Below are 56,589 nucleotides of genomic sequence, written 5' to 3' on the forward strand. Positions count from 1 at the left end.
TGTGGTCGATGAGGAACACGACGGCTCGTTCAAGCAAGACAACGAATTGCGCTACCACGCCCGCGATTTAGCGGTGTGGCGGGCGAAGCAGAGCGGCTGCCCCGTCGTCTTGGGTAGCGCCACGCCCAGCTTGGAGAGTTGGCACAAGGCGCAAAGCGGCGCGTACCGCCTGCTACAACTGACCGAGCGCGCCCATGCTACCGCGCAACTGCCGCAAGTAGAAATACTCAACGTAGGCCGTCTGAAACTTGACAACGGCTTCTCGCCGCAAGCCTTGCAGCTTTTGAAACAGAATTTTGAAGCAGGCGGCATGTCGCTGGTGTACCTCAACCGGCGCGGCTTTGCGCCCGCATTATTTTGCGGCGACTGCGGCCATACCTTCGGCTGCCCGAACTGCTCCGCCAAAATGGTGTTGCACCAACGCGCCCGCCAACTGCGCTGCCACCACTGCGACCACCGAGAACCCATCCCGTTCAAATGCCCCGACTGCGGCAATCAAGACCTGACCGCCGTCGGACACGGCACGCAGCGCGTCGAAGAAACCTTGCGTGCCTTCTTGCCCAAGGCAGCCGTCGTCCGCGTCGACAGGGACAGCACGGCGCACAAAAACGATTGGGCGGATTTGTACCGCCGTATCGCCGACAACGAAATTGACATTCTGGTCGGCACGCAGATGCTCGCCAAAGGTCATGATTTCGCGCGGCTCAACCTCGTTATTGTATTGAACGCCGACGGCAGCCTGTATAGCGCGGACTTTCGTGCGCCGGAAAGGCTGTTCGCCGAGCTGATGCAGGTATCCGGCAGGGCGGGGCGCGCCGACAAACCCGGCAAGGTGTTGATACAGACACAACTGCCCGAACATCCTGTCTTCGCTGCCGTCAAAGCGCAAGACTACGCCGTATTTGCCGAAAACGAATTGAACGAGCGGCAAATGTTCGCCATGCCGCCTTTCGGTTTTCAGACCGCCGTCCGCGCCGACGCGCCGCTCGTGGCCGATGCGATGGAATTTCTCAACACCGCCAAAGAAACCCTCGCCCCACTTTTGCCCGAAAGTGTCTCCCAGTTCGGCGCCGCCCCCATGCTGATGGTGCGCCTCGCCGAACGCGAACGCGCGCAAGTTTTCCTCGAATCGACATCGCGACAAGATTTACACCGCGCCGTGAGTTTGTGGGTGCAGGTGTTACAGCAAAACCGCGACGGTAAAATCAGATGGTCTGTAGATGTTGATGTGCAAGAGGCTTGATTGAAATGATTCAATCAATAAGGAAATAAAAGGCCGTCTGAAAATCTGTTTTCAGACGGCCTTAAGTTTTTGAATCAGTTTAGAAGAATTTTGCGGCTATATAGCCGAGTGCAAGCAGGCTTAAAACGGCGAACACGATAGCCATTGTAAGCAGAAACTGTGTTTTCTTCCTCGCTGCAAGTGCAGCCAGCTCAGGATTTTGGCCTAATTCTTCGCGTAGTTGAGATTCCAATTCGGCACGGATTTTTTTGCGCAGCTTTTTCTCTTCCTGCTCACGTTCATATTTGAGCTTGTGGGCAATTTCGGTTTGTTTTTTATGCTCGAAAGAGATTTTTTCCTGCCATTCAATGCGCTTGCGCTGGATAGCCAGCTCATTTTTCTCTGTCAAATCAAAGTGGCAGGTTTTACATTCCTGTGCGTCTAATTCATCAATAATCGTCATGCAGACAGGGCATTGGATAGGGTCGGGAGCGTTGACTGCCAACACGGGTTCTTCTTCAACCGCTTCCAACTCCATAGCCTGACGGACGATTACGTCCAAACCCAAATAGCTGAAGTAATGCTGCGCATTTTCGCGCTCGTCTTGGGTGCATTTCTCGGCCACAATAGCTTGCGGACGTTCGGCCAAGGCTTGAATCAGGCTCTCAACTTCGTTTTCAGGCAGGTTGTCATACAGGCAGGCATGGATACGCTCCCTATCCGTGTTCGGCGGATAGGAAACGTATACGTCGAAAAATTTTTCTTGTTTGCTCATTGATATCCCATGAGTATTTCGACTGCGTCAACCAAATGGGTTTAGCCTAAGGTTTTGTTATTGTGTTTGAGCTGTTTTGGCTTGCGATGCAGGCAAAAACAGAGGCCGCAGTCTTAGGCAGACCGGATAGGGGGTGCCTTTGTGTCGTTAATCGGCTGGACAATGATTTTTATTTATATGGCAATATGCATGTCCAATGTTATGTCTATTGTAGAGTAAATATTCACGCCCGATATTATTATTATAAGATAAATCCAATATTGTTTAAAATAAATTCACACAAAAGGCCATCTGAAGATACAGATGGCCTGTTTTTCATGAAGAAACGGATTGTTTATACGGAGAAGGACGAGCCGCAACCGCAAGTCGTTTCGGCATTCGGATTGCGGATGACGAATTGAGAACCTTGCAGGCTTTCGGTGTAGTCGATTTCCGCACCAACCAGATATTGGTAGCTCATCGGGTCAACCAAGAACGTCAGGCCGTTTTTCTGGATTTCAAAATCGTCGTCGTTTTTGATTTCATCAAAGGTAAAACCATATTGGAAGCCGGAGCAACCGCCGCCGTTGACGAATACGCGCAATTTCAAATCGGGATTGTTCTCTTCGGCAATCAGGTCGGCAACTTTGGTGCAGCAGCTGTCAGTAAAGATAATAGGGCTTTCGTCTGACATGATGTGATTCCTTTTATATGAATATTTTTACTATTGTCGCGCAAACCGTTAGCCAAGGCAAGTTTGTGCAGACAGGGTCTGCCAGCTTACATGGAGGGCATGGCAGAAATTTCAAGCACCAGTATGTCAGATTTAGATGCTTCTGCCAAACCATTCTACACGGCCGATGATGGCGACGTCGTCGGTCGGGTTTTTCAAGTCGATTTCAAAAGTAGGGTAGGCCTCGTTGGCAGAAATGACGTTGACGATGCCGCCGGGTATCAGTTGCAGGCGTTTAACCAAAAGGTTTTCATTGAGGCGTAAAACATAGAGGCCGTCGCGCGGCGTGGTTTGGCCGTGGTTGATGAGGATGGTGTCGCCATCATTCAGCACGCCTTCCATCGAGTCGCCTTTGACTGAGATAACGGAAAGGTTTTTGATGTCGCGCGTTACATAATTTTCAATCCAATAGCGTCGGAACGCCATGGCGAACATTGGCTGTTCGTCGCCGACGAGCTGACCGTGTCCGGCCGCGGCCTGGATGTCGTAACGCGGCACAAAGACAAATTCGTCTATATCGACAGGGTTGCCCAGTGTGTCGGTTGCCGTGGCTTTTGGGGCTTCGGAATCGGGGAAGGGGGAGCCTTCTCCTGTCAAAAGCCAGTCTATGCTGCAGCCTTTAAGTTGTTTGATTTTTTTTAGCGTTTCCGATTTCGGCAGGCCGCCTTCGTTCCAGATACGGCTGAATCCGGCGATGGTCATATCAATATCGGCGGCAATTTTGGCTTGGCGGGCTTCATCTTTCCATAAGAAAGCCAGGCGGTCTTTAAAGGTATCCATGTTTATGCCTTTATGGAGGTATGTTTTTTATATGGTTTGGACGATTTGAGTGTATTTTACCTTAGTTTTTATAAAATTGTAAGAAAAAAATTACTCAATCTAAGAAAAAGTATTGCATATTTTATTTTTTCTTAGTATTATTCGTTTTGTCTTAGATAAATCGATATTTCTAGTTTTATATTTGATTTTTCTTAGTTTGGTTTTATTTGGTTTAGTTTTTCTGACTTGAACCTGCTATATGATTATGATGAGAGGTGTGAAATGACTCGTTCGCGTAAAAATATTTTTTGGGTGCTACTGGCGTTGGTACTGGGTTTTTTTGCCCTGCCTTTCGGATCTTCGGAAGCACATGAAGCGGACGGTAATTTGACGGCTTCGGAATGCGAACGCTTGGGCAGTTTGAGTCTGGATCAGATGGACGGCAGGCTGCTTGCCTTCGCCAAAGAATGCGATATGGTGGAGGCTACCCACGATTGGGAGCAACAGTACGGCAACTTGAATGAAGAAGAAATGCTTGCCGGCGTGGTGTATGAGTGATGTTTGTGAATGAATTGATAAAGGCCGTCTGAAAAACCATTGTTTCAGACGGCCTTGTGTTTTTAATAAGGATGGCTTAAGGCATCAATGGTGCATTAGTCAGTCCGGTGGTTTCGGGCAGTCCGAACATAATGTTCATATTCTGCACGGCTTGACCGGCTGCGCCTTTGACCAAGTTGTCGATGACGGAAAGAATAATCCACACATCGTCTTGTTCGGGCGCTCTTTGAACGCTGATACGGCAGAGGTTGGCGCCGCGTACGCTGCGGGTTTCAGGTGTCGAACCTGAAGGCAAAATATCGACAAAAGGACTCTCGCGGTAGTATTCGCGCAGTAAGGCTTCAGGATCGGTATGTTCTTGCAGGTGCAGATACAGGGTGGCGTGCATACCGCGTATCATCGGAACAAGGTGTGGTACGAAAATCAGGCCGTCTGAAACATGGTCTTGCAGTCCGGACAGGGTTTGTCGGATTTCAGGCAGGTGGCGGTGGCCGCCGACGCCGTAGGCTTTGAAGTTGTCGCCTGCTTCGCACAATAGGGTATGGGTGCTGGCTTTGCGACCCGCACCGGAAACACCGGATTTACAGTCGGCAATCAGCGTCACGTTGGCTTTCAGACGACCAGCCTGAAGCAGTGGCAATAACGGCAGGGAAACGCAGGTAGGGTAGCAGCCCGGATTAGCCACCAGCATGGCTTTGGCGATATCGTCTTTGTAAAGTTCGCACAAACCGTACACTGCTTGGGAAACAAGTTGCGGCGCGGCATGGGTCATTTTGTACCATTGTTCCCATGTGGGGATGTCGCGGATGCGAAAGTCGGCAGACAGGTCAATCACACGTACGCCTTTTTCGATAAGGACCGGTGCTTCTTTCATGGCTACGCCGTTGGGTGTGGCGAAGAATACGAGGTCGCAACGGTCAAGCTCGGCATCTTCGGGCGTTTGGAATGCAAGGTCGTAAATGCCGCGCAGGCTGGAGAAGTAGTCCGCTACTGCAATACCGGCTTCGCTTCGGCTGGTGACAGCAGTAACCTCTGCGTTGGGGTGGCTGCTGAGCAGACGCAACAATTCAACGCCTGTGTAACCGGTTGCACCGACGATACCAATTTTAATTTTTGTGGTCATGGTGTGGCTCCTTTGTAGGGATAACGATGCGTTTGATTATATAGTAATTGATTGCCGTCGGTCAGCGGTGCTTGTGCCAAGCTTTGCAATAGAGGGTTAAACAGGCCATCTGAAATATGGGATTAACGATATTGGAGAGAGGATTTCAGACGGCCTGAAAGTTTGGGAAAACGTGGTTTGCGGTTTTATTTGACTATGGCTTTGAGATTAGTGTTTTTTATTTATAGCCAATATCTTACAAAGATTATAGACCTCATGTTTTGAAAACCTTTTATCTTTATCCTATCCATACGAACACAAAATAAAAATGTAAAAAAATGCCCCCGGGTTGGAGGACCGGAGGCAAGTATCCAAGGAGTAGCTCTCATCAATAAGAACTAGTTACTTGGTACTATATCCCTTGTTAGAATTGAAAGCAAGTGCTTTGCACATTTTAACATTTAAATAATTTTTTCATTCAAATTCAGTGAGCTATCAGACAGGGATTGAATCTTGAGATGATGGTAATAGAGGATAGGCTAAGAACAATTAAAACGGCAGGTATCAGTGATTGGGAGCAGCCATACTCTGAGCATTACTCTGATGTGTGTGTACATGGCCATATTGATTGAGTCGGTCGGGGGGGGGAAAGCTGAAATCTCCTGACTAACCGAGTTGAGTTAAAGTGAGGCTTTCTTCAAACTGATTGATAAAATAGCTGAAAGGCATGAAATGTGTACGCAGATGAGGAAGGGTTTGTTTTTAAATATAAATTTCTAAATCATTTATTTAATTCAATTTTGATATTGTTAAATCATCGGGCCAAAAAAAGGTTGCCATCGGAAGGGGAGCCGTTGGCAACGAATGGAGGTGGTAATGCAATGAAAGCTAGATATAAGGAGTAGTGCCAAACTAGCTATAAGTAACTATATCGAAACTGTAAGAAAAATTAACACAAGTTGCCTGTTACTGGCAAAAATTTTTAGTCGGCTTGCCTAAAATCAAATTTTTGAGTAATTGCTTGGTTAGTTGATGCAGGGATTGGTATTGGTAGCTCTGCTGAATTGTTTACAGGCCGTCTGAAAATTGCCGGGGTTGTTCGGCTATAATGCTGTTTTGGTTTTTTAAGGCTTTTGCAAAAATACGGTTTCGGGGTTTTAGGCTGAATGTGTACCCGATATGTTTGCAAAGGTTTTGGGGCATGAGGAGAATGAGATGAAGAAAGTTTTGGTGTTGCAACATGGGGATTTGGGCGCGTGCGACTGGTCGGCGTTTGGCGGTTTGGTGTCTGCTCCATCAGGGAAGTCGGTGTTGCGTGTACCGGTTGATGATGATTTTGAATTGACGGACGAGATGCGTGCGGCGTTGATTGCGCAGCAGATAGATGGCGCGGTGTTGCCGGATGTGGCTTTTGCTGATTTGGGATTGATTGTCAGCGATATGGATTCGACGCTGATTACGATTGAGTGTGTGGATGAGATTGCGGCCGGTGTCGGGCTGAAGGATGAAGTGGCAGCGATTACGGAGCAGTCGATGCGCGGCGAGCTGGACTTTGAGCAGTCTTTGCGTAAGCGTGTGGCTTTGTTGGCCGGTTTGGACGAGCGCGTGTTGGAAAAGGTGTACGAGAATGTGTTGCAGCTGTCGCCGGGCGCGGAATTTTTGTTGGAAGCGTGCAAACGGAATGATGTGAAGTTTATGCTGGTGTCGGGCGGATTTACGTTTTTTACGGAACGTTTGCAACGGCGTTTGGGCTTAGATTTCCATTTTGCGAATGTGTTGGAAGTAGAAAACGGCAAGCTGACAGGCCGTCTGAAAGGGCGGATTATCGATGCGCAGGCTAAGGCGGATTTGTTGCGCGAATACCGTGAGTGTCTGGGTTTGGCTCCGTGGCAGGTGGTGGCGATGGGCGATGGTGCGAATGATATTCCGATGATATTGGAAGCCGGATTCGGCATTGCTTATCGGGCGAAACCGAAAACCGAAGCAAATGCGGATGCGTGTGTGCGCTTTGGTGGTTTGGAGCGGATACGCGGTTGGTTTGCGTAAACTGTTTGAGAATATTTGTCAGTCAGGCCGTCTGAACAATCGGGAAACCGGTTTTCAGACGGCCTGATGTTTTATAAGGCGATAAAACGGTAGCCTTCGGCATCGACTTCGAGAATGGAGGCGTAATTGTCGCGCCAGTCACCGAGTACGATGCGGGTGTAATCGGCGTTGCGGTGGATGTTTTCGCGGTGGGTATGGCCGTGGATGAGCAGGGGCGTGTGGAAGCGTTGGACGGTTTCGTGGGTAAAGGCCGGATTGACGTCCATGATGTCGGTGGTTTTGTGTTGTTTGTCCTGTTTGCTCTGCTTACGGATTTTGGTGGCGATGTTCAGCCGGAGTGTGAGTGGCAGGAACAGGAACAGGCGTTGCAGCCATTTTTGATGGACAGTACGGCGGAATTTTTGATAAGAATGGTCGTCGGTGCAGAGGGTGTCGCCGTGACAGAGCAGGGTGGGTGTGCCGAACAGGTCGATAACGGCGTACTCGGGCAGTAAGGTTATGCCGGTATCGCGGGCGAAGGCTTTGCCGATGAGGAAGTCGCGGTTGCCATGGATAAAATAGCAGGCGACGCCGCGCTCGGTCAGGCTGCGGATAGTTTGCTTGATGGTGTGAACCAAAGGGCTGTTTTCGTCATCGCCGATCCAAAAATCGAAAAGGTCGCCAAGAATGTATACGGCTTGGGCGTGAACGGCTTTTTCTTGGATAAATTTCTGGAAAAGTGCGGTCAGCTGAGGATGGGATTCGCTCAGGTGCAAATCGGCGATGAAGTAAATCGGCATGATGATGTGGGGCGTATGGGAAGGGTTTTATTATAACTTGGGTTGTCGCGTTTGGATTTGGGCTTGGTGTTTTTCGTTTGTAATGCAGTGATTTTATTGTTTTGATTTGGTGTGATAAAGGCCGTCTGAAACATCTTTTCAGACGGCCTTTTGGTTTATTGGGCTTTGCCCTGATAGGTGATTTGTTTCAGCGTCTCTTCTTGGTACAAGTCGCTGATGGGGACGGTATAGAAGAATTCGTTGCTACGGACAAAGCGGTTGACCAAGTCTTTGTCGAGATGGAGGACGTGGTGTCGCAGTTTATTTAAACCTTTGAATATCATGGTGCTCCAACGCATATAGCCGTCTGAATTAGGACGGATGTCGTTCATGGCGTCAAGGGCGAGAAGTTTGCGGTTTTGCTCTTCTTTATCCAAAGGATGGGAATAGATGCTTTGGAAGTAAAACGGTTGCTCGAAGGATGGTGGCAGGCTAAGGGAAGACCCTACTTTGCCGATAGGGAAGTCGTCGCTCAGATAATGTATGGTGTGCAAAAACAGATTGCCGCGACGGTAATCGATTTTGCGCAGGGCTTCGATGGCGGCCAGCGCAGTATGTTGATGGTCGGGATGCGCATCAATATTGGGGGACGGTGTCACGATAACATCCGGCTGGAACGTTTCTATCAGATAGCTAAGGTTGTCCACCAAGCTGTTCCAAGTCGAGCCGGGCTTGAGGTGCTTCGCCAATGAGGAGGTGTTCGCACGGCGGAAAATATCGACATCGGTCGTATCGATTTTGGTCGATTTAATCTCTTTTTCCGGATTTTGACGCATGGCGGTCAAAGTGCTGTCGAAGTAGCCCAGTTGCAGGATGTTTTCAGACGGCACACCGGCCAAAAGGGGAACGGTCAGGCTGTTCCAAACGCGCATCCGGCCTTTTTGCAGATATTGTGCCTGGGTGTCGCAGTCGCATGTGCTGTAAAGATTGCCATAGTGGAAGCTGCCGCCTTCGCTGGCGGTTAAAGTGCAGATCATTGAATTGGCGGCGTGTTTTTCGTACAAACCGTATGCGCTTAATTCGGCATCGTCAGCATGAGGTGCGAGGACAAGGATTTTTTTGCGGTCGAGGTTTTCGCGCGGATAAACGGAAAGTTCGATTTCTTGATCGGCCAAAGTCAGGTATTTGCCTTCCAAACGGACGGTTTTGTCGCTGTCGGAGAAGGTGTCGCTCAGATTGATATAGCGCACGCCTTTTGCACCGTATTCGAAATATTGCTTCCATTTTCCTTTGGACGAAATGGTTTCGATAAAAGGCAAGAACAGCAGTCCCATCCAGTTGGACTTGATACGGATTTTGGCAATGACGGTATCCCGTCCGCTGACAGTGGCGGGCAAGGTTAGGCTGCCGCCTTTGAGGGTTGCATGCGCGGTAGAGGGGAGGGAGGGATAGTTATAGTCTTGGTGTGTGTTATAGGCAAACTGTTTTTTGTGAATAATTGAAGTAATAATAAACAATAAAATAAAAAAAGTCAGTATCAGCCCCGTTAGTATCAGAAACATTGTTTGGTTCCTTTATTGTTGTAACAGTCATGATAGTGCTTGTGGAGCTTATTTGTTTGTTTTTCTTACAAACGGTTGTTTTTTATACTCTAACGTCATTAAAGTGAACGTTTAAAATAAAACAGTTTATGAGTTGATTATATATAAACGACTAAAATACAGAAAGGCCGTCTGAAAAGTTTGAAAGAAATTTCAAAAATTTCAGACGGCCTTGATATTTTAAAGGTTAAGCCGATAAATTATGCTTCTTTTGTTTCAACTGCTTTCTGACGCAGACGCAGGCTTAGCTCGCGAAGTTGTTTGTCGTCGACCACATTAGGTGCATTGGTCAGCAGACATTGTGCACGTTGTGTTTTCGGGAAGGCAATCACGTCGCGGATAGATTCAGCACCGGTCATCAGGGTAACCAGACGGTCGAGGCCGAATGCAAGGCCGCCGTGAGGAGGTGCACCGAATTTCAGGTTGTCCAAGAGGAAGCCGAATTTCTCTTGTTGCTCTTCAGGGCTGATTTTCAGCGCGGCAAACACTTTCTCTTGTACGTCTGCACGGTGGATACGGATAGAGCCGCCGCCGATTTCCCAGCCGTTCAATACCATGTCGTAGGCACGGGCCAGGCAGTTTGCAGGATCGGAAACCATCAGGTCTTCATGACCTTCTTTAGGCGCGGTGAACGGATGGTGTACGGCTACGTAGCGGTCGGCTTCTTCGTCGTATTCGAACATTGGGAAATCGACAACCCACAAAGGTTTCCATTCGTCTACGAAGTAGCCGCTGTCTTTGCCGTGTTCTAAACCGATTTTGATACGCAGCGCGCCGATGGCTTCGTTCACGACTTTGGCTTTGTCTGCGCCAAAGAAGATGATATCGCCGTTTTGCGCGCCGGTACGCTCGATGATTTCTTTCAGGGCGTTTTCAGACAGGAATTTGACGATTGGAGATTGCAGGCCGCTGTCTTCGCCGTTGGAGAGGTTGCTCACATCGTTTACTTTGATGTATGCCAGACCTTTCGCGCCGTAGATGCCGACAAATTTAGTGTATTCGTCGATTTCTTTGCGGCTGAATTTTGCGCCGTTCGGTACACGCAGAGCGACCACGCGGCCGCCTTTCATGTCGGCGGCACCACGGAAGACTTTGAATTCTTCTGTTTTCATCAGGTCGGTCAACTCGGTGAATTTCAAGTTGATGCGCATATCCGGTTTGTCAGAGCCGTAGTAGAACATGGCTTCAGAGTAAGGCATGCGTGGGAAGTCGCCCAAATCTACGTTCAAAGCATCTTTGAAGACTTGTTTGGCCATGCCTTCGGTGATGTCCATGATTTCATCCTCGTTCAAGAACGAGGTTTCCAAGTCGATTTGGGTAAATTCAGGTTGACGGTCGGCACGCAAATCTTCGTCACGGAAACATTTGGTGATTTGGTAGTAACGGTCGAAACCGGCAACCATCAACAGTTGTTTAAACAATTGTGGAGATTGCGGCAGAGCGAAGAATTCGCCCGGATGAACGCGGCTTGGTACGAGGTAGTCGCGTGCGCCTTCTGGAGTGGAGCGGGTCAGCATCGGTGTTTCAATGTCGATGAAGCCTTGCGCGTCCAAGTAGCGGCGAACGCCCATAGCGACTTGGTAACGCAGGCGCAGGTTGCGTTGCATGGTAGGACGGCGCAAGTCGATAACGCGGTTGGTCAGGCGAACGTTTTCGCTGATGTTTTCATCGTCGATTTGGAACGGAGGCGTAGCGGCAGCGTTCAAGACTTCGATTTCTTTGGCAAGGATTTCGATTTTGCCGGAAATCATTTTGTCGTTGGTTGTACCTTCAGGACGGTTGCGTACGCGGCCGGTAATGCTCAAAACGTATTCGTTGCGGGAAGAGTCGGCAGCGGCAAATGCTTCCGGAGTGTCAGGGTCGATAACGACTTGAACGATGCCTTCGCGGTCGCGCAGGTCAATAAAAATCACACCGCCGTGGTCGCGTCGGCGGTGTACCCAGCCTTTGACGGTAACGGTTTGGTCTAAGTATTGCTCGCTGATAAGGCCGCAATAGTTGGTACGCATATTATTTCCTTGTTTATATATTGAAGTGTTTAATTTATAACTAAGAAATTGGTAATTATGGTGTCCAACCAATTTCTGTAATTTGAATCACATTTTTAATTTTTTTAAAGCCTACTTCCATTCCTGAGTTTTCGGCTTCGGGATAAGTCTGTGCTACAAACACATGATTCTTATTTTTCCAATTAATATTAATTTCTACTTCATTTCTAGAAGTTTTATATCGACGATTTTTATTTGGAAGAACGTTTGGGGCCTCGCCTAGATTTTGAGTTAGATTGCGATATTCTTGATAAGCTTCATTTATAGATGAGCCATGATAAGTACAATTCCTTTTCCAACCCTCTGTTACATTAATGGGTATGATTTTTTTGCATGAAAGCTCCCCTGATGAAAATGCTAGTGAGCTATATGTAGCTAGAAAAATAATAGATAGTATTTCCCGTTTCATGATTATCCCTGTGAGTAAAATGTGAGGAGATTTATTTACGGATTAGTGCTGTGGTAATGATATTGGCATGGTTGTGTGAGTCATTCTCTTTGCCTTGTGTAACCATGCTTAAAGTATTTCCTAAATATCTTTGAAATTAAATATGCAGGGGGCTATTCCAGTTACTGCGCAGTTCTCCGCTTTATAATAACTACGTTTCCAAAAAATCGCAAAATTACTATTACATTCAATCATATTTAGATACTTCTAGTAAGTTCGCAGTCTGTGTAGGTTGTCAGTCATCATGAATTAGTAAGTGCGAGCTTTGTGGTAATTCCTTAGTGGTTATATTTTTTGGGATAGGCTAAATATTATGATTAATGTATATTTATGCATTATTCTGTTGTTAAGAATTTGATTAATAAGTGCTATAAACTATCAGTTTTTTTATCTTGGATGGTTTTAATTTGTATTTCATCCGGCATCACCATGCCCAGTGAAATCACATATTTCAATGCCTGATCCACACTCATGTCCAGCTCGCGAACGTCGCTTTTTTTAACCATGATGTAATAGCCGCCGGTCGGGTTGGGCGTGGTTGGGACGTAAACGGAAATATAGTCGTCGTCTTGCGGCAGGCTGCCTTTGAGTTTGTCGGGGATATGGCCGGAAACAAAGGCTATCGTCCAAATGCCCGGTTGCGGAAAGGGAACCAGTACGGGGGTTTTGAACGAGCGGCTGCTGTCGGAGAGCAGGGATTCGGAAACTTTTTTAACGCTGGAGTAGATGGATTTGACGACGGGAATCCGACCCAAAAGGCTGTCCCATGCGCCGAGAATCCGTCTGCCCAATACGTTGGCGGCGAATACACCGGTAACGAACAAGACGACTGTGGCGGCGACGATGCCCAAGCCGGGAATGTTGAACCCCCAGAAATGCTGGGGCTGCCAGCTTTCCGGTAATAGGTTGATCAGTTTGTCGGCGGCGGAGATGATATAGCTCATCGCCCAGATGGTTACGGCAATCGGCAACCAAACCAGCACGCCTGTAATTAGGTATTTCTTTAAAGCCTTGGCGATTTTTCCGCTTTCGGCTGCGGCTTCTGTCATCTTTGTTTCATTCCGGCAAGTTTTGCCCAAACTTTGCATTATACGCGTTTGGACGCTAGGAAACGAGTATTTTAAACGAATGGCTTGTTTTGTTTCATTGTTTCAGATGGCTGCCTTGATTGCAAAGGCCGTCTGAAACAATATGAGGAGAATCAGATACCGTCCCAGTCGTTGAACATCAGGCCGAAGCCGATGCCGTTTTGTTTGTGGTTGTAATCAATCAGGCTTTCGCCGTAGCCGTGGAAGCCGCGGACAACGCCTTTGAGTTTGCCTTTGATGGGGAAAGTATAGGCCGCTTCAACGGCACCGCGTCCGCTTTTCGGGTTGTAACGCAGGACGGAATAAACATTTTGTTTGTCATTGAAGCGGTATTGGACTTTCAAGTCGCCGTAGCCCATGTATTTGTTGATGTCAGGATTGTCGTCGTCCTCTCCTTTTTGGTCGAAGGCGCGCATCCAAACTCTAGGAATAACGGTCAGCTTGCCCCATTCCATGCCGGCCATGGCATAAACGCGGTTCCATGATCGCGATTCCGGGCGGCTTTGACCGTTGGACTGGTGAACAAAACCTGCGCCGACCATGCGCAGTTTGCCGCCGAAAGGCAGGTCTGCTTTAACGGGTTGGGTAATGAAGATTTCGGGCTCGTAGTCGGTATTGCGGAACGGAGCGGATTTGCGGCCTTGGTTGAAGATTTGCCAGTCGGATTTTTGGGTGTAGCCAAACCATACGTCGGCACGGGTTTTGAATAAATCTTCGGCAATCTTGCTTTTGAAGGAAACCTGCATTTTAGTTTCGAGACGTTTTTGCTCGCTGAATTTTTCCTGTGTGGTTACGCCGCGGCTGGGGGATTCCGGGTAATAGTTGGGGCTGCTGTTGTACCAAACGGGCATGAGGTACATAGGGTTGTGCTCGCGTACGCTCAATAGGCCGCGTGTGTCGTTTTTATCCAAATCGTACATCAGGCTTAGAGGCGTGTAGCTGTCGGCAGTTTCGCTTAATACGTCGTCTGAAATATTCGGATGGGTAGGGTTGTCGAATACAATGGCCGCTTCTTTTTTCTCAATGCTCTTGCGCACGCTTTTTTCGAGGTCAACCGGTGTTTTGGCGGTTTCGGTTTGCGCTTGCGGCAGTGGGGATTGAGGGGGGAGTTGTGCCGAGTAGATGTTGTCGTAACACGCCAAACGGGTGGCGTTGTCTTGAATGGTGGTGCAGTGTAGGGCGGTATCGGCGGCGGCCAGCGGGGCTGCGGCAATGAATCCGATACTTAGGGAATGTTTCAACATCTTGTTCATGAGAGTTTCCGTTGTTTTTCAGACGGCCTGATGAAAGGGTAAATGGTTTTGTTTAGTCGGTTTGGGCGGTGAATACGGCAATGCCCCTGAAAGGCAGGACCTCAGGGGCATCGTATCAGCTCGATTCATCCTGCTTTGGTTGTCAGGATTTTCGGCATTTGCGTCAGTATTAAGCCAAAGCTTTTACTTTAGCAGACAGACGGCTTTTGTGACGGGCTGCTTTGTTTTTGTGGAATACGCCTTTGTCAGCGATACGGTCGATGACTTTAACGGATTCTTGGTAAACTGCTTGAGCAGCAGCTTTGTCGCCGGCTTCAACTGCTTTCAACACTTTTTTCACAGCGGTACGGAATGCAGTACGCAGGCTGGCGTTGTGGGCGCGTTGTTTAACCGACTGGCGGGCACGTTTGCGGGCTTGTGCGCTGTTTGCCATATTGAATATCTCCTGAAAAATAAATTCTGTAAACGCGCAATTTTAAAGACAGATTTCCTTATATGCAAGCTTTTTCTCTATAAACGCGCGCAAATCAGCCGTATTTTGCCCAAAAACGACAGCCGGTGCAACGCTTTTGGGAAAAAGATGGTGTTGCTTTGCCTTATTTCAATAAAAATCAGATGGATATTGCTTTGCGTTTGCTTACGTTTCCATTACAATAGCCTAACTCTGCGCCGGGGTGTTTATGGGGTGCAGGGTTTCTTATTTTATTGACATTAACCACTCTTTCATCAGGAATCTGCCCGTATGAAAAAATCTGTATTAGCCGTATTGGCCGCATTGTCTTTGGCCGCGTGCGGCGGTGGCGAGAAAAAAGCCGAGCAACCTCAAGCAGGCAGTGCGCCTGCTGCCAATGCCGAGGCAGCCGCTACCGATACTTTGAATATCTACAACTGGTCAAACTACGTTGACGAAAGTACAGTCGAAGACTTCAAAAAAGCTAACAATTTGAAGCTGACTTACGATTTGTATGAAAACAACGAAACGCTGGAAGCCAAAATGCTGACCGGCAAATCCGGCTATGACTTGGTTGTGCCCGGTATTGCCTTCCTGCCGCGCCAAATTGAGGCGGGTGCATACCAAAAAATCAATAAGGACTTGATTCCGAACTACAAAAACATCGACCCTGAATTGCTGAAGATGTTGGAAACCGCCGATCCTGGCAATCAATACGCCGTCCCATATTTCTCAGGCGTGAATACGATTGCGATTACGGCGAAGGGCAAGGGGCTTTTGGGCGGAAAATTGCCTGAAAACGGCTGGGATTTGCTGTTCAAACCTGAATACACCAATAAGCTGAAATCTTGCGGCATCGCTTTGTGGGATACCCCGAGCGAAATGTTCCCAATCTTGTTGAACTACTTGGGTAAAGATCCTAAAGGCTCGAATCCTGAAGATTTGAAAGCGGCGGCGGAAGTGTTGAAGTCTATCCGTCCTGATGTAAAACGTTTCAGCCCTTCCATCATTGACGAATTGGCACGCGGCGACATCTGCTTGGCGGCAGGTAATGGCGGCGACTTGAACTTGGCCAAAGCGCGTTCTGAAGAAGTGAAAAATAATGTTGGCATTGAAGTGTTGACGCCGAAAGGCATGGGCTTCTGGATTGAATCTTGGTTGATTCCGGCCGATGCGAAAAACATTGTTAATGCCCACAAATACATCAACTACACACTTGATCCCGAAGTGGCTGCGAAAAACGGTATCGCCGTAACCTTCGCACCTGCCAGCAAACCTGCACGCGAAAAAATGCCTGCAGAGCTGGTGAACACTCGTTCTATTTTCCCGAACGAACAAGACATGAAAGACGGTTTCGTCATGCCTCAAATGAGCGCAGATGCGAAAAAGCTGTCTGTCAACTTATGGCAAAAAATCAAAGTTGGTTCAAATTAATTTTGATCTGATTGTTTGAAGCAAAGCAAAGGCCGTCTGAAATTTTTCAGACGGCCTTTTTGATCTTCCAATCTTTATCGTTTTAAAGCCAAAGTCAATACGCCTGCGGTTACCAAGCCCAAGCCTATCCATTCCTGCGTGCTCGGGCGTTCGTCTAAGAAAACGACGGCCATCAAGGCGACTAAAACCAGGCTGAATTTGTCGACGGGTGCGACTTGTGAGGCATTGCCCAGTTGCAGGGCTTTGAAGTAGGCGAGCCAAGATGCGCCGGTAGCGAGGCCGGATAGGATGAGGAATGTCCAGTTGCGGCCGGTAAAGCTGTTCACGCCCTGCCATTTGCCGGTGTAGGTTAAAAACAATACCAAAGCGGCGAGGATGACTAAGGTGCGGATAAAGGTGGCGAAATCTGAATCTATGCCCTGTAAACCCATTTTGGCGAAAATGGCGGTCAATGAGGCAAAGCCCGCCGATGCCAATGCCCAAAACAGCCATGCGTTGCTACTCATATTTTATTCCTTTGTTTCAAATTGTTGACAATATGAATCCGCTTGTTAATGAAATATCGAAATTTTCACTGCGGTTTGTCTTTGGAAAACGCTATAATAGAACGAATATTCTTTTTCTTCCAGCCGTCTTTATTGTATTGTTTCAGACGGCTTCCCTCACTCAATAAAGGAAAATCATGAGCTTCAAAACCGATGCTGAAATTGCCCAGTCTTCCACCATGCGCCCAATTGGTGAAATTGCCGCCAAGCTGGGTTTGAACGTTGACAACATTGAGCCCTATGGTCATTACAAAGCCAAAATCAATCCTGCCGAGGCATTCAAGCTGCCGGAAAAACAAGGCCGTCTGATTTTGGTTACCGCCATTAATCCGACTCCTGCGGGTGAGGGTAAAACCACTGTAACCATCGGTTTGGCGGACGCATTGCGCCACATCGGCAAAGACTCGGTTATTGCCCTGCGCGAGCCTTCTTTGGGTCCGGTGTTTGGTGTTAAAGGTGGTGCGGCAGGCGGCGGCTATGCCCAAGTTTTGCCGATGGAAGACATCAACCTGCACTTTACCGGCGACTTCCACGCCATCGGTGCGGCGAATAACCTGCTCGCCGCCATGCTCGATAACCATATCTACCAAGGCAACGAGTTGAACATCGATCCGAAACGTGTGCTGTGGCGTCGCGTGGTCGATATGAACGACCGTCAGTTGCGCAACATCATCGACGGCATGGGTAAACCTGTTGACGGCGTGATGCGTCCTGACGGTTTCGACATTACCGTTGCCTCCGAAGTGATGGCGGTATTCTGTCTTGCCAAAGACATCAGCGATTTGAAAGAGCGTTTGGGCAACATCCTTGTCGCCTATGCCAAAGACGGCAGCCCTGTTTACGCCAAAGATTTGAAAGCGAATGGCGCGATGGCGGCATTGCTCAAAGATGCGATTAAGCCTAACTTGGTGCAAACCATCGAAGGCACTCCGGCCTTTGTACACGGCGGCCCGTTCGCCAACATCGCCCACGGCTGTAACTCTGTAACGGCCACCCGTTTGGCGAAACACCTTGCCGATTATGCCGTAACCGAAGCAGGCTTCGGCGCGGATTTGGGCGCGGAAAAATTCTGCGACATCAAATGCCGTCTGGCGGATTTGAAACCTGATGCGGCTGTTGTCGTGGCCACTGTCCGCGCTTTGAAATACAACGGCGGCGTGGAGCGTGCCAACCTCGGCGAAGAAAACCTTGAAGCCTTAGCAAAAGGCCTGCCTAATCTGCTGAAACACATTTCCAACCTGAAAAACGTATTCGGCCTGCCTGTGGTGGTTGCCATCAACCGCTTCGTGTCCGACTCCGATGCCGAGTTGGCCATGATTGAAAAAGCCTGTGCGGAACATAGTGTTGAAGTTTCTTTGACCGAAGTATGGGGCAAAGGCGGCGCGGGTGGCGCAGACTTGGCGCACAAAGTTGTCAACGCCATCGAAAATCAACCGAATAACTTCGGCTTTGCCTACGATGTTGAGTTGAGCATTAAAGACAAAATCCGTGCGATTGCCCAAAAAGTGTACGGCGCGGAAGATGTCGATTTCAGCGCGGAAGCGTCTGCCGAAATCGCTTCACTGGAAAAACTGGGCTTGGACAAAATGCCGGTCTGCATGGCGAAAACCCAATATTCTTTGAGCGACAACGCCAAACTCTTGGGCTGCCCTGAAGGCTTCCGCATTACCGTGCGCGGCATTACCGTTTCTTCCGGTGCGGGCTTCATTGTTGCGTTGTGCGGCAATATGATGAAGATGCCGGGTCTGCCGAAAGTTCCAGCTGCCGAGAAAATCGATGTGGATGCAGACGGCGTGATTCATGGCTTGTTCTGATTTAGATTGATTTTGAAATAGATAAAGGCCGTCTGAAACGAGGTTTCAGACGGCCTTTTATAATTTAAGTGAATTTCAACCGGCTTTTTAAGAAATTGAAGAAATTGTCTATCATGTCGAACATCGTATTGCGGTCTTCGCCAAACAAAGAAATGCTGCGGTCCTTACTGATTCTGTCATACGCGGCAAAAATGGTTTTCAGCTCTTCGGTGGTCAAGCGCAGTTGCTTTTCGTACAAGATGCGGCTTAAGAGCGTTACTTCCGTCGCGTTCAAATCAGGGAAGAGATGACTGATCCACAACTCCATGGTGTATTGGACGGATCTGTTGATTTTGTCTCTTTTTTTGCTTTCTTGATTTGTGTGTATCCTGTATGACAACAAAGACTCGGGCAGGTTGGCAAAGGTTTTGCCATGTAGGGCGCATTGTACCCACATATGGAAATCGGGAGCGGTTTCTGTCGCGGTGTAGTTTATCCCAAGGTTTTTAATGCTATCGTGCCGCCACATGGTGGTGGGGTTGAACATGTTTTGGGCGGCAAAGGAGAGAAAGGCTTTAATGTCTTTGTCGAGCAGGGGGAGGTCGCTTAAAACGGGTTCTCTTCCGGTTTGGTCGTCGAAAAAGATGGTGGCTTGGCTGCCGACAATATCGATTTCGGGATGGCTGTCTAAAAACTGAATCTGTTTTTCAAAACGATCCAAGGCGCAAATATCGTCTGCGTCCATTCGTGCCACATATTCGACCTTTACGTCTTTGAGCATATCCATGGCAAATTGGCAGGCAAACGGCTCGCCCCTGTTTTCCGGAAGGTGGAAAACCTGCAAACGTGAATCTTTAGTTGCGTAAGCCTCGAGGATTTCGCCGGTTTTGTCTGTTGAAGCATCGTTGATGGCGATGACGAAAAAGTCACGGAATGTTTGATTCAATACCGAATCCAAGCATTCGGGCAAATAAGCTTCGGCACAATAGGCCGGCAAAATAACGGCGAGTTTCATGTTTGCTTTCGATGTGTTTTGATGTGTAGTCGGTGGAAGATTTTACTATAAATTTCCCCAAAGCTAAGGCCGTCTGAAACCTTATTTTCAAGTTTTCAGACGGCCTTAGTGTGAATCCGATCTACGGATTATTTAACGATTTGGTTCAATTCGCCTTTGGCGTATTTGGTTGCCATTTTTTCCAAAGAAATCGGTTTGATTTTGTCGGCTTGGCCTTCGCAACCGAATGCGAGGTAGCGGTCAAGACAGATTTGTTTCATGGCTTCGACGGTTTTGCTCAAGTATTTGCGCGGGTCGAATTCGGATGGGTTTTCTGCCATGAAGCGGCGGATGGCACCGGTAGAGGCGAGGCGCAAGTCGGTATCGATGTTGACTTTGCGGACACCGTGTTTGATGCCTTCGACGATTTCTTCTACGGGTACGCCGTAGGTTTCACCGATTTTGCCGCCGTGTTCGTTGATGACTTTCAGCCATTCTTGCGGAACGGAGCTGGAACCGTGCATCACGATGTGGGTGTTGGGCAGGGCTTGGTGGATTTCTTTGATGCGGTCGATACGCAATACGTCGCCTGTGGGCGGACGGGTGAATTTGTATGCACCGTGGCTGGTACCGACGGCAATAGCCAATGCGTCAACGCCGGTATCTTTAACGAAACGTACGGCATCTTCGACGCTGGTCAGCATTTGGTCGTGGGAAAGTTTGCCCACTGCGCCGACGCCGTCTTCTTCGCCGGCTTCTCCGGTTTCGAGGTTGCCCAATACGCCGATTTCGCCTTCGACGGACACGCCGCAAGCGTGGGAGAAGTTGACCACGGTACGGGTGGCGTTGACGTTGTATTCGTAAGAAGAAGGGGTTTTGCCGTCTTCCATCAGCGAGCCGTCCATCATCACAGAGGAGAAGCCCAGTTGGATGGAGCGTTGGCACACATCAGGAGATGCGCCGTGGTCTTGGTGCATTACGACAGGGATGTGCGGGAATTCTTCAACTGCGGCCAAAATCAGATGGCGCAGGAATGGGGCACCTGCGTATTTGCGTGCGCCTGCGGATGCTTGAACGATAACGGGGGCGTTGACTTGGTCGGCCGCCTCCATGATGGCGCGCATCTGTTCGAGGTTGTTAACGTTGAATGCGGGCAGACCGTAGCTGTTTTCGGCAGCATGGTCCAATAATTGGCGCATGGATACGAGTGCCATGAGAAGCTCCTGAAGTAGTGAAGGGTAAATTTATCCGATAAATTATAATGTTTTTTGAAATGAAAAACTACAAGCTGCTACATTGTTTTTATATATTAACGAACAGGGTCTCGGTTTATAATGGCGTGGTATTGAAAACGGGTGTGCAAAATGGATAGGATTTCGGTGGCCGAGTGTGATAAGCCTTTGTTTCAGACGGCCTTGACGGTGCAGGTGGGCGATGTGAACTATGGCGGCCATTTGGCGAACGATGCTGTGTTGCGTTTGTGCCATGAAGTGCGGATGCGTTGGTTGGCGAAGCTGGGTTGGAGCGAAATGGATGCTGGAGGGGCAGGCCTGATTATGGCGGATGCGGCGGTGCAGTATTTGGCGCAAGGTCATCATGGCGATGAGCTGTCGGTGGAAATGGGGGCGGCGGGTGTGGCCGGAGTGGGCTTTTCTTTGCTGTACCGTATCCGCAGGATTTCAGATGGCCTTGTGCTGGCGAAAGTGCAGACAGGTATGGTGTGTTTCGATTATGGCAAGCAGCGTGTCTGTCGTCTGCCTTCGGCCTTGAAAGTAGCATTGGAGGCCGTCTGAAATGGCGGAATCAAACAATTTTGCGTTTCATCTTGAACGCTATCTGAAAACCTTGCTGCAACAAGGCAAGTCGGAGCATACCGTTTCCGCTTATCGGCGCGATTTGAGTGAGTTGATGCTCCTGTTGCCCGATAATCTTGAAAACGGCCTGCCGACGCGCCGTGATTTTGTGGCGGTATTGAAAAAGCTGTCGCAAAAGGGCTTAAGCGAAAGTAGCTTGGCGCGGAAATTGTCGGTGTGGCGGCAGTATTGCAGTTGGCTGGTACAGATAGAAGTCATGGAAAGTGATCCGACATTTAATATGAAAGCGCCGCGCCTGCCCGAACGCCTGCCCAAAGCGCTGCCGCAAGAACCTTTAAACCATATCCTTGACCATGCGCCAGTTGATGACGAGTTGGACGTGCGCGATAAGGCCATGTTTGAATTGATGTATGGCAGCGGTTTGCGCCTGAGCGAGATACAAGGTTTGAATCTGGACGGTATTGTCTTGGACGAAGGCTGGGTCAGTGTGAAGGGTAAAGGGGGCAAGCAGCGGCAAGTGCCTTTGGTGGGCAAAAGCATTGCGGCATTGCGCGATTATTTGGCAGTGCGTATTGCCAAAGAGGGCGAGCAGGCCTTGTTCACAAATAAGAACGGTGGCAGGCTGGGGCAACGTCAAATCCAAAAACGCCTGCAGGCGTGGGCAGTGCGCGTGGGCAGCGCCAGCCATATCTCGCCGCACATGATGCGCCACAGCTATGCAACCCATCTTTTGCAGGCATCGGGCGATATCCGCGCCGTACAGGAATTGTTGGGTCACAGCAACCTTTCCGCTACGCAAGTTTATACAAAGCTGGACTTTGACCATTTGGCGCGCATTTATGATGAGGCGCACCCAAGGGCGAAACGGAAAAAATGATTTTGTTTGAATCAGGCCGTCTGAAAGAATGTTTTCAGACGGCCTGATGTTTTATGGATAAAAAATACAGATGATTTGAAACCATTTGAATTTTTATCGGTCTGATGAGGTTTCGATATTGGTTTAATGTGCGGATAGCATAAACACCGGAAGAATAGGCTGTTTTTCTTACCGCTTATCTTTTAAAACGACCTTTTGTTTGATAATATTAGTAATGAGAGCTAATATCATATTATGATATGCAGCCTTTAAAACAGCAGGTCTATAAACTTTCTCTATAAGCATTAATGCTTATTTTGACTGTAAAACGACTTGCAAACGGGAATTGTTGCTATTAACATAACGGAATTATGGATAAAAAACGAATTTTAACTCCAGCCGTCGTGACTTCCGTTGCGTTGATTCACGTCGGCTTGGTTGCACTTTTATGGCACGCGCACAAACCGCCTCCTGTCGAAATGGCGAATATTGAATTTGTCGATTTAGGCGATTTCGGCGGTGGCGACGGTAGTCCTGAGGGCGAAGGCGCACCTGCAGCCCCCGAGCCCACCCCAGAACAACCTAAACCCAAGCCGAAACCCAAACCTAAGCCTGTCGAGCCGCCCAAACCTGTTATCAAACCTGTGGTAACGAAAAAAGAAAAAGCGGATATCGTACAGCAAAAGGAAAAACCGAAACCTATCGAGAAACCTAAGCCCGAGCCTAAGCCGGAACCCAAACCTGAGCCGAAGCCCGAGCCAAAACCTGAACCAAAACCAGAGCCGAAGGCGGAACCTAAACCGTCTCCAAAAGCATCGGAATACTCAGGCAGCAAAACCGGGCCGAATACTGCTGAAAACGGTAAAGGCAACGGCGAAGGCAAAGCCTTGGGCGGAGAAGGTAAAGGTAACGGCGGCGGTACGAAAGGTACAGGCAGCGGCCGTGGCGAAGGCAGCGGATCCGGCAGCGGTGGTGCGAAAGGCGAACATGGCTCCGGTACCGGTGGCGGAGGTGGTGGCAGCGGTACAGGTGCCGGCAGCAGTAAAGGCAATCCTGCAAAAGGAACCTGCCATATTCCAAGACCTCCGTATCCTTCACTGTCCACTGAAAATGGTGAAGAGGGCTTGGTTGTTTTGAAAGTCTTGGTTGGTCCCGGCGGTAAAGTGGATTCAATTAGTGTGAATAAATCAAGTGGTTATAGTCGTCTGGATAATGCAGCGCGTAAAGCCGTTAAAGATGGTAGCTGTCATGCAAGCGTTTGGACTGAATTTAAAGTACCTGTCAAATTCACGCTCGAATAAGTATCTAGGCCTAAGCTGATTGATTAGAAATATATGCTGTTGGGAAATTTTTAAATGACCCGATAGAAATTTTAATTTTATTTTTAACTTGGAAAAATTATGGATTTAAGTTTAGTTTTCAAATCAGGTGATGTGGTACTGATTGGTGTATTTGTCCTGATGTTGTTGATGAGCGTGGTAACATGGAGCGTTATCGTGATCCGCTGCATCAAATACCGTAAAGCGAAAAAAGGCAATGCTCAGGTAAAAGAGCTGATGCTGAATGCGTTTACGCTGGCTGACGCCGTACAAAAAGCCAAAGCGGTAGAAGCACCGATGAGCAATGTTGCCGATGAGTCTCTGCGCGCATACCAAAACTACCGTCAAACGACAAGCAAATCGCTGATTGACGAATTGCCTTTGAACGAATACTTGGTCGTTCACATCCGCAACAGCATGTCCCAAACCATGCGTCAGTTCGACTACGGCATGACCGCGTTGGCCTCCATCGGCGCAACCGCTCCGTTTATCGGCCTGTTGGGTACTGTTTGGGGTATTTACCATGCCCTGATCGGCATCAGCGAAAGCGGTCAAATGAGCATTGCTGCGGTAGCCGGTCCGATTGGTGAGGCTTTGGTATCGACTGCTGTCGGCCTGTTTGTGGCGATTCCGGCCGTATTGGCGTACAACTTCCTCAATCGCGGTACGAAAACCATCGCGCAAGATATGGACGCATTTGCACATGACCTGCATGTCCGCCTTCTGAACCAAAAGGATTAAACCATGGCTTTCGGATCAATGAATTCCGGCGATGATGCGCCGATGTCGGATATCAACGTTACACCTTTGGTGGACGTGATGCTGGTGTTGCTGATTGTATTTATGATTACCATGCCGGTGCTGACCCACTCGATTCCTTTGGAGTTGCCGACTGCTTCGGAAAAAGCGGCGAAAGAGGATAAGCAGCAGCCTAAAGATCCTTTGCGGTTGAGCATTGATGCCAGTGGTGCTTATGTCGTTGGCGGCGATTCAGATACCAAAGTGGATTTGGCAACGGTAACTGCCAAGCTGAAAGAAGCCAAAGCGAAAAACGAAGATGTGATTGTGGCGATTGCGGCGGATAAAGCGGTTGAATACGATTATGTCAACCAAGCCCTGCAAGCGGCGCGCGAAGCCGGTATCAGCAAAATTGGTTTTGTAACGGAAACCAAAGCGCAGTAATCTTTTGAACACGGTAAAGGCCGTCTGAAATTTGAGTAAAGTTTCAGACGGCCTTTTGTTGTATTTGGTAACTATATGTCCAGGCTGTATAATTAGCGGATTAAATTGAATAATGACAATACAGGAACCACTATGACAGAAACCATCGAACGCGACAGTATGCAATACGATGTCGTGATTGTCGGCGCAGGCCCGTCGGGTTTGTCTGCCGCCATCAAACTCAAGCAGCTTGCCGAAAAGAATGGACGCGAAATCAGCGTTTGTGTGGTGGAGAAGGGTTCAGAGGCCGGTGCGCACTCGCTTGCCGGTGCCATCATCGATCCGATTTCTTTGAATGAGCTGATTCCTGATTGGAAAGAAAAAGGCGCGCCGCTGACGCGTACAGTGACGAAGGACAGGGTTTTGTTCCTGACCGAGAAAAAAGCCTTCAACTTGCCGGTTACCCCGAATTTCGACAACCATGCGAACTATATTGCCAGCTTGGGCGAAGTCGTGCGCTGGCTGGCGGAGCAGGCGGAAAATTTGGGCGTGGAAATCTATCCGGGCTTTGCCGCTGCCGAGGTGCTGTATCACGAAGACGGTTCGGTCAAAGGTATTGCGACCGGCAATATGGGCGTGGGCAAAGACGGCGAACCGACCGATTCATTTCAGCCCGGCATGGAGCTTTGGGCGCAACAAACCATATTTGCCGAAGGCTGTCGCGGCTCGCTTTCCAAGCAAGTCATCGAACGTTTCCAACTCGACCAAAACAGTGAGCCGCAAACTTACGGCTTGGGTATTAAAGAAATTTGGGAAGTGCAGTCTGAAAAACATCAGCCCGGTTTGGTCATGCACAGCGCAGGCTGGCCGTTGGACAGCAAAACCTACGGCGGTTCGTTTATTTATCATTTTGACGAAAACAAAGTCGCTGTCGGCTTTGTGGTCGGCTTGGATTATCAAAACCCTTATCTGTCGCCGTTTGAAGAGTTCCAACGTTTCAAAACCCATCCCGAAATCCGCAAAACCTTTGAAGGCGGCCGCCGTATTGCTTACGGCGCGCGTTCGCTGATTGAAGGCGGTTTGCAAAGCCTGCCGAAACTCTCGTTTAAAGGAGGCGTTTTGGTCGGCGATGCGGCTGGCTTCCTGAATATGCCGCGCATCAAAGGCATCCATACGGCCATGAAATCCGCCATGCTTGCCGCAGAAGCCGTATTTCCTTTGTTAGAAAACCTCGAAGAAGTGGAAAGCTTCGACAGCGGCAAAGAAGCGGCCGATTATCAGCAACGCTTTGAACAAAGCTGGCTGTATCAAGAGCTTTACGCCGCGCGCAATGTTCGTCCGTCATTCAAATGGGGCGTTTACCTCGGCTCAATCTATACCGGTATCGACCAAATGATTTTCAGAGGCAAAGCCCCGTGGACTTTGAAACATCACGGCAAAGACAACGAGCAGCTCAAAAAAGCAGCCGAATGCAAGCCGATTGATTATCCGAAGCCCGATGGCGTTTTGACCTTCGACCGTTTAAGCAGCGTTTTCCTTGCTAACCTTGCGCACGAAGAAAATCAGCCCGACCATTTGGTACTGAAAAATCCGCAGGTCATGATAGACGTAAACTACAAAGAATACGCCTCGCCCGAAACCCGCTATTGTCCGGCCGGCGTGTATGAAATCGTCGAAGAAAACGGCAGTCCGCGTCTGCAAATCAATGCCGCCAACTGCGTTCACTGCAAAACGTGCGACATCAAAGACCCGACGCAAAACATCACTTGGATTTGCCCTGAAGGCGCGAGCGGACCGAATTACGGCGGAATGTAATTTATTGTTTTGAAGTCAAAACCTAAAGGCCGTCTGAAAAGTTTCAGACGGCCTCTATCCTATTATTTCATCAATGGAAGCATTATGAACACGCACATTTGGCAGGCAGGCCGATTTGAAATCGCCTTAGACAAACCCAAAATCATGGGCATCGTTAATCTGACCCCTGATTCATTTTCCGATGGCGGCACCTATTCGCAAAATGTCTCAATAGCATTGGCACATGCCGAGCAGCTGCTGAAAGACGGTGCGGATATTCTCGATATCGGCGGCGAATCTACCCGCCCGGGTTCGGATGATGTTTCTCTTGAAGAAGAATGGGCAAGGGTGCAGCCGGTTTTGGCGGAAGTGGCCAAGTGGAATGTTCCCGTCAGCTTGGACACGCGCCGCACTGCGATTATGGAAAAAGCCTTGGCGCAAGGCGGCATCGATATTATCAACGATGTTGCCGCATTGAGTGATGAAGGCGCAGTCGCCTTGTTGGCGCAACAGCCGAATACAGGCGTGTGTCTCATGCACATGCAGGGTTTGCCCAAAACCATGCAGCTTAATCCGCAATATCAAGATGTCGTCGAAGAAGTCGCGCGTTATTTAAAAGCACGCGCGGCAGAATGCGTTCAAGCAGGCATTGCCCCTGAACGCATCACGCTAGACCCCGGCTTCGGTTTCGGCAAAAACCTGCAACACAACATTACCCTGATAAAACATTTGCCTGAGTTGATGGACGCAACCAGATTCCCCCTTCTGATCGGCGTATCGCGCAAACGTATGATTGGCGAACTGACAGGCGAACAAGATGCCGCCAAACGCGTACACGGCAGCGTTGCAGCCGCTTTGGCCACAGTGGCTAGAGGCGCGCAAATCATCCGTGTTCACGATGTCAAAGCAACATCGGACGCTTTGAAAGTTTGGGAAGCATTGGGCGTATCGGCATAATGTCCGAATAGAAAATCAACAGGCCGTCTGAAACATTTTCCCGGCATCTTGAACAAGCAACAAGTTATGCTATAATCCGCATCTACTCTTGACGGGTCTGTAGCTCAGGGGTTAGAGCAGGGGACTCATAATCCCTTGGTCGTGGGTTCGAAACCCACCGGACCCACCAAATATTAAAAATGCCCGAGGCTTTTGGCTTCGGGCATTTTTGTATTTATTGGTTTGTGAAGGGTTGGAATATAATGTCGAGTATAGCAATTCGGTTATGTCGTCCAATATATTTTTTAGGGAAAATTCTTTTTAAAAAAGAAGGAGTAGTTTGGTGGAGTTATTGCCTTATTTTCTGTTTTGTTTAGTATTTTTGTATTTTATTGCAATTATCATTAATCTAGTAATGCTATATAAAATATTAAAATCAGAAGGGATGGATATAGGTTTTTTTGAATATCTATTTACTCATAGAAGTATGGAATTAAAATTTTACAAGATACTGTTTGGAATACAAAAAATATCTAATAAATTTTATTTGAAAATATTAAGAATAAATTTTACGGTTGCGATGATTATTCTTATTTTATGTTTTTCTATTGTCTTATATTCGACATATTTAGCATAAAAATTAACCTATCGAATGAAAGTCAGCTATTTAAGCTGTAGAGTGTTTTATAAAAAAATGCCGTCTGCAAATCTTTATTTCAGACGGCATTTTTTATTTTTTAAGTAATACTATTTCAGTATGGCTGGATTGTTTTCAGACGGCCTGAAGATTTAGTCGGCCGTTCCGCGTATTTCGTTGATTGGGATGCGCGGTGTATAAAGTATGTCGTAAGTCGGCTTGTCCAGCAGATCTTGCAGTGAGTATTGATCTAAATGATTGAAGAAGGCTTTGATGGCGCCGGTAATGATACCGGTTAGTCGGCAGGATGGGGTGATGAGGCATTCGTTGTTATCGCCCATGCATTCGACAACCTGCATTGGCTCAAGATGGCGCACGACTGCGCCGATATTGATGTTTTCAGGATTGTCTGCCAAGCGCAAACCGCCGCCTTTGCCGCGCACGCTGACCAGAAAACCGCCTTTGACTAATGAGGTAACCACTTTCATCAAATGGCTTTTGGAAATATTGTAAGTCTCGGCAATGGTGCCGATATTGACGAGGGTGTCGTCGTTGATGGCGGTATAAACCAATACGCGCAATCCGTAATCGGTATGTTGGGTCAGATACATGGCTGGCTCTTTAGATATTTTTATTATATGTCAAAAGCGTAGTGCTTGGAGAGGGGCTGTTTGACTTTATGTGGGATTGGGTTTCATAATATCCGAAACATTTGAATTAATCCAGTTTGACAAACTGTTACTATTATAACGAACTTATGAAGCCCTTGAAACGCCATCCTGCCTTAATAGAACTTTCCCGCGAACATCATGGCTCGCTGTCGTTGTGCGTCCGTCTCCTGCGTACGCCGGAGCAAAGCCATCAAGCGGAGCTGGATCCTCATTTTGTGGAGCTTGAGCCACATTTTTTGGAGGAGGAAACCATGTTTGCGCCGTATTGGGATAAAATTGAGCCTGCGTTGCGTCAGCGTTTTGAAGGCGATCATGCCAAATTGCGCGCGATGATGGCGCATCCTGAATATATGAATGAATCATGGAATAAGGAGTTTGCTGTCACTTTGCGCGATCATGCGCGCTTTGAGGAGCGCGAGCTTTTCCCTGCGATTGAACCTTTTTTGCCTTTGCCTGAAAATGTGTAACAGGGAAAGGAGTCGATGGCCGTCTGAAAAGTTTCAGTCGGCCTCTGTTGCTGTTTTATGATGATATAAAAATTTAAGGAACCACCATGACCGATTTGTTCAAACACCCGGTTTGGGCAATGGCCTTCCGCCCGTTTTATTCGTTGGCGGCTTTGTATGGCGCATTGTCTATACTGCTTTGGGGCTTCGGCTTTCAGGGTACGCCTGAGTTGCCGGGTTTTTATTGGCATGCCCATGAAATGATTTGGGGTTATGCCGGATTGGTTGTCATTGCATTTTTATTGACGGCCGTGGCGACTTGGACAGGCCAGCCGCCGACACGCGGTAAGGCGTTGGCCGGTTTGACCGCATTTTGGCTGTTGGCCCGCATTTGTATGTTTATCCCCGGTTGGGGGGTAACGGCAAGTGGCATATTCGGTACGATCTTTTTCTGGTATGGCGCGGTATGCATGGCTTTGCCGGTAATCCGTTCTCAAAACAAGCGCAACTATGTTGCTGTGTTCGCTATTTTTGTTTTGGGCGGCACCCATTTCGCCTTCCATCTGAAAGTACAGCCATTTGATGCCATCGCGCTGATGACCGGTTTGCAATCCGGTTTGATTATGGTGGCCGGATTTATCGGTTTGATCGGTATGCGGATTATCTCGTTCTTTACGTCCAAACGTCTGAATGTGCCGCAAATCCCCAGTCCTCAATGGGTGGCGCACGCTTCACTTTGGCTGCCTATGCTGACCGCCATGCTGATGGCGCATAACATTTTACCGGGACTGGCCGCGTTGTTTGCTCTGGCTGCTGGTGTGATTTTTACCGTGCAGGTGTACCGCTGGTGGTATAAAGCCGTGCTGAAAGAGCCTATGCTTTGGATTTTGTTTGCCGGCTATCTGTTTACCGGCTTGGGCTTGATTGCGGTCGGTCTTTCCTATTGGATTTCAAGTTTCCTGAATTTGGGTGTGCACCTTATCGGCGTTGGCGGTATCGGCGTGCTGACTTTGGGCATGATGGCACGAACCGCGCTTGGCCATACCGGCAACTCTATTTATCCGCCGCCTAAAGTGGTTCCTGTTGCCTTTTGGTTGATGATAGCCGCAACGGTTGTCCGTGTTTTGGCTACCTTTGTGAGCGGTACGGCATACACGCACAGTATTCGTTGCTCCGCCGCTTTGTTTGCCGCCTCTTTGCTGTTGTACGCATGGAAATATATTCCTTGGCTGATCCGTCCGCGTTCGGATGGTCGTCCGGGTTAACGGTTTGGCGAAATGAGAAGGCCGTCTGAAAAGTTTCAGACGGCCTTTATTGTTGATAATAAAAAAGCCTTTCAAAGTATGAAGGCTTTTCTTGAAACTGTGGCCTCGCCAACAGGAATCGAACCTGTATTTTACGCTTAGGAGGCATACGTTCTATCCGTTGAACTATGGCGAGGCGGTAAAGGAGGGGATTTTAAACCTTTCCGGCAAAAAAAGACAATAAGCCGGCGGCAATCAAAGGGCCGACCGGAATGCCGCCGACAAAGGCAACGCCGATAACCGTGCCGATTAATAATCCGGTTACCAAAACAGGCTGTTCGCTCATCAATGGAACGCCGCGTCCGGCAAGCCAGGCAACCAAAATGCCGATAAGGACGGCAGCAATCATTTTGAAATTGATAAACTCGGAAACCGGCGGAATCTGGATTTTACCGGAAACCAACGGACTCAATACGCCGATGGTCAGCAGGATGATGCCCAGATGCAAACCGTGTTTTTCCACCAAGGGAAGATATTGCGACAAGGCCGTCTGCTGCATGAGCAGCAATACCGCCGCCGAAATCGTAATCGAGTTGTTGTTGCTGACGACGCCCAAAAAAATCAGCGTAACCAGAAACAAAGGGACAAAGCTGAAATTCATCGGATTAAGATACTCGGGCCAAAGATTCTTTTGCCAGTTGGATCATGGCTTCTTTGACTTCGCTGTCAGGCAACACGTCCAATGAAGCGATGGCTTTGTCGACAGCTTTTTTCGCTTCGGAAATCGAATATGGCAAAGCGTCGGAATTAACGACATAGTCGTGGATTTTTTCAAAATAGCTGCGGTCAGCATTTTCCAAAGCATGGCGCACATCGTTTGCAGCCTGCTCGGAGCCGTTTCGCATCAGGTAAATCAATGGCAGGGTAGGTTTGCCTTCTGCTAAATCGTCACCGACGTTTTTGCCGATTTCTTCGGTTTCACCTGAATAGTCCAATACATCGTCAATGATTTGGAAAGCCGTACCGACGTACATGCCGTAGTCTTTTAAAGCTTGCTCGTGTTCGGGGGAAGCCTTGCCCAAAATTGCGCCGACTTGTGCGGCCGCTTCAAACAGTTTTGCTGTTTTGTATTGGATAACTTGGACGTATTGCTCTTCGGTAATATCCGTATTGCCGATGTTCATCAGCTGCATGACTTCGCCTTCAGCGATGATGTTGGTCGCATCTGCCATCACTTCCAAGATACGCATGCTGCCCGAACCAACCATCAGTTGGAAGGCGCGTGTATAGAGGAAGTCGCCGACCAAAACAGCCGCCGCGTTGCCGAAGAGGTTGTTTGCCGTTTTACGGCCGCGGCGCAAATCGCTTTCATCGACGACATCGTCGTGCAGGAGGGTGGAGGTGTGGATGAATTCCACCATCGCTGCCAGCGAGTACAATTTTTCATCGTCATGCCCGACTGCTTTGCCTGCCAAAATGGTAATAATCGGACGCAGGCGCTTACCACCCGCGCTGATGATGTATGTGCCGATTTGCGAAATCAGCGCAACATCGGATTGAACAGCTTGGTTGATGACCGCATTAACTTTGGCAAGGTCATCGGGCAGGTGGCGTTGGAAGTAAGGCAGGTTTTCGAGCATAAAACATTCTCTGTTGATAAAACGGAGCGGTGGCTCCAATGAATCTGTTTAAACCCGTACATTCGGTCGGGGTAATAATGTTGCATAAAGATATCAGCAATCCAGCGCGTGATTATATCAGTTAAAAAGCATGCAACATATCTTTCAGACGGCCTTTTCAGTTGTAAATAAAATAAATTTTGACAAAACAGGCAAATAGAAATAGAATAGCTCGTTTCGCACATGGTGTGCGGAATGTTAACCTAATTCTCATGGAGTTGAGTATGTACGCGGTCGTAAAAACCGGCGGTAAACAATACAAAGTTTCCGTTGGCGAAAAATTGAAAGTAGAACAGATACCAGCCGAACTCGACAGCCAAATCGAACTGACTGAAGTTTTGATGATTGCTGACGGCGAATCTGTAAAAGTAGGCGCACCTTTTATCGAAGGTGCAAAAGTAACAGCTAAAGTCGTTGCTCATGGTCGTGGTGAGAAAGTACGCATTTTCAAAATGCGTCGTCGCAAACACTACCAAAAACGCCAAGGCCATCGCCAAAATTTCACCCAAATCGAAATCGTGGCAATCGCCTAATTTCAAGTAAGTTCAGGAGTATTACAAATGGCAAGTAAAAAAGCAGGCGGTAGCACCCGCAACGGTCGCGATTCAGAAGCCAAACGCTTGGGCGTTAAAGCCTACGGCAACGAGCTGATTCCGGCAGGCTCTATCATCGTTCGTCAACGTGGTACTAAATTCCACGCAGGTGACAACGTAGGCATGGGCAAAGACCACACTTTGTTTGCTAAAGTCGACGGTTACGTTGAATTCAAAACCAAAGGCGCGCTGAACCGTAAAACCGTCAGCATCCGTCCTTACACCGGTTCTGAAGAATAATCGTTTTACGATTGAAAGCCGCATTCCTTTTCGGAATGCGGTTTTTGTTTGTCAGACTGTTTTGTCTGTTTGATAAAATCCGTATGTCGTGAAGCTTGATTTATATTAAGGCTAAAGTAAAAACGTGCTTACAATCGATGGCCTTTGTTTTATTCTATCGACTCTTTCTATATAATCTATCAAATGCCTTTGATTTACCCTCATGTAGCTAAACACAGTAAACTTAAGGCCGTCTGAAAAAATCCGTATCAGTTGAATACAAGGAATTCCTCCCATGAGCTTACACAGTGATATTCTCGTTGTCGGCGCAGGCCCTGCCGGATTAAGTTTTGCCGCAGAGTTGGCCGGAAGCGGTTTGAACATAACCCTGATTGAAAGAAGTCCTTTAGAAGTGTTGCAAAATCCGCCGTATGACGGCCGTGAAATCGCATTGACGCACTTGTCGCGTGAAATCATGCAGCGATTGGGTATGTGGGATTTGATTCCAAAAGACGAAATTTATCCTTTGCGCGATGCCAAAGTGTTGAACGGCCATTCCGATTACCAGCTCCACTTCCCGCAACCGACTCAGGCGCGCGGTGAGCCAGCGGACTGCTTGGGCTATTTGATCTCCAATCACAACATCCGCAAAGCCGCTTATGAAGTCGTGTCCAAATTGGACAACGTGAAAATTCTGACCGGCACCAATGTTAAAGAAGTCAAAACTTTTGACGATGAGGCGCAAGTTATTTTGGAAAGCGGCGAAGTATTGACCGGTCGTCTGTTGTTGGCCGCCGATAGCCGCTTCTCGCAAACGCGCCGTCAATTGGGCATTTCTTCAGATATGCACGATTACAGCCGCACCATGTTTGTGTGCCGCATGAAGCATACTCTGTCCAACCTGCATACCGCATATGAATGCTTCCACTACGGCCGCACCATTGCGTTGCTGCCTTTGGAAGAGCATTTGACCAATACGGTGATTACGGTGGACAGCGATAAAGCCGAAACGATTAAAAACATGTCGCCGGAAGAATTGGCAGCCAGCGTGAAAGAGCAACTCAAAGGCCGTTTGGGTGATATGGAATTGGTCAGCACCATTCACAATTATCCTTTGGTCGGTATGATTGCCCAACGTTTCTACGGCAAACGCAGCGCGTTGATCGGCGATGCCGCGGTCGGTATGCATCCGGTTACTGCGCACGGTTTCAACTTGGGTCTGGCAAGTGCCGATCTTTTGGCCAAATTGGTTCTCGAAGCCGAGCAACGCGGTCAGGATATTGGTGCGAAGAGCCTGCTGGAAAAATACAGTACCAAGCATATGCTTCACGCCCATCCGATTTACCACGGCACCAATATGCTGCTGAAACTCTTTACCAATGAAACTGCTCCGGCGAAACTGCTGCGCGGTTTGGTATTGCGTGCAAGCAATAACTTCCCGCCGCTGAAAAAACTGATTACCAAGCAATTGACCGGTTAATCATTTGAAAACATAAAAGGCCGTCTGAACGATTACAGTTTCAGACGGCCTTGTTTTTTATCTATTGCTTATTCGGCTAAAACCGATTCGGGCATTTCTTGACGGACGTTTAACGAAGTCAGTTTTTTGGTCAAAATGCTCAATACGATGCCGTAGGCAGGCAGGAAGAAGAGGGTGCAGATGGCGAGTTTGAACAGATAATCGACAAATGCGATGCCCTGCCAATTTGCCGCCATAAATTCATCGTTGCTCGCGTAAAAGGCAACGGCAAAAAACACCAGCGTGTCCAAAGCGTTGCCGACAACGGTGGAAGCAGTAGGGGCAGCCCACCATGATTTCAGACGGCGTAATCTGTTGAACACGAAAATATCGAGGATTTGCCCAAGCGCATAGGCGGAAAAGCTGGCCAATGCGATGCGGCCGACGAAGATGTTAAAGTCGGCTAAAGATGCCCAGCCTGTCCAGTTGCCGTCATGAAAGAGGACGGAGAAGACGTAAGAGAGCAGCAGGGCGGGGAACATCACCCAAAAAATAATCCGTCTCGCCAACGGAGCGCCGAAAATGCGCACGGTCAGGTCGGTAGCGAGGAAGATAAAGGGGAAGGAAAATGCGCCCCAAGTGGTAAAGATACCGAAAATTTGAAAGGGGAACTGCACCAGATAGTTGCTGGCGGCAATAATAAAAATATGGAAAAGCACCAGCCAGAAGAGCGCTTTCTTCTGCTGTGCGGCAGTAAATTCGTACATGGGAATCTTTCGGAAGTTTTTCAGACGGCATGAAGCCTTACGAGACTGTGCAATAAATAAAGTCTCGCAATAAAAAGGGCGGTTAGGCCGTCTGAACGGGATTATTGTGCGTCGTGTTCAAACAGGCGTTTGCGTGCCAAAGTTTCAAACTCTGTGCCTGCTTTGCCGTAGTTGGCAAACGGATGAATGGCGATGCCGCCGCGCGGTGTGAATTCGCCGAATACTTCGATGTATTTCGGATCCATCAGGGCGATGAGGTCTTTCATGATGATGTTGACGCAGTCTTCATGGAAGTCGCCGTGGTTGCGGAAGCTGAAGAGATAGAGTTTCAGGGATTTGCTTTCCACCATTTTGATATGGGGGATGTAGCGGATGTAGATGGTGGCAAAGTCGGGCTGGCCGGTCATCGGGCAGAGGCTGGTGAACTCGGGGCAGACGAATTTGACGAAATAGTCGTTGTCGGGGTGTTTGTTGTCGAACGCTTCCAAAATTTCAGGCGCGTATTCGCTCGGGTATTGGGTTTTCTGGTTGCCCAAAAGGGAGATGCCTTGCAGCTCTTCGTTGTTGCGGGACATGAGGTTTCCTTAGTTTTTTAATGTGGGAGGTTTTCGAACCACGGGGTGCGGATTGTAATATAAATTGCATGGCTTGTGCGGATTTTATAGCGATGAATCAGCAGGATAGCTTTCAGACGGCCTGTTTTGTATTTTATGAAACCTGTTTTCCGCTTTACAATAGCAGCCAATCAACAGGCCGTCTGAAAGTTTCGTATGTCTTTATCCCAACCCAAACGCATCCTGATCATCAAATTGCGCCATCATGGCGATGTGCTTTTGAGCACGCCGGTGGTCGATGCGCTGAAAACCCGTTTCCCCGATTGCGAAATCGATATGCTGGTGTATGCCGGTACGGGGCAGCTGATTGCCGATAATCCGCAGATTGCGCAGATTTTTACCATTGATCGAAATTGGAAGAAACTGGGTATATTCAAGCAGTTGGCGTGTGAAAAAAACCTTTTTTCAAAGCTGAAGGCACGCGATTACGACTGGGCTTTCAATCTGTCCGACCAATGGTGCGCGGCAATAATCGCCAAACTGTGCGCCCGTTGCAGCGTGGGTTTGGACTGCATCAAGCGTGATGGTTTCTGGTGGCGTTTCTGTCATGATTTTATCAACCATGAGCTGGATCCCAGCCATCATATCGTTGAAAACCAGTTGAATATCCTCGCGCCGCTTATCCAGCCGGAAGACGTGGCCGATGCGAAGGTACGCCTTTGGGTGGCGCAAGATGCAAGGGAAAGCATGCGGCAGAAATTGCGTGAGCAGGGTTGGAGCGGCGAAGATTATGTGTTGATGCACCCGGGTGCGCGTTGGCATTTCAAATGTTGGGAAGACGGCAAAAACGCCGCTATCGTACAGCTTCTGCTCAACAGCGGGCAGAATGTCGTATTGACCGCTTCCCCCGACAATGTCGAGCAATACATGCTTCAGGAAATTATAGGCCGTCTGAATATTCCGGAAGGCGGAAAAGTTTGGGTGTTGTCCGGATGCTTGAGCATGCGTGAATTGGCGGCGGCCATTGAGGGCGCCAAACTGTTTATCGGTGTCGATTCCACACCGATGCACATCGCCGCTGCTTTGGATAAACCGCAAATCGCTTTGTTTGGCGCGTCATGGGTGGACAAATGGCGTCCGTATTCCGAGCAGGCCGAAGTTATTTATGCCGGCGATTATGCAGAACTGCCTAACCCCGACAGCATCGATACCAACGATCCGACCCGTCTGTTGAAAGCGATTCCGTTGCAGGATGTGTGGGATAAAATTTCGGCCAAATTGGAGGCGTTGGAGGCTTAAAACCGCTTACCACGATCCGTTAAACGTTTTGGCTTTGCGCCAAAATGCCCATTTGGAACGGCGGCCGATTTCCAGCGTGCCGCCGTTTTCGCCGTCTGTGGCAATGCACACTGCTTTCAGACGGCCTGAATCAAGAGCGTTCCATAAAGGCGCAAACCAACGGGTTTCCCAGCTTTCCAAAATATCTTTGTATGCCCAAACATCGCCTGTCTGTAAGGTGGAAACCAAGTCGTCCAAAAAGATAAGGCCGTCTGAAACCGTGTTGCCTGTTTCTTGAACCATCTCAAACCAAGCCTTCAAATCATACGGCGCATCGAGTTTGGGCGTATCCGAAAAACGCGCCCATGCGCTGTCTGAAGCGATGATATCCGCAGACTGTGTACCGTCCGCATCATTCCACAGCCACAAACCGTTGATTTCCGGCAATCCTTGTTGTTCACGCGCCTGATTAATCGGATGCGTGTGGAAAAACATTTGGATTTCCGTCTGCATGGCCAACCAAGACACCGCATCTTGGCCGTGTGCCTGACCGTCCATTTCCGGCTGCCCGCACACATCCAAAACACATTCCGCGCCCCAATCTTCAATCTTCGGCATACTGAGCAGCCACATGCTTTCGCAAAGCGGCTCGAATTGCCAATCTTTATCTTGATAAAACGCCGACAAATCCGCACATAACCGTTGAGCCTCCTCTTTTTGGATGCCGATAAACTCGCCGCTGATAATGTTGACATGATGCATGCCCATCTGTTGCCAAACCGGAGAGGCAAAAGCGGCTGTGCGTTTTTGGCTTGTGTGGCGTAAACGTTGCACTTGGGCAATGAGGCTGCCGTTCCACAAATGGCGGCCGTAAAATTCAGACGGCCTGAGTGTTTCTTTGCGTAATGTGCCGTAACGCAAAAGACGGTTAAAAGCAGGTAAGGCAAGCGCAGGGACGGATTCGTCGGCAAAGCGGTTGAGCGAGGGGAGGGCGAGGGTCAGCTTCATAAGCGCAAATAGATAGAAAAACCGTTATTTTACGCGACAAATGATGCGTTTCGGAACCTTGCCCTCACGTACTCAAAAAGGGCCGTTCAGACGGCCGGTTTGGAAAAAACGGGCTGTCATGCTAAAATGCGTGGCGTAAATTTCAGAAAAACAGGGTGTAAATCAACACAATAGCCCTGATAATAACGTCAATCTCAAACACGACCTCATTCATTCCGAATGAAAACCTGATTTTCAGATCGGAAAAAAGACTCAAAGTCCTTTATCCCCAAAACTGTTTAAACCAGCAGGCGGTCGCAGCAGGCCGGATGTGCCGGCATTCTGCAAACCTAAAAAACAGACCGCCCCATTAAGGATAACGCGTGATTAAAAACAAATATTCCACTCGATTCAAAGCAACCCTCTTAGCGTTTCTGCTGCCGGCTTCAGGCATCATGACCGCATACGCCATTACCGACCCTCAACCTGCACAAACCGATTTCAAAGTCGAGCGTATTTCCGAAGAGCTGCCTGCCGTTTATGTGGAAACCAATACCTATCAATCCAGCTATTGGGCGCAAGAAGCCGTCCAAGCCGGCGACTCTTTGGCAGACGTTTTGACGCGCATGGGTGTCAACCAAGAAGACATCAAGCAAATCATGGCGAAAAACAATGCCAACCTCGACATGAAAAACCTGCGGACCAACCAATCCGTCAACATCCGCATCGATTCTTCAGGCCAAGTGACCGACGTTCAATTCTTTACCGATGAAGAATTGGAACGCAACTTGGTGGCTTTGGAAAAAGTTAAGGGCAAATGGCGCATCTCCAATGCCGAAATCGACATGAAAACCATGCCGACCCTGCGCTCCGTGCAAATCCGCACTTCCGCCATCGGCGATATGCTCCGTGCCGAAATCCCTTCCGAAGTGTATATCCAGCTCAAAGAAATCTTTGCCGACTCGTTCAATATGAGTGATTTGAAAGAAGGCGATACCGTACGCCTTTTGTACAACAGCATGTATTTCCGCGGCCAACAAATGGCCGTCGGCGATATTTTGGCGGCTGAGGTGGTCAAAGACGGCAAAACCTACCAAGCCTATTATTACAGCCAAGGCAAAGGCGACGAAGAAAGCGGCAGCTACTACGATCAAAACGGTAAGTCGCTGCAACAAAAAGAAGGCTTTAATACCGAGCCTGTTGCATACACGCGCATTTCTTCCCCGTTCGGTTACCGTGTCCATCCGGTTTTGCATACCGTCCGTATGCACACCGGTATCGACTATGCCGCTCCGACCGGTACGCCGATTAAGGCCGCTGCCGACGGCGAAGTGATTTTCAAAGGTTGGAAAGGCGGTTACGGCAATACCGTGATGATTCGCCATGCCAACGGCGTGGAAACCCTGTACGGCCACATGAGCGCGTTCAGCCCTGCCGACGGCAGAGTCCGTGCCGGCGAAGTGATTGGTTTTGTGGGTACAACCGGCCGTTCTACCGGTCCGCACCTGCACTACGAAGCACGCGTCAACGGCCAGCCGGTCAACCCGACTACCGTCGCCCTGCCGACGCCGAAATTGACCCCGACCAATATGGCCGCGTTCCGCAAACAGCAAAAAGATGCCAGCACGATGTTGTCTACCATCCGCTCTTTGCCGGTTTCCGTAGCTCAGCTGGATTAATAAGATAAAGGCCGTCTGAATAAGGTTTCTTTCAGACGGCCTTTTCCATTAAAATCGATACCTCGACGCCCACGTTTACTCAGAGAAAGCTTATGTCTGCTCATCAGCCCATTATCCAATCCCTGCTTGATACCGACCTGTACAAATTCACCATGCTGCAAGTCGTGTTACACCAATTCCCGCAAACACACAGCCTTTACGAATTCCGCTGCCGCAACAAAGAGATGGTGTATCCGCTGGCCGATATTCAAGAAGACTTGGAACGCGAGCTCGACGCCCTGTGTCAGCTGCGCTTTACCCATGACGAACTCGACTATCTGCGCAGCCTGCGCTTTATCAAAAGCGACTTTGTCGATTATCTCGAACTTTTCCAACTCCAACGCCGCTTCGTCCAAGTCAGCCCTGACGATCAAGGCCGTCTGAACATCCGCATCGAAGGCCCGATGATACAGGCGATGTTCTTCGAGATTTTCATTCTTGCCATCGTCAACGAACTCTATTTCCGCCGCTTGGAAACGCCTGCCGTCATTGAAGAAGGCGAGCGCCGTTTGCAGGCCAAAGCGCAACAGCTGAAGGAAATTGCGGCTACACAAAATCCGAATGATCCGCCGTTCCTTATTTCCGATTTCGGTACGCGCCGCCGCTACACCCTTGCATGGCAGGAACACGTTATCCGTACCTTATTGGAAGCTGCTCCCGACATCGTGCGCGGTACCAGCAACGTTTATCTGGCCAAAAAACTCGGTATCACACCCATCGGCACCATGGCGCACGAGTTCCTCCAAGCCTTCCAGGCCTTGGACGTACGTTTGCGCAATTTCCAAAAAGCCGCGCTGGAAAGCTGGGTGCATGAATACCGCGGCGACCTCGGCATCGCTCTGACCGACGTGGTCGGCATGGATGCCTTCTTGCGTGATTTCGACCTGTACTTCGCCAAACTCTTCGACGGCCTGCGCCACGACAGCGGCGATCCTTATGTTTGGGGCGACAAAGCCTACGAGCATTACAAAAAACTCAAAATCGACAGTCGCACCAAAATGCTGACCTTTTCAGACGGCCTCGATATTGAGCGTTCATGGGCGTTGCACCAATACTTCAAAGACCGTTTCAAAACCAGTTTCGGTATCGGTACCAATCTGACCAACGACTTGGGACATACGCCTTTGAACATTGTTTTGAAACTCGTCGAGTGTAACGGACAATCCGTCGCCAAGCTCTCCGACTCTCCGGGCAAAACCATGACCACCAACAACACCTTCCTCGCTTACCTGCGCCAAGTGTTTGACGTACCGGAGCCGGAAGAGAAAGCCTAAAAACAAAGGCCGTCTGAAATGTTCAGACGGCCTTTTTAATTAATCCATATCGCTTTCGGGCAATTCTGCCGAACCCATGCGGCGCAGGATGATATTGGTTTTGTTGTGCATCCGTTTGCTCTTAGGATGGTCTGCGTAAAACAGCGGAGCCGGAACGCGCGCCGTGAGTTTGGCGGCTTGTTGGCGGGTGAGGGCAGAGGCAGGTTTCTTGTAGAAATACTGGGATGCCGCTTCCGCGCCGAATACGCCGTAGTGCCATTCGATTGAGTTTAGATACAGCTCAAAAATGCGGTCTTTGTCGGTAACGGCTTCCATCATCGCCGTAATCGCCGCTTCTTCGCCTTTGCGGATATAGCTGCGGCTTTCGTTGAGAAACAGGTTTTTCGCCAGTTGTTGGCTGATGGTCGAACCGCCGGCTTTGACTTCGCCGCTTTGCTTATTGCGTTTCATGGCGTATTTGATGCCGTTCCAGTCAAAGCCGCTGTGTTCGGCAAAGTTGGCGTCTTCGGACGCAATCAGGGCTTTTTTGAGGTTGACGGAGATTTGGTCGTAAGGCACCCAGCGGTAATCCAGCTCGACATCGCGGCCTTCTTTTGCAAACTGGCTCATGCGCATGGACATGAAGGCGGTTTTGCTGGGCGCGACGGCGCGGTAGGTAATGATGTTGCCGTACACATAAGCGTTGAAGAAAATGAAGATGCCGATGGGCAGGGCAATCAGCCATTTGATGATGCGGAACATGGTTACAAGGCTTTCATGTATTCGATAACGGGGCGGATATCGGGCGTAAATCCGCGCCAAATATGGTAAGAAGCGGCAGCCTGACCGACCAGCATGCCCAGGCCGTCTGAAACTTCGGCCGCACCGTTGTTTTGGGCAAAGTTCAAAAACGCCTGCGCCGCGTCGCCGTAAACCATATCGTAGGCAAGGCGGCAGTTGCGGAAAATTTCAGGGCTGACGGCAGGAAGCTGACCGCTCAAGCTGCCGGACGTGCCGTTGATGATGATATCAAAACCGCCGTTCAAATCCGCCATTGGGATGGCTTCAATGCCGAAAAGTTGCGCCAATTCCTCGGCTTTGGCATGAGTACGGTTGGTAATGACGATACGGGCAGGGCGGTGTTCTTTCAACACTGGAATCACGCCGCGTACCGCGCCGCCTGCGCCCAAAAGCAAAATGGTTTTGCCTTCGATGGCAATGTTTTTGACCTGTGTGATGTCGTTGGTCAAGCCGATACCGTCAGTGTTGTCGCCGCGTATTCTACCGTCTTCAAGCCACACCAGCGTATTGACCGCGCCGGCAGCCAAAGCGCGGTCGGAATGCTCGTCTGCCAGCGCAAAAGCTTCCTGCTTGAATGGGACGGTTACATTCGCACCTTGCCCACCCTCGGCGCGAAACGCCGCAACAGCCTCGGCAAAACCGCCGATTTCGGCACAAATGCGCCCATATTCGATGGCCGCGCCTTCCTGCAGCGCAAATTGCTGATGGATTTGCGGCGATTTACTGTGTGCAACGGGGTTGCCGAAAACGGCGTAACGCGGAGTGTTGTTCATAAAACGGGTCTGAGAAAACAAAAGAAAAGAGTGCTTATTATAGCGGTCTTTATGTTAAGAAAGCGTAATGTAAAATTGTTGACAATTAAACGGTCTGAAACTATATTTCATTGCGTAAAAACGGGTGCCCTGATGTATTTCAGACGGCCTTACCGTGGTAGAATAACAACTTAAACCCATTCCCTCAGGAGCTGAAGATGTCCATCAAAGACGCTGTAAAACTGATTGAAGAAAGCGAAGCCCGCTTCGTAGATTTGCGCTTTACCGATACCAAAGGCAAGCAGCACCACTTTACCGTACCTGCCCGCATCGTCCTCGACGATCCCGAAGAATGGTTCGAAAACGGTCAAGCGTTTGACGGTTCGTCCATTGGCGGTTGGAAAGGTATTCAGGCTTCAGATATGCAGTTGCGCCCCGATGCGTCTACGGCCTTCGTTGATCCTTTCTACGACGATACCACCGTTGTCTTTACCTGCGACGTTATCGATCCGGCCGACGGCCAAGGCTATGACCGCGACCCCCGCTCTATCGCACGCCGCGCCGAAGCCTATTTGAAATCTTCCGGTATCGGCGACACCGCCTATTTCGGTCCCGAGCCTGAATTCTTCGTTTTTGACGGCGTAGAATTTGAAACCGACATGCACAAAACCCGTTACGAAATCACTTCCGAAAGCGGCGCATGGTCAAGTGGCCTGCACATGGATGGTCAAAACACCGGCCACCGTCCTACCGTTAAAGGCGGTTACGCACCTGTTGCGCCGATTGATTGCGGTCAAGATCTGCGTTCCGCCATGGTCAATGTTTTGGAAGAACTCGGCATCGAAGTGGAAGTTCATCACGCCGAAGTCGGTACCGGCAGCCAAATGGAAATCGGTACCCGTTTCTCCACTTTGGTTAAACGTGCCGACCAAACCCAAGACATGAAATACGTGATTCAAAACGTTGCCCATAACTTCGGCAAAACCGCCACCTTCATGCCTAAACCCATCATGGGCGACAACGGCAGCGGTATGCACGTTCACCAATCCATTTGGAAAGACGGTCAAAACCTGTTCTCAGGCGACGGCTATGCCGGTTTGTCCGATACCGCCCTTTATTACATCGGCGGTATCATCAAACACGCCAAAGCCCTGAACGCGATTACCAATCCGTCCACCAATTCTTACAAACGCCTCGTGCCGCACTTTGAAGCGCCGACCAAATTGGCATACTCTGCCAAAAACCGTTCCGCTTCCATCCGTATTCCGTCTGTGAACAGCAGCAAAGCACGCCGCATCGAAGCGCGTTTCCCTGATCCGACCGCCAACCCATACTTGGCATTTGCCGCTTTGTTGATGGCCGGTTTGGACGGTATTCAAAACAAAATCCATCCGGGCGACCCTGCCGATAAAAACCTCTACGATCTGCCGCCGGAAGAAGATGCATTGGTGCCGACCGTTTGCGCTTCTTTGGAAGAAGCACTGGCCGCCCTCAAAGCCGACCACGAATTCCTCCTGCGCGGCGGCGTATTCAGCAAAGACTGGATCGACAGCTACATCGCCTTTAAAGAGGAAGATGTCCGCCGTATCCGCATGGCGCCACATCCGCTGGAATTTGAAATGTATTACAGCCTGTAAAACAGCTGAGGCATTTTAAATAGTAAATCAAAGGCCGTCTGAAACTGGATTTGAAGTTTCAGACGGCCTTTAGGCTTGAAATAGATAGGGTAATTGAATCAGGTATGATAGCGAGAAGCAATGAATCATACCGTTTGAAAACCTTTATGGAATCGGTACTGCGTGTTAAATTTCAGCATGACAGGCCTTTTATTAAAGATATTCGCCATTACTTTATAGTGAACCAGTCTTCAAATTTAATCCGCAAGGTAAAGGCATTACTTGGGAAGAGCGAAGAGCTGAAAGAGTCTTTCGATTCGGATAAGACAGAAGAAGATTAAAGCCTCGGGCCGTCTGAAAGGATATTTAAGGATATTTTTTGTTTTCAGACGGCATGTTTGATAAGGAAAACCATGTTTGCAAATTTTGATTTAGGCGTATTTCTGCTGGCAGTATTGCCCGTGTTGTTGGCCATTACCGTGCGCGAAGTGGCACGCGGTTATACGGCGCGGTATTGGGGCGACCATACCGGCGAGCAGCTTGGGCGTTTGACCCTCAATCCGCTGCCGCACATCGACCCTGTCGGTACGATTGTCGTGCCGTTGGTGTGTCTGATGATAGGCAGTTTTCTGTTTGGTTGGGCGCGTCCTATGCCCATCGATTCGCGTAATTTCCGTGATCCACGCCGCGCGTGGCGTTGGGTGTCGATTTCAGGCCCGATTGCCAATCTGATTTTGGCGTTCTTTTGGGGTTTTGTCGTCGTACTTGCTGCGTATGTACCTGAGTCTTATCAAGCACCCTTGGCGCAGATGGCCGGTTACGGCGTGATGGTGAACTCGATTTGGGTCGCATTCAGCCTGATTCCGATTTTGCCTTGGGACGGTGGTATTTTTATCGATACCTTTCTCAACGCCAAACAGTCCATGCAGTTCCGTAAAATCGAGCCATACGGCACATGGATTATCCTGATCCTGTTGTTTACCGGCCTGCTGGCCAAACTGATTTGGCCGATTATCGCCATGATTCAGGCCGCAGTGCAGATGGTTGTCATGCTGTTTATTTAAATGTTTTGGCTGAAAAGGCCGTCTGAAACTCAGGTTCAGACGGCCTTTTTCATTGTGCAACATGTAAATACGATTGGAAAAGTTGCTTAAAAATTGTACAATTTCAGCCCTTTCAATTTGGCGCACACATCATGCACATCGGCGGCTATTTCATTGACAACCCCATCGCACTTGCCCCCATGGCAGGCATTACGGACAAACCGTTCCGCCTGATTTGCCGCGAGTTTGGCGCAGGGTGGGTGGTATGCGAAATGCTGACCAGCGATCCGAGCTTGCGCCATACCAAAAAAACCTTGCGCCGCAGCGATTTTGAAGGCGAGGGCAGAGTGGTGGCCGTGCAGATTGCCGGCAGCGATCCGCAGCAGATGGCGGAAGCCGCGCGGTATAACGTCGGCTTGGGCGCTCAGGTGATTGATATAAACATGGGCTGTCCGGCCAAAAAAGTCTGTAATGTGCAGGCGGGCAGCGCATTGATGCAAAACGAGCCGTTGGTTGCCGAAATCTTGAAAGCCGTTGTAAATGCGGTGGACGTACCCGTTACCCTCAAAACCCGTTTGGGCTGGCACGATGAACATCAAAACTTGCCGACTATTGCCAAAATCGCCGAAGAATCAGGCATCGCTGCCCTTGCCATACACGGACGTACACGCACGCAGATGTACAAAGGCGAAGCGCGTTACGAACTGATTGCCGAAACTAAAGGCCGTCTGAACATCCCCGTTTGGGTCAACGGCGATATCACTTCGCCGCAAAAAGCAGCCGCCGTCCTCAAACAAACCGCTGCCGACGGCATCATGATAGGGCGCGGCGCACAAGGCAGACCGTGGCTTTTCCGTGATTTAAAACATTATGCCGAACACGGCGTTTTGCCGCCGGCCTTGAGCTTGGCAGAATGCAATACCACCATTTTGAACCACATCCGCGCCATGCATGAATTTTATGGCGAAGTCGCCGGCGTACGCATCGCCCGCAAACACATCGGCTGGTATATCGATGAAATGCCCGACGGCGAACAAACACGCCGGGAAATCAACCGCTTGGACAGTGCCTCAGCACAATACGATACCCTTGCCGCCTATCTTGAGACGCTTTCAGAGAAAACCGACCGCTGGGTATGCCACTATCGGGAAGGCTAAAGGGTTTCAGACGGCCTTTTTCTTTTTGGGAAGTAAATATGAAATTGACCTCACGGTTCAAACGCTTCGGCATAGCCGCACTGTTGCTGACAGGATTTGGTATTTATGTTTATGACTACAATCTGATAGCCTGTAAATTAATGGATCGCTATTGGAATGAAGACAAGGGCAGGTGCATGAATCCTGATTGTCGTCAACATGATGCTTGTATGCTGAGTGCAGGTAAGGATAAAGCAACATGCGAAACCATCCGTCCCGGTGATAGTTTGGATAAGGCTTGGTATGTTCTGGGCAAGCCTTGGTATGAGGAGAATGGGCGTTTCTTTTGGAGTAATAAAGATGGAACTCATGTAGCAGAAATCGAACCTGACGGAGAAAAGGTTGGCAAGATTACTTGCTTTGAGGAGTAGGTTGTGTGAGGAGATGGTTTCAGGAAACCCTATGTTTCAGTTGATTAAACGTTTATTTTCTACAAAGCATCAAGCTGATTCCATGTTTCCACGCAATCGTTTCGAACATGTGGATTGGGAACAGGAATTGGCCGATGCTGCTCGTCGTCTGGTCAATGATGATGGACATTATGACGAACAAGGCAATACGGTTGAGCTGGAGTTAAGTGAGAGTGCACATAATATCCTGCTGTATTTTGCTTCAGGAAATGAAGCTCAATACATGGAAATCCTGCAGAATTTGAACGCATGGGATAATCAGGTTCAAGCATCTTTGGAAAAAGAGGATCAATCGCCTATTCCTAGAGCTTATCAAGAAATAGGATATAACCGCCAATCTTGGAAAAAGGTGCGGCAATTTCATGTTTGGATAGTCAATTGTGAAGAAAAACCGTATTCCATCCATTACGTTGCCGATCATGTCAATAATGAATTTGTTATTTATCTGGCTCAAGAAAATGGCGTGTGGCAGGCGTTTTGGGACAGTAAATTACAGAAATCTATTTCAAAATAAGATATTGATAGCTAATCAAAAATAAATATAAATCGGATAGGGTAAATTCAATCAAATCAAATAAACGTCGTCTGAATGTTCAGACGGCCTCATCATTTAAAAACAAATCTAAAGAAAGACAATCACGATGAATCAAACGACGACTGACATTGCGCAATGTATTGAACAAAACTTACGACAATACTTCAAAGACTTGGATGGTACGGAACCTTGCGGCGTGTATGATATGGTATTACATCAAGTGGAAAAGCCAATGCTTGCCTGCGTGATGGAGCAATGCGGCGGCAACCAGTCTAAAGCGGCCGTTATTTTGGGTTTGAACCGCAATACCCTGCGTAAAAAATTACAACAGCACGGTATGCTGTAATACGGCAGGGCAATCCGTCCTGACGGTCGAAGGAGAAATAACAATGCAAAATCCGAATAAATTAAATATCCATTTCATCTTGCACGAGGCATTTGAAGTGCCGGGAGCATATTTGAAATGGGCGCAATGGCGCGGACATAACATCAGTACAACCAAAGTGTACGAAAGGGAAACCCTGCCTGACAATGTGGACGATATAGATTTTTTGATTGTGATGGGCGGGCCGCAATCGCCTGATGAAGACAGGCAGGCATTCCCGTATTACGACCCCGAATCCGAGCTGCGCCTGATGCGTCAGGCGATGGCGGCGGATAAATATATTGTCGGCGTGTGTTTGGGTGCGCAGCTTTTATCCGTTGCCTACGGCGCGCGCCACACACGCAGCCCTGAGCGTGAAATCGGCATTTATCCGATTGAGCTGACGGCGGAAGGTTTGGCGGATGCCCATGTTTCCCTGTTGGGCAAAACCCTGAATACCGGCCATTGGCACGGCGATATGCCCGGTTTGACGGATAAGGCGGTTGTGTTGGCAACCAGCAAAGGCTGTCCGCGCCAGATTATCCGTTTTGCGCCCAAACATTATGCCTTCCAGGCTCATTTGGAGTTTGACCGTGAAGCCGTCGGGCTGCTGATTGCGGCGGACGGACGCGAAAATGTGGCCGAACAAAGCCAAGCCCAAACTTATGTCCAGCATCCGGATAAAATCGAAGCGGCGGATTTCAGTGAAATGAATGCCAAACTCTTCGACTTTTTGGATTCGCTGACGCAGTCAAAATAAAAAAGGCCAACCCTACAGGCCGTCTGAATAATAAATATAGAGAAGAAACGATTAACCCTTTTTAAAAGGTCGGACCATGTTCTATCAAATACTTGCCCTGCTGATTTGGGGCAGCTCTTTTATCGCTGCCAAGTATTCTTACGAGATGATCGACCCTGCGCTGATGGTTGAGGCACGGTTGTTGATTGCCGCATTGATGGTGCTGCCGTCGTGCCGTCGCCATTTGGGTAGGATTCCGCGGAGCGAGTGGAAGCCGTTGTTGTGGATTTCCTTTGTCAACTACGTTGTCGTTTTGATGCTTCAGTTTATCGGTTTGAAATATACATCTGCCGCCAGCGCGGTTACCATGGTCGGGCTGGAACCCTTGCTGGTGGTTTTTGTTGGTCATTTCTTTTTCAACGACAAAGCGAAAATTTACCACTGGATTTGCGGTGCGGCGGCGTTTGCCGGCGTGGGCATGATGGTAATGGGCGGCGCGGAAGAGGGCGGTACGATTGACTGGTTCGGCTGTCTGCTGATTTTGCTTGCGGGATTGGGTTTTGCAGGCGTGATACGTCCGAGCCAGCAGATGGTTGCCCGTATCGGTGCGCCCGCATTTACCGCGGCTTCCATGTCGGTGGCGGCGGTGTTGTGTCTGCCGTTTTCGCTGGTGTTGGCAGACAGTTATCAAATCAACTGGTCATGGGGCGGTACGCTGTCGATTTTATATATGGGGATCGGTTGCAGTTGGCTTGCCTATCTGTTGTGGAACAAAGGCATGAACAAAGTCCCTGCCAACGTCTCCGGCCTACTGATTTCGCTTGAGCCTGTCATCGGCGTTATCATGGCGGTGTTAATTTTGGGCGAACATTTAAGCGCTATGTCTGCGATGGGCATTACCGTCGTTATTGCGTCCACTTTTGTCGCCGGTATGCTGGCACGTGTCAGCAACAAACACAAAAAGGCCGTCTGAAAACAGTTTCAGACGGCCTGAAGTAAGCAGTATCTTTTTTCAATAAAACATTTTGGGAAAATTTCTATGAAACGCATTATCTCCCTGCTTTTGCTTGCCTGCCCCGTTTTGGCGTCGGCAGCACCCGATAACGACAAAGCCGCCGTACAGGCCGTCATTGCCAAGTATTACAACCGACCGCTTGCCGCGCACAAATGCCAGCTTACCGAGCCGCCGAAAGACAGTGAGACAGCATCTGACAATATCATGTATTGCATGAAACCTGTCGCCGACCATACCGTAACACGCAACGGCAAAGCCGCGCGCTATGTGTTGTACACAGGTTTTGCCTACGATATGGAACAAAAAGTAAAACAGGATGCCCATGCTTCTTCCGGTCTGGCAGAATTGTTTGTTTTGGAGAAAGCAGACGGCAAGTGGGCAATCAAACAGCACGGAAAAGATAAAATCGGCGCATGGGGCGAGCCACCGGAGAATAAGGAATGGAAGTTTGTTCAGGTGGGCGCACAAAACTGGGGCTATGTTGCCGAATCAAGTTATACAGGCCAAGGCGACACGATGACTTCGCAAAACTTCCTGTTTACCGATGATAGTAACCGAATCCGCAACAGTGTCATGATCAGCGGTAACGATAACGGCGCATATTACGGCAATTGCGATGAATATAAAGGGCGCGAAAAACGCCTCTGCGAAGACACGTTTGTCAGCATGGAAGCCAAAATTGCTTTTGACAAAAGCCGTCCTGCCGTATCCGGCGTATGGGCGTTGGCTGCAAAACTCAGCGGCGTATCAGGAAAGAAAAATTATAAAAATCAGAAATATATTTTCCCTTATAACGGCAAAACCCACGTTGCCCCCAAAAACTATCCCTTAGGCGGACAATAGTTTCCTTGAAAAACGCTTTTATCAAACCACTACTACCTCAAGTCAAATCCCGTGAAAGACACTCATAAACTCTGGGCCGCCCTCATCATTACCGGCATTATCGGCGGCATGGTCGGCATTGTATTAACCGAAATCATGCACACGATTCAACATCTTGCCTACGGTTACGGTTCAGACGGCCTATACGTTTCATTCCGAGAGGGCGTAGCGCAGGCAAGTCCGGAGCGACGTATCGGCGTGATGACCTTTTGCGGCGCGGTGGTCGGCTTGGGGTGGTGGTTGCTCAAACGCTACGGCAGGCCGCAACCGAGTATTAAAGCCGTGGTTAAAAATCCGCTCGCCGGTTTTCCGTTTTTTGAAACCGTCAGCCATGCACTGTTGCAAATCATTACCGTCGGGCTTGGCTCGCCGCTCGGCCGCGAAGTTGCACCGCGCGAAATGACCGCCGCCTTTGCTTCAGTAGGCGTCAACCGTTTCGGGTTGAGCGAAGACGACACAAGGCTGGTCATCGCTTGCGCCTCGGGTGCAGGTTTGGCGGCTGTGTATAACGTGCCGCTCGCCTCCACACTTTTTATCCTCGAAGCCATGCTGGGCGTATGGACGCAGCAAGCCGTCGCCGCCGCATTGCTGACTTCCGTCATCGCCACCGCCGTCGCGCGCATCGGCCTGGGCGACGTGCAGCAATATCATCCGGCCAACCTTTCCATCAACACCTCATTACTTTGGTTTTCCGCCATCATCGGCCCGATACTGGGCGTAACCGCCGTCTTTTTCCAGCGCACCGCCCAAAAGTTCCCCTTCATCAAGCGCAACAATATCAAAATCATTCCTTTGGCCGTCTGTATGTTTGCACTCATCGGCGTGATTGCCGTTTGGTTTCCCGAAATTTTGGGCAACGGCAAAGCAGGCAACCAACTGACTTTTGGCGGCTTGACCGACTGGCAACACAGCCTTGAGCTGACCGCCGTCAAATGGCTGGTCGTCTTGATGGCACTTGCCGTCGGCGCATACGGCGGCCTGATTACCCCGTCCATGATGCTCGGCAGTACCATTGCCTTTACAGCTGCCGCCGCGTGGAACAGCGTTTTCCCAGAAATGTCCTCCGAAAGCGCGGCCGTTGTCGGCGCCGCCGTTTTCCTTGGCGTTTCCCTCAAAATGCCACTGACGGCCATCGTCTTTGTTTTAGAACTCACCTACGCCCCCGTTGCCTTACTCATGCCATTATGTGCAGGCATGACAGGCGCAGTATGGGTAGCAAAGAAAATGGGATTTAAATAGTCAAAAGCATCAGGCCGTCTGAAACCAAGTTTCAGACGACCTTTTGCAATAAAATTGTCAACAATATCTATAAAAACCTACTGCCAAAAAGGCGAAAATAGCGGATAATACCGCCCTGAAAATTCATCCCATACTGATTAAACCTTCAACAAAGGAAATCCCATGTCTTCCATCAAACGCGCCCTGATCAGCCTATCCGACAAGACAGGCGCAGTCGAATTTGCACAAACCCTGACCAAGCTCGGTGTTGAAATCCTCTCTACCGGCGGTACAGCAAAGCTCTTGGCTGATGCAGGCGTCCCCGTTATCGAAGTTGCCGACTATACCGGCTTCCCCGAAATGCTCGACGGCCGCGTGAAAACCCTGCATCCGAAAATCCACGGCGGCATCCTCGGCCGTCGCGATTTAGATGAACACGTCGCCAAGATGGAAGAACACAGCATCGGCAACATCGACCTCGTGTGCGTCAACCTCTACCCCTTCGCCGCTACCATCGCCAAACCAAACTGCACACTGGAAGACGCGATTGAAAACATCGACATCGGCGGCCCGACCATGGTGCGCTCTGCCGCGAAAAACTGGAAACACGTCGCCATCGTTACCGACACAGCCGATTTCCCCGTTATCGCCGCCGAACTCGAAGCCAACAACGGCGCATTGAGCGACAAAACCCGTTTCAACCTTTCACGCAAAGCATTCAGCCATACCGCCCAATACGACGGCATGATTTCCAACTACCTGACCTCGCTTTCAGACGACGTCTTGAGCGGCCAGCCCCAAATCGGCGAATTTCCAAGCCAGTTCAACCAAAGCTGGATTAAAGTGCAAGACATGCGCTACGGCGAAAACCCGCACCAACGCGCCGCGTTCTACCGCGATATTTACCCAGCCGCAGGCAGCCTTTCCGCCTACAAACAGCTGCAAGGCAAAGAATTGTCGTACAACAACATCGCCGATGCCGATGCCGCATGGGAAGCCGTCAAATCCTTTGACTCACCGGCCTGCGTGATTGTGAAACATGCCAATCCGTGCGGCGTAGCCATCGCCTCCAATACCCTGGATGCCTACAAACTCGCCTACGCTACCGATACCACCAGCGCATTCGGCGGCATCATCGCCTTCAACCGCGAAGTGGACGGCGAAACCGTCAAACAAATTACCGACAACCAATTTATGGAAGTCCTCATGGCGCCGAAGTTCACCGCCGAAGCCCTCGAAATCGCCGCTGCCAAGAAAAACGTGCGCGTATTGGAAGTGCCGCTTGAGGCAGGTGCCAACCGCTTTGAACTCAAACGTGTCGGCGGCGGACTATTGGTACAAACCCCCGACATCCACCGCCTCAACCGCGCCGATTTGAAAGTCGTCTCCAAACGCCAACCGACCGAGCAAGAATGGAACGACCTGATGTTTGTTTGGAACGTCGCAAAATACGTCAAATCCAACGCCATCGTCTTCGGCAAAGGCGGCCAAACCTACGGCATCGGCGCAGGCCAAATGAGCCGCGTGGACAGCACCCGCATCGCCGCCCGCAAAGCTCAAGATGCCAATCTCGACCTCAACGGCGCATGTGCCGCTTCCGATGCCTTCTTCCCATTCCGCGATGGCGTAGATGTCATTGCCGAGCAGGGCATCAAAGCCATCATCCATCCGGCAGGCTCCATGCGCGACCAAGAAGTCTTTGACGCAGCGGACGAACACGGCATCGCCATGGTTATAACCGGCATCCGCCATTTCCGCCACTAATAAGCTGATATAAAATAAAGGCCGTCTGAAAACAAAGTTTCAATATCATGAAACCCATTTTCAGACGGCCTTCTTCAATCATCAAACAATTTAGCGGACTAACTGCAAATCAGGACAAAACAACCAAGTTCCAGCCAGCCCGATTAATGCAGCAACACGACGCCACACAACCCTAAAACCAACCCACTCAGAGAAAAAACATGAAACACATCCTCCTCATTCTTACCCTCGCCACACTCACCGCCTGCGCCTCCAGCCACACCGGCGGCTACGGCTATGCCGGCAACAACGGCGCCTCCGCAGGCGTGACCCAAACATTCCGTTGGTAAGGCCGTCTGAAAAACAACATAGTTTTCTACAATAGAGAACAAACAAATCCCAAACGTAAAGGCAAGTTTTACACTTGCCTTTTTAACGCCGTCCATCGGCTTAATAGCGCATAAATTCGTATCATTTGTTCACTATTTATATGTTAGGAAACGTAAAAGGCCGTCTGAAAACAGGCAATACAAACCCGTTACACGTTTCAAGCCGATCTTCAATACAAATTTCATTAATTCTCTAAATAAAAGCCCATATTTAAATCTATCACCAAAGAAACTATTTAAATCATATATTATTCAGTAATCATTATTGTTTGAGAATAAAAAAGTAAAATCAAATAGCTAGAAAAGCCGTTTAAAAAAAGCAACAAGTAAATTTAACGGGCATGACCGTTGAGGCCGAAAAAGTAACACTTTATCGGAAGAGTTGATTTACGAAACCAAACGCATATAAAATTTGGACAAGGATTCCGAATGCATTGAAAGAAGCTGACAAAAAGTGACTTGTTAAGAAACAAGCTGACAAAAAACGGCACATCGTTTCCCAAACTTCACAAGCTTCCCAAAATGTATCAGCATAAAATCCCATAAAACAGGCTTTTAGCTGCTATTCGGCCGAGTGGAGACTTTTGGCACGGGAATTGCATACAGGAGATTACGGCATGAAACCGCATAAAGGGGAGACTCTGAAATGCGGCAAATGTGTGGACAGGCGGTTTACAGCCGAGCAACACGTCCCAAAAGAAATCAAACCCCTTACAGGAAAATCGATATGAATAAAGTCTTTAAAGTCATTTGGAACCACGCGACCCAGACATGGACCGCGGTTTCCGAAATCAGCCATGCACACGGCAAAAAATCCGCTTCTGACAAGCGTAAAGCCGTAGCTGCTGCAGTGGTTGCAGCAGGTGCTTTGATGGCATCTAGCGGAGCAGAGGCCGATGTAAGATTGGGAGGTAGCGCAGTAAACATCACTCCTGATGGCACTTACAACGGTTCTAACAGAAACGTTGGTGTGAACTCTGTTGTAGTGGGTTATCAAAATACTGCCAGCAGCCAAGATGGCACTATCGCTTACGGTGCTAACAATACTGCGACTGCAAACGCAGCATTGGCTGTGGGTAATAACAATATCGCAACCGGCGGCGCATCGACTGCAATGGGTGTAAGCTCTGTTGCAAGTGGCGAAGCTTCTGTTGCAATCGGTAATGTAGCCCAAGCAACGCAAATTCGTGCGACTGCAGTAGGTAACCGTGCAACTGCTACTCAAGACTCCGCAAGTGCTTTTGGTAACCGTGCAAATGCTGGTGCACAATTTGCAACAGCTATTGGTGATAACTCCAATGCAAATGCTGCTGCAGTTGCTGTAGGTACGCATGCAAACGCTGAAAAACAAGATTCTATCGCTATTGGTAACAACGCTCACGGTGCTTGGACCAATGCTATTGCTGTCGGTAAAGATAGCGTAGCAAAACAAGACCACGCGATTGCAGCAGGTACTAGCGCAAATGCGTCAGGTATTCAAGCCGTCGGCGTTGGTTCATATACAAAAGCAGAAGGTAATCTGACAGTTGCAGTTGGTCCATATGCGCAAGCCAATAAAGAAGCTGCAGTTGCTGTAGGTTCTAACGCTACTGCTGCTGAGTCTAACTCTATTGCCGTGGGTCAAACTGCTACTGCGGCTAACAATAACTCCATTTCTATCGGTACAAAAACAGCTTCTAGAGGCGATAATGCAATTGGTATCGGTGCTTATGCTGAATCAACTGCTGCACGTGGTACCGCTATTGGCGTATTGTCTCAAGCTAATGGCGAGGGCTCATTTGCCGGTGGTGCATCTGCTCAAGCAGTAGGTACTAACTCTGTGGCTATTGGTGGTGCGACAGATGGTACTCTGGGTAATAAAGCAGGTACTGCTGCTAAAGCCACTGGTAATAACTCTATTGCAGTAGGTTCTAAATCAAATGCCCAAAAAGCTGCCGACGTTGCAGTAGGTTATGGTGCGACAGCCAATGGTACTTCAACTGGTTCTGATGGTGACGGCGTGGTGAATAATGCCGGTTCTGCAATGGCGATTGGTACCGACTCTCAAGCAACCGGTATCGTAGCAACTGCCATCGGTCAACGTTCTCAAGCCCTGGCAAACGGCGCGGTAGCATTGGGTGGCGACGCTCAAGCTAAAAAAGGTTCTGCCGTAGCAATCGGTCGCGGTTCTGTAGCCGACGGTATTTCTGCTTCTGCATTCGGTCCTGCTGCTCAAGCAACTGGTAAATACGCAGTAGCTTTGGGTGTACAAAGCCAAGCCACTTCAGAACAAGCCATCGCATTGGGCCGTGGTGCTAAAGCCAATGGCGGTGAATATGCAACTGCTCTGGGTAATGGTGCTCAAGCAACAGCCAAAAACACTCTGGCTTTGGGCACAGAAGCTAAATCTACTATCGAAAACAGCGTAGCCCTGGGTAACGGTTCTACAACCAGCGCATTCGCACCTACTAACAGCGCTACTGTTGGCAATTACACTTACGGTGGTTTCGCAGGTGCAACCAGCAGCTTGAATAACGGCGCAGTATTGTCTGTAGGTTCTGCAGGTAACGAACGTCAAATTCAAAACGTTGCTGCAGGTCGTATCTCTTCAACTTCTACCGATGCAATCAACGGCTCTCAATTGTTTGCCGTAGCAAACCGCATCGAAAACCTGAATCCGTTTGTATTCACAGGCCACAATGGCAGCGGTAGCTCACCAGCTGAAGGTACTTACAAATACGATCCTAAATCAAATGCCAATAACACTCTGAAACTGATCGCTGGTAACGGTTTGACAATGACCTCAAACGGCACTAACGAGTACACCCTGAGCGTAATCGGTGGTGGTTCTACTGGTGCTACCGGCGCTACTGGTCCTAAAGGCGAAAAAGGCGATACCGGTCCTGCTGGCCCTAAAGGCGACAAAGGCGATAAA

General features: G+C 49.2%; 56 protein-coding genes, 2 tRNA genes and 1 riboswitch (2 of these 59 only partly in view). Of the genes, 35 read left to right on the plus strand and 23 right to left on the minus strand.

The window, feature by feature from the left end:
- A protein-coding gene (locus ACTHR2_RS04890) for a primosomal protein N' (protein ID WP_440375422.1) crosses the window boundary here: on the plus strand, positions 1 to 1,243 show its 3' portion. It extends 947 nt beyond the left edge of the window; 1,243 of the gene's 2,190 nt are visible here — the last part of the coding sequence; the start codon falls outside the window, past its left edge; its stop codon occupies positions 1,241 to 1,243.
- A gap of 79 nt (positions 1,244 to 1,322) precedes the next feature.
- Here ACTHR2_RS04890 and ACTHR2_RS04895 read toward each other — a convergent pair whose 3' ends face one another.
- The 3 genes from ACTHR2_RS04895 to ACTHR2_RS04905 all read right to left on the minus strand — a co-directional run bounded on the left by ACTHR2_RS04895 (position 1,323) and on the right by ACTHR2_RS04905 (position 3,489).
- Positions 1,323 to 1,997: a hypothetical protein gene (locus ACTHR2_RS04895; protein WP_107857922.1), complete on the minus strand. Its 675-nt coding sequence runs from the start codon at positions 1,995 to 1,997 to the stop codon at positions 1,323 to 1,325.
- Positions 1,998 to 2,331: 334 nt separating this feature from the next.
- Positions 2,332 to 2,670 carry an iron-sulfur cluster insertion protein ErpA gene (gene erpA, locus ACTHR2_RS04900; RefSeq protein ID WP_003680162.1) on the minus strand — a complete coding sequence of 113 codons (339 nt, stop codon included), beginning with the start codon at positions 2,668 to 2,670 and terminating at the stop codon, positions 2,332 to 2,334.
- Between the two features lie 132 nt (positions 2,671 to 2,802).
- Positions 2,803 to 3,489 carry a S24 family peptidase gene (locus ACTHR2_RS04905; RefSeq protein ID WP_003680158.1) on the minus strand — a complete coding sequence of 229 codons (687 nt, stop codon included), beginning with the start codon at positions 3,487 to 3,489 and terminating at the stop codon, positions 2,803 to 2,805.
- 261 nt (positions 3,490 to 3,750) lie between these two features.
- Here ACTHR2_RS04905 and ACTHR2_RS04910 point away from each other — a divergent pair, with 261 nt between their 5' ends.
- Positions 3,751 to 4,026 (plus strand): hypothetical protein, encoded by a 276-nt coding sequence (locus ACTHR2_RS04910; protein WP_003748371.1) that lies wholly within the window; start codon positions 3,751 to 3,753, stop codon positions 4,024 to 4,026.
- A gap of 76 nt (positions 4,027 to 4,102) precedes the next feature.
- Here ACTHR2_RS04910 and argC read toward each other — a convergent pair whose 3' ends face one another.
- Positions 4,103 to 5,149: an N-acetyl-gamma-glutamyl-phosphate reductase gene (argC, locus tag ACTHR2_RS04915; RefSeq protein ID WP_263340509.1), complete on the minus strand. Its 1,047-nt coding sequence runs from the start codon at positions 5,147 to 5,149 to the stop codon at positions 4,103 to 4,105.
- Between the two features lie 1,194 nt (positions 5,150 to 6,343).
- Here argC and serB point away from each other — a divergent pair.
- The gene (gene serB, locus ACTHR2_RS04920) at positions 6,344 to 7,174 is read left to right on the plus strand and encodes a phosphoserine phosphatase SerB (RefSeq protein WP_440375423.1); all 831 of its coding nucleotides are present in this window, start codon (positions 6,344 to 6,346) and stop codon (positions 7,172 to 7,174) included.
- Positions 7,175 to 7,245: 71 nt separating this feature from the next.
- Here serB and lpxH read toward each other — a convergent pair whose 3' ends face one another.
- The 7 genes from lpxH to rpsT all read right to left on the minus strand — a co-directional run bounded on the left by lpxH (position 7,246) and on the right by rpsT (position 14,803).
- The gene (lpxH, locus tag ACTHR2_RS04925) at positions 7,246 to 7,956 is read right to left on the minus strand and encodes a UDP-2,3-diacylglucosamine diphosphatase (RefSeq protein ID WP_440375437.1); all 711 of its coding nucleotides are present in this window, start codon (positions 7,954 to 7,956) and stop codon (positions 7,246 to 7,248) included.
- Positions 7,957 to 8,108: 152 nt separating this feature from the next.
- Positions 8,109 to 9,494 carry a PIG-L deacetylase family protein gene (locus tag ACTHR2_RS04930; RefSeq protein WP_440375424.1) on the minus strand — a complete coding sequence of 462 codons (1,386 nt, stop codon included), beginning with the start codon at positions 9,492 to 9,494 and terminating at the stop codon, positions 8,109 to 8,111.
- A gap of 239 nt (positions 9,495 to 9,733) precedes the next feature.
- The gene (gene aspS, locus ACTHR2_RS04935; RefSeq protein WP_440375425.1) at positions 9,734 to 11,542 is read right to left on the minus strand and encodes an aspartate--tRNA ligase; all 1,809 of its coding nucleotides are present in this window, start codon (positions 11,540 to 11,542) and stop codon (positions 9,734 to 9,736) included.
- Between the two features lie 55 nt (positions 11,543 to 11,597).
- On the minus strand, positions 11,598 to 11,990 hold the full coding sequence (locus ACTHR2_RS04940) for a hypothetical protein (protein WP_049332338.1): 393 nt from the start codon (positions 11,988 to 11,990) through the stop codon (positions 11,598 to 11,600).
- Positions 11,991 to 12,397: 407 nt separating this feature from the next.
- On the minus strand, positions 12,398 to 13,078 hold the full coding sequence (locus tag ACTHR2_RS04945; protein WP_070608526.1) for a DUF502 domain-containing protein: 681 nt from the start codon (positions 13,076 to 13,078) through the stop codon (positions 12,398 to 12,400).
- 152 nt (positions 13,079 to 13,230) lie between these two features.
- Positions 13,231 to 14,370: a phospholipase A gene (locus ACTHR2_RS04950; RefSeq protein WP_003748393.1), complete on the minus strand. Its 1,140-nt coding sequence runs from the start codon at positions 14,368 to 14,370 to the stop codon at positions 13,231 to 13,233.
- 169 nt (positions 14,371 to 14,539) lie between these two features.
- Positions 14,540 to 14,803, minus strand: coding sequence for a 30S ribosomal protein S20 (gene rpsT, locus ACTHR2_RS04955; protein WP_002212556.1), 264 nt, complete (start codon positions 14,801 to 14,803; stop codon positions 14,540 to 14,542).
- Between the two features lie 309 nt (positions 14,804 to 15,112).
- On the opposite strand from rpsT, the gene ACTHR2_RS04960 reads away from it, so the two are divergent.
- Complete coding sequence (locus tag ACTHR2_RS04960) at positions 15,113 to 16,255, plus strand: extracellular solute-binding protein (RefSeq protein ID WP_440375426.1); 1,143 nt, start codon at positions 15,113 to 15,115, stop codon at positions 16,253 to 16,255.
- A gap of 74 nt (positions 16,256 to 16,329) precedes the next feature.
- Here ACTHR2_RS04960 and ACTHR2_RS04965 read toward each other — a convergent pair whose 3' ends face one another.
- Positions 16,330 to 16,761, minus strand: a complete 432-nt coding sequence (locus tag ACTHR2_RS04965; protein WP_263340542.1) for an EamA family transporter — start codon at positions 16,759 to 16,761, stop codon at positions 16,330 to 16,332.
- A 176-nt stretch (positions 16,762 to 16,937) separates the two neighbouring features.
- On the opposite strand from ACTHR2_RS04965, the gene ACTHR2_RS04970 reads away from it, so the two are divergent.
- Positions 16,938 to 18,614: a formate--tetrahydrofolate ligase gene (locus ACTHR2_RS04970; RefSeq protein ID WP_263340544.1), complete on the plus strand. Its 1,677-nt coding sequence runs from the start codon at positions 16,938 to 16,940 to the stop codon at positions 18,612 to 18,614.
- 64 nt (positions 18,615 to 18,678) lie between these two features.
- On the opposite strand, the gene ACTHR2_RS04975 is transcribed toward ACTHR2_RS04970, so the two are convergent.
- Complete coding sequence (locus ACTHR2_RS04975; protein WP_107857931.1) at positions 18,679 to 19,608, minus strand: glycosyltransferase family 2 protein; 930 nt, start codon at positions 19,606 to 19,608, stop codon at positions 18,679 to 18,681.
- A gap of 128 nt (positions 19,609 to 19,736) precedes the next feature.
- A complete protein-coding gene (gene fba, locus ACTHR2_RS04980; RefSeq protein ID WP_003686828.1) occupies positions 19,737 to 20,801 on the minus strand; it encodes a class II fructose-bisphosphate aldolase in 1,065 nt (354 codons plus the stop codon).
- 150 nt (positions 20,802 to 20,951) lie between these two features.
- On the opposite strand from fba, the gene ACTHR2_RS04985 reads away from it, so the two are divergent.
- The 8 genes from ACTHR2_RS04985 (at position 20,952) to ACTHR2_RS05020 (ending at position 27,657) form a co-directional block, all read left to right on the plus strand.
- Positions 20,952 to 21,380 (plus strand): acyl-CoA thioesterase, encoded by a 429-nt coding sequence (locus ACTHR2_RS04985; RefSeq protein WP_263340549.1) that lies wholly within the window; start codon positions 20,952 to 20,954, stop codon positions 21,378 to 21,380.
- Between the two features lies 1 nt (position 21,381).
- Positions 21,382 to 22,278, plus strand: coding sequence for a tyrosine recombinase XerC (locus ACTHR2_RS04990; RefSeq protein WP_440375427.1), 897 nt, complete (start codon positions 21,382 to 21,384; stop codon positions 22,276 to 22,278).
- Positions 22,279 to 22,628: 350 nt separating this feature from the next.
- Entirely contained in the window at positions 22,629 to 23,558 is a 930-nt protein-coding gene (locus ACTHR2_RS04995; protein WP_070588025.1) for an energy transducer TonB, read from the plus strand.
- Between the two features lie 99 nt (positions 23,559 to 23,657).
- Positions 23,658 to 24,317 carry a MotA/TolQ/ExbB proton channel family protein gene (locus ACTHR2_RS05000; RefSeq protein WP_049332314.1) on the plus strand — a complete coding sequence of 220 codons (660 nt, stop codon included), beginning with the start codon at positions 23,658 to 23,660 and terminating at the stop codon, positions 24,315 to 24,317.
- Positions 24,318 to 24,320: 3 nt separating this feature from the next.
- A complete protein-coding gene (locus ACTHR2_RS05005; protein WP_003686804.1) occupies positions 24,321 to 24,758 on the plus strand; it encodes an ExbD/TolR family protein in 438 nt (145 codons plus the stop codon).
- Between the two features lie 132 nt (positions 24,759 to 24,890).
- Positions 24,891 to 26,552, plus strand: a complete 1,662-nt coding sequence (locus tag ACTHR2_RS05010) for an electron transfer flavoprotein-ubiquinone oxidoreductase (RefSeq protein WP_440375428.1) — start codon at positions 24,891 to 24,893, stop codon at positions 26,550 to 26,552.
- 84 nt (positions 26,553 to 26,636) lie between these two features.
- The gene (folP, locus tag ACTHR2_RS05015; RefSeq protein ID WP_440375429.1) at positions 26,637 to 27,488 is read left to right on the plus strand and encodes a dihydropteroate synthase; all 852 of its coding nucleotides are present in this window, start codon (positions 26,637 to 26,639) and stop codon (positions 27,486 to 27,488) included.
- Positions 27,489 to 27,581: 93 nt separating this feature from the next.
- Positions 27,582 to 27,657 (plus strand) — tRNA-Ile (locus tag ACTHR2_RS05020).
- A 599-nt stretch (positions 27,658 to 28,256) separates the two neighbouring features.
- Here the strand turns inward: ACTHR2_RS05020 and ACTHR2_RS05025 are convergent.
- Positions 28,257 to 28,715 (minus strand): RrF2 family transcriptional regulator, encoded by a 459-nt coding sequence (locus ACTHR2_RS05025; protein WP_004518811.1) that lies wholly within the window; start codon positions 28,713 to 28,715, stop codon positions 28,257 to 28,259.
- A gap of 146 nt (positions 28,716 to 28,861) precedes the next feature.
- Between ACTHR2_RS05025 and ACTHR2_RS05030 the strand changes: the two genes are divergently transcribed.
- Positions 28,862 to 29,242 (plus strand): hemerythrin domain-containing protein, encoded by a 381-nt coding sequence (locus tag ACTHR2_RS05030; protein WP_263340565.1) that lies wholly within the window; start codon positions 28,862 to 28,864, stop codon positions 29,240 to 29,242.
- An 86-nt stretch (positions 29,243 to 29,328) separates the two neighbouring features.
- Positions 29,329 to 30,486 carry an NnrS family protein gene (locus ACTHR2_RS05035; protein WP_114926066.1) on the plus strand — a complete coding sequence of 386 codons (1,158 nt, stop codon included), beginning with the start codon at positions 29,329 to 29,331 and terminating at the stop codon, positions 30,484 to 30,486.
- Between the two features lie 100 nt (positions 30,487 to 30,586).
- Here ACTHR2_RS05035 and ACTHR2_RS05040 read toward each other — a convergent pair.
- The 3 genes from ACTHR2_RS05040 to ispB form a co-directional block, all read right to left on the minus strand.
- A tRNA-Arg gene (locus ACTHR2_RS05040) sits at positions 30,587 to 30,661 on the minus strand.
- An 18-nt stretch (positions 30,662 to 30,679) separates the two neighbouring features.
- Positions 30,680 to 31,126: a DUF441 domain-containing protein gene (locus tag ACTHR2_RS05045; protein ID WP_004518807.1), complete on the minus strand. Its 447-nt coding sequence runs from the start codon at positions 31,124 to 31,126 to the stop codon at positions 30,680 to 30,682.
- Positions 31,127 to 31,130: 4 nt separating this feature from the next.
- Entirely contained in the window at positions 31,131 to 32,105 is a 975-nt protein-coding gene (gene ispB / locus ACTHR2_RS05050; RefSeq protein WP_049321986.1) for an octaprenyl diphosphate synthase, read from the minus strand.
- Positions 32,106 to 32,368: 263 nt separating this feature from the next.
- On the opposite strand from ispB, the gene rplU reads away from it, so the two are divergent.
- The 3 genes from rplU (at position 32,369) to ubiM (ending at position 34,436) form a co-directional block, all read left to right on the plus strand.
- Positions 32,369 to 32,677 carry a 50S ribosomal protein L21 gene (rplU, locus tag ACTHR2_RS05055; RefSeq protein ID WP_002216394.1) on the plus strand — a complete coding sequence of 103 codons (309 nt, stop codon included), beginning with the start codon at positions 32,369 to 32,371 and terminating at the stop codon, positions 32,675 to 32,677.
- A 27-nt stretch (positions 32,678 to 32,704) separates the two neighbouring features.
- A complete protein-coding gene (gene rpmA, locus ACTHR2_RS05060) occupies positions 32,705 to 32,977 on the plus strand; it encodes a 50S ribosomal protein L27 (RefSeq protein WP_002212328.1) in 273 nt (90 codons plus the stop codon).
- Positions 32,978 to 33,251: 274 nt separating this feature from the next.
- Entirely contained in the window at positions 33,252 to 34,436 is a 1,185-nt protein-coding gene (gene ubiM, locus ACTHR2_RS05065) for a 5-demethoxyubiquinol-8 5-hydroxylase UbiM (protein ID WP_070765666.1), read from the plus strand.
- 68 nt (positions 34,437 to 34,504) lie between these two features.
- Here ubiM and ACTHR2_RS05070 read toward each other — a convergent pair whose 3' ends face one another.
- Both ACTHR2_RS05070 and queF read right to left on the minus strand, forming a co-directional pair.
- The gene (locus ACTHR2_RS05070; protein ID WP_440375430.1) at positions 34,505 to 35,182 is read right to left on the minus strand and encodes a 7-cyano-7-deazaguanine/7-aminomethyl-7-deazaguanine transporter; all 678 of its coding nucleotides are present in this window, start codon (positions 35,180 to 35,182) and stop codon (positions 34,505 to 34,507) included.
- 101 nt (positions 35,183 to 35,283) lie between these two features.
- Positions 35,284 to 35,757, minus strand: a complete 474-nt coding sequence (queF, locus tag ACTHR2_RS05075; protein ID WP_128581929.1) for a preQ(1) synthase — start codon at positions 35,755 to 35,757, stop codon at positions 35,284 to 35,286.
- A gap of 3 nt (positions 35,758 to 35,760) precedes the next feature.
- Positions 35,761 to 35,805, minus strand: a riboswitch (PreQ1 riboswitch).
- Between the two features lie 147 nt (positions 35,806 to 35,952).
- Here queF and rfaQ point away from each other — a divergent pair.
- Entirely contained in the window at positions 35,953 to 37,035 is a 1,083-nt protein-coding gene (rfaQ, locus tag ACTHR2_RS05080; protein WP_440375431.1) for a putative lipopolysaccharide heptosyltransferase III, read from the plus strand.
- Positions 37,036 to 37,041: 6 nt separating this feature from the next.
- Here the strand turns inward: rfaQ and ACTHR2_RS05085 are convergent, their stop codons facing one another.
- A complete protein-coding gene (locus ACTHR2_RS05085; RefSeq protein ID WP_440375432.1) occupies positions 37,042 to 38,022 on the minus strand; it encodes a hypothetical protein in 981 nt (326 codons plus the stop codon).
- A gap of 362 nt (positions 38,023 to 38,384) precedes the next feature.
- Between ACTHR2_RS05085 and ACTHR2_RS05090 the strand changes: the two genes are divergently transcribed.
- Positions 38,385 to 39,680 carry a M23 family metallopeptidase gene (locus tag ACTHR2_RS05090; RefSeq protein ID WP_003748435.1) on the plus strand — a complete coding sequence of 432 codons (1,296 nt, stop codon included), beginning with the start codon at positions 38,385 to 38,387 and terminating at the stop codon, positions 39,678 to 39,680.
- A gap of 92 nt (positions 39,681 to 39,772) precedes the next feature.
- Positions 39,773 to 40,993 (plus strand): nicotinate phosphoribosyltransferase, encoded by a 1,221-nt coding sequence (pncB, locus tag ACTHR2_RS05095; protein ID WP_070712162.1) that lies wholly within the window; start codon positions 39,773 to 39,775, stop codon positions 40,991 to 40,993.
- Between the two features lie 39 nt (positions 40,994 to 41,032).
- Here the strand turns inward: pncB and mtgA are convergent, their stop codons facing one another.
- Both mtgA and aroE read right to left on the minus strand, forming a co-directional pair.
- Positions 41,033 to 41,734 (minus strand): monofunctional biosynthetic peptidoglycan transglycosylase, encoded by a 702-nt coding sequence (gene mtgA, locus ACTHR2_RS05100; protein WP_003684244.1) that lies wholly within the window; start codon positions 41,732 to 41,734, stop codon positions 41,033 to 41,035.
- Positions 41,735 to 41,736: 2 nt separating this feature from the next.
- Positions 41,737 to 42,546: a shikimate dehydrogenase gene (gene aroE / locus ACTHR2_RS05105; RefSeq protein WP_263340599.1), complete on the minus strand. Its 810-nt coding sequence runs from the start codon at positions 42,544 to 42,546 to the stop codon at positions 41,737 to 41,739.
- A 197-nt stretch (positions 42,547 to 42,743) separates the two neighbouring features.
- On the opposite strand from aroE, the gene glnA reads away from it, so the two are divergent.
- The 14 genes from glnA to ACTHR2_RS05175 form a co-directional block, all read left to right on the plus strand.
- On the plus strand, positions 42,744 to 44,162 hold the full coding sequence (gene glnA, locus ACTHR2_RS05110) for a type I glutamate--ammonia ligase (protein ID WP_263340602.1): 1,419 nt from the start codon (positions 42,744 to 42,746) through the stop codon (positions 44,160 to 44,162).
- Between the two features lie 146 nt (positions 44,163 to 44,308).
- Positions 44,309 to 44,482: a hypothetical protein gene (locus tag ACTHR2_RS05115; protein WP_263340605.1), complete on the plus strand. Its 174-nt coding sequence runs from the start codon at positions 44,309 to 44,311 to the stop codon at positions 44,480 to 44,482.
- Between the two features lie 72 nt (positions 44,483 to 44,554).
- Entirely contained in the window at positions 44,555 to 45,205 is a 651-nt protein-coding gene (locus tag ACTHR2_RS05120; RefSeq protein ID WP_070608564.1) for a site-2 protease family protein, read from the plus strand.
- A gap of 131 nt (positions 45,206 to 45,336) precedes the next feature.
- Positions 45,337 to 46,341, plus strand: coding sequence for a tRNA dihydrouridine synthase DusB (gene dusB / locus ACTHR2_RS05125; protein WP_263340611.1), 1,005 nt, complete (start codon positions 45,337 to 45,339; stop codon positions 46,339 to 46,341).
- A 38-nt stretch (positions 46,342 to 46,379) separates the two neighbouring features.
- Positions 46,380 to 46,751, plus strand: a complete 372-nt coding sequence (locus ACTHR2_RS05130; protein ID WP_263340614.1) for a toxin — start codon at positions 46,380 to 46,382, stop codon at positions 46,749 to 46,751.
- A 31-nt stretch (positions 46,752 to 46,782) separates the two neighbouring features.
- Entirely contained in the window at positions 46,783 to 47,304 is a 522-nt protein-coding gene (locus ACTHR2_RS05135) for a hypothetical protein (RefSeq protein WP_263340617.1), read from the plus strand.
- 127 nt (positions 47,305 to 47,431) lie between these two features.
- Positions 47,432 to 47,671, plus strand: a complete 240-nt coding sequence (locus ACTHR2_RS05140) for a Fis family transcriptional regulator (protein WP_003684241.1) — start codon at positions 47,432 to 47,434, stop codon at positions 47,669 to 47,671.
- A 43-nt stretch (positions 47,672 to 47,714) separates the two neighbouring features.
- The gene (locus ACTHR2_RS05145; RefSeq protein ID WP_263340620.1) at positions 47,715 to 48,449 is read left to right on the plus strand and encodes a glutamine amidotransferase-related protein; all 735 of its coding nucleotides are present in this window, start codon (positions 47,715 to 47,717) and stop codon (positions 48,447 to 48,449) included.
- A 76-nt stretch (positions 48,450 to 48,525) separates the two neighbouring features.
- Positions 48,526 to 49,401 (plus strand): DMT family transporter, encoded by an 876-nt coding sequence (locus ACTHR2_RS05150; RefSeq protein ID WP_263340624.1) that lies wholly within the window; start codon positions 48,526 to 48,528, stop codon positions 49,399 to 49,401.
- A gap of 66 nt (positions 49,402 to 49,467) precedes the next feature.
- Complete coding sequence (locus tag ACTHR2_RS05155) at positions 49,468 to 50,286, plus strand: hypothetical protein (protein ID WP_263340627.1); 819 nt, start codon at positions 49,468 to 49,470, stop codon at positions 50,284 to 50,286.
- Between the two features lie 108 nt (positions 50,287 to 50,394).
- A complete protein-coding gene (locus ACTHR2_RS05160) occupies positions 50,395 to 51,564 on the plus strand; it encodes a chloride channel protein (protein ID WP_440375438.1) in 1,170 nt (389 codons plus the stop codon).
- 162 nt (positions 51,565 to 51,726) lie between these two features.
- On the plus strand, positions 51,727 to 53,307 hold the full coding sequence (gene purH, locus ACTHR2_RS05165; RefSeq protein ID WP_440373067.1) for a bifunctional phosphoribosylaminoimidazolecarboxamide formyltransferase/IMP cyclohydrolase: 1,581 nt from the start codon (positions 51,727 to 51,729) through the stop codon (positions 53,305 to 53,307).
- Positions 53,308 to 53,507: 200 nt separating this feature from the next.
- Complete coding sequence (locus ACTHR2_RS05170) at positions 53,508 to 53,636, plus strand: hypothetical protein (protein WP_256388401.1); 129 nt, start codon at positions 53,508 to 53,510, stop codon at positions 53,634 to 53,636.
- A gap of 766 nt (positions 53,637 to 54,402) precedes the next feature.
- Positions 54,403 to 56,589, plus strand: part of the annotated coding region (locus ACTHR2_RS05175; protein ID WP_440375433.1) for a collagen-flanked surface repeat-containing protein (this coding region is incomplete at its 3' end). The annotated region continues 2,345 nt past the right edge of the window; 2,187 of its 4,532 annotated nt are in view.

The sequence above is a fragment of the Neisseria sp. P0006.S004 genome (genome assembly GCF_051963015.1).
Classification (GTDB): domain Bacteria; phylum Pseudomonadota; class Gammaproteobacteria; order Burkholderiales; family Neisseriaceae; genus Neisseria.

Bases quoted from the DNA above. Each gene is read 5' to 3' on its own strand.
- ACTHR2_RS04995 (WP_070588025.1), top strand. From the start codon at position 22,629: ATGGATAAAAAACGAATTTTAACTCCAGCCGTCGTGACTTCCGTTGCG.
- ACTHR2_RS05045 (WP_004518807.1), bottom strand. From the start codon at position 31,126: ATGAATTTCAGCTTTGTCCCTTTGTTTCTGGTTACGCTGATTTTTTTG.
- ACTHR2_RS05120 (WP_070608564.1), top strand. From the start codon at position 44,555: ATGTTTGCAAATTTTGATTTAGGCGTATTTCTGCTGGCAGTATTGCCC.
- ACTHR2_RS05145 (WP_263340620.1), top strand. From the start codon at position 47,715: ATGCAAAATCCGAATAAATTAAATATCCATTTCATCTTGCACGAGGCA.
- ACTHR2_RS05000 (WP_049332314.1), top strand. From the start codon at position 23,658: ATGGATTTAAGTTTAGTTTTCAAATCAGGTGATGTGGTACTGATTGGT.
- argC (WP_263340509.1), bottom strand. From the start codon at position 5,149: ATGACCACAAAAATTAAAATTGGTATCGTCGGTGCAACCGGTTACACA.
- ACTHR2_RS05005 (WP_003686804.1), top strand. From the start codon at position 24,321: ATGGCTTTCGGATCAATGAATTCCGGCGATGATGCGCCGATGTCGGAT.
- ispB (WP_049321986.1), bottom strand. From the start codon at position 32,105: ATGCTCGAAAACCTGCCTTACTTCCAACGCCACCTGCCCGATGACCTT.
- ACTHR2_RS05115 (WP_263340605.1), top strand. From the start codon at position 44,309: ATGGAATCGGTACTGCGTGTTAAATTTCAGCATGACAGGCCTTTTATT.
- ACTHR2_RS04975 (WP_107857931.1), bottom strand. From the start codon at position 19,608: ATGAAACTCGCCGTTATTTTGCCGGCCTATTGTGCCGAAGCTTATTTG.
- ACTHR2_RS05070 (WP_440375430.1), bottom strand. From the start codon at position 35,182: ATGTACGAATTTACTGCCGCACAGCAGAAGAAAGCGCTCTTCTGGCTG.
- ACTHR2_RS05150 (WP_263340624.1), top strand. From the start codon at position 48,526: ATGTTCTATCAAATACTTGCCCTGCTGATTTGGGGCAGCTCTTTTATC.
- ACTHR2_RS04910 (WP_003748371.1), top strand. From the start codon at position 3,751: ATGACTCGTTCGCGTAAAAATATTTTTTGGGTGCTACTGGCGTTGGTA.
- rpsT (WP_002212556.1), bottom strand. From the start codon at position 14,803: ATGGCAAACAGCGCACAAGCCCGCAAACGTGCCCGCCAGTCGGTTAAA.
- ubiM (WP_070765666.1), top strand. From the start codon at position 33,252: ATGAGCTTACACAGTGATATTCTCGTTGTCGGCGCAGGCCCTGCCGGA.
- ACTHR2_RS05135 (WP_263340617.1), top strand. From the start codon at position 46,783: ATGTTTCAGTTGATTAAACGTTTATTTTCTACAAAGCATCAAGCTGAT.
- ACTHR2_RS05030 (WP_263340565.1), top strand. From the start codon at position 28,862: ATGAAGCCCTTGAAACGCCATCCTGCCTTAATAGAACTTTCCCGCGAA.
- ACTHR2_RS05010 (WP_440375428.1), top strand. From the start codon at position 24,891: ATGACAGAAACCATCGAACGCGACAGTATGCAATACGATGTCGTGATT.
- ACTHR2_RS05160 (WP_440375438.1), top strand. From the start codon at position 50,395: ATGGTCGGCATTGTATTAACCGAAATCATGCACACGATTCAACATCTT.
- ACTHR2_RS05140 (WP_003684241.1), top strand. From the start codon at position 47,432: ATGAATCAAACGACGACTGACATTGCGCAATGTATTGAACAAAACTTA.
- ACTHR2_RS05130 (WP_263340614.1), top strand. From the start codon at position 46,380: ATGAAATTGACCTCACGGTTCAAACGCTTCGGCATAGCCGCACTGTTG.
- queF (WP_128581929.1), bottom strand. From the start codon at position 35,757: ATGTCCCGCAACAACGAAGAGCTGCAAGGCATCTCCCTTTTGGGCAAC.
- fba (WP_003686828.1), bottom strand. From the start codon at position 20,801: ATGGCACTCGTATCCATGCGCCAATTATTGGACCATGCTGCCGAAAAC.
- ACTHR2_RS04905 (WP_003680158.1), bottom strand. From the start codon at position 3,489: ATGGATACCTTTAAAGACCGCCTGGCTTTCTTATGGAAAGATGAAGCC.
- ACTHR2_RS04945 (WP_070608526.1), bottom strand. From the start codon at position 13,078: ATGACAGAAGCCGCAGCCGAAAGCGGAAAAATCGCCAAGGCTTTAAAG.
- folP (WP_440375429.1), top strand. From the start codon at position 26,637: ATGAACACGCACATTTGGCAGGCAGGCCGATTTGAAATCGCCTTAGAC.
- ACTHR2_RS04985 (WP_263340549.1), top strand. From the start codon at position 20,952: ATGGATAGGATTTCGGTGGCCGAGTGTGATAAGCCTTTGTTTCAGACG.
- mtgA (WP_003684244.1), bottom strand. From the start codon at position 41,734: ATGTTCCGCATCATCAAATGGCTGATTGCCCTGCCCATCGGCATCTTC.
- ACTHR2_RS05170 (WP_256388401.1), top strand. From the start codon at position 53,508: ATGAAACACATCCTCCTCATTCTTACCCTCGCCACACTCACCGCCTGC.
- rfaQ (WP_440375431.1), top strand. From the start codon at position 35,953: ATGTCTTTATCCCAACCCAAACGCATCCTGATCATCAAATTGCGCCAT.
- ACTHR2_RS04930 (WP_440375424.1), bottom strand. From the start codon at position 9,494: ATGTTTCTGATACTAACGGGGCTGATACTGACTTTTTTTATTTTATTG.
- ACTHR2_RS04990 (WP_440375427.1), top strand. From the start codon at position 21,382: ATGGCGGAATCAAACAATTTTGCGTTTCATCTTGAACGCTATCTGAAA.
- pncB (WP_070712162.1), top strand. From the start codon at position 39,773: ATGTCTGCTCATCAGCCCATTATCCAATCCCTGCTTGATACCGACCTG.
- ACTHR2_RS05085 (WP_440375432.1), bottom strand. From the start codon at position 38,022: ATGAAGCTGACCCTCGCCCTCCCCTCGCTCAACCGCTTTGCCGACGAA.
- serB (WP_440375423.1), top strand. From the start codon at position 6,344: ATGAAGAAAGTTTTGGTGTTGCAACATGGGGATTTGGGCGCGTGCGAC.
- ACTHR2_RS04950 (WP_003748393.1), bottom strand. From the start codon at position 14,370: ATGAACAAGATGTTGAAACATTCCCTAAGTATCGGATTCATTGCCGCA.
- ACTHR2_RS04895 (WP_107857922.1), bottom strand. From the start codon at position 1,997: ATGAGCAAACAAGAAAAATTTTTCGACGTATACGTTTCCTATCCGCCG.
- erpA (WP_003680162.1), bottom strand. From the start codon at position 2,670: ATGTCAGACGAAAGCCCTATTATCTTTACTGACAGCTGCTGCACCAAA.
- ACTHR2_RS04965 (WP_263340542.1), bottom strand. From the start codon at position 16,761: ATGAGTAGCAACGCATGGCTGTTTTGGGCATTGGCATCGGCGGGCTTT.
- ACTHR2_RS05035 (WP_114926066.1), top strand. From the start codon at position 29,329: ATGACCGATTTGTTCAAACACCCGGTTTGGGCAATGGCCTTCCGCCCG.
- dusB (WP_263340611.1), top strand. From the start codon at position 45,337: ATGCACATCGGCGGCTATTTCATTGACAACCCCATCGCACTTGCCCCC.
- ACTHR2_RS04940 (WP_049332338.1), bottom strand. From the start codon at position 11,990: ATGAAACGGGAAATACTATCTATTATTTTTCTAGCTACATATAGCTCA.
- rpmA (WP_002212328.1), top strand. From the start codon at position 32,705: ATGGCAAGTAAAAAAGCAGGCGGTAGCACCCGCAACGGTCGCGATTCA.
- ACTHR2_RS05155 (WP_263340627.1), top strand. From the start codon at position 49,468: ATGAAACGCATTATCTCCCTGCTTTTGCTTGCCTGCCCCGTTTTGGCG.
- ACTHR2_RS04960 (WP_440375426.1), top strand. From the start codon at position 15,113: ATGAAAAAATCTGTATTAGCCGTATTGGCCGCATTGTCTTTGGCCGCG.
- aroE (WP_263340599.1), bottom strand. From the start codon at position 42,546: ATGAACAACACTCCGCGTTACGCCGTTTTCGGCAACCCCGTTGCACAC.
- glnA (WP_263340602.1), top strand. From the start codon at position 42,744: ATGTCCATCAAAGACGCTGTAAAACTGATTGAAGAAAGCGAAGCCCGC.
- ACTHR2_RS05025 (WP_004518811.1), bottom strand. From the start codon at position 28,715: ATGTATCTGACCCAACATACCGATTACGGATTGCGCGTATTGGTTTAT.
- rplU (WP_002216394.1), top strand. From the start codon at position 32,369: ATGTACGCGGTCGTAAAAACCGGCGGTAAACAATACAAAGTTTCCGTT.
- ACTHR2_RS04970 (WP_263340544.1), top strand. From the start codon at position 16,938: ATGAGCTTCAAAACCGATGCTGAAATTGCCCAGTCTTCCACCATGCGC.
- purH (WP_440373067.1), top strand. From the start codon at position 51,727: ATGTCTTCCATCAAACGCGCCCTGATCAGCCTATCCGACAAGACAGGC.
- aspS (WP_440375425.1), bottom strand. From the start codon at position 11,542: ATGCGTACCAACTATTGCGGCCTTATCAGCGAGCAATACTTAGACCAA.